The organism is Bradyrhizobium sp. LjRoot220 (genome assembly GCF_964252915.1).
Taxonomy (GTDB): domain Bacteria; phylum Pseudomonadota; class Alphaproteobacteria; order Rhizobiales; family Xanthobacteraceae; genus Bradyrhizobium.
The window spans coordinates 165,943-222,145 of the sequence record NZ_CAXUPS020000008.1 but is presented as its reverse complement, the minus strand read 5'-3'; the positions used below and the strand labels follow the sequence as shown (position 1 = coordinate 222,145).

The 56,203-nt window shown below is 63.3% G+C and carries 54 protein-coding genes (2 of these 54 running past the window's edge); 19 read left to right on the top strand and 35 right to left on the bottom strand.

Features of this window, described 5'->3' with window-relative positions; translation table 11 throughout:
- The 14 genes from ACSQ84_RS28715 to coxB all read right to left on the bottom strand — a co-directional run.
- On the bottom strand, positions 1-263 hold the 5' portion of the coding sequence (locus ACSQ84_RS28715; protein ID WP_436215087.1) for a hypothetical protein. 133 nt of this gene lie to the left of the window's left edge; only the first 263 of its 396 coding nucleotides appear in the window; its start codon is at positions 261-263; its stop codon lies beyond the left edge, outside the window.
- Positions 264-429: 166 nt separating this feature from the next.
- Complete coding sequence (locus tag ACSQ84_RS28710) at positions 430-855, bottom strand: nuclear transport factor 2 family protein (protein ID WP_436215086.1); 426 nt, start codon at positions 853-855, stop codon at positions 430-432.
- A gap of 156 nt (positions 856-1,011) precedes the next feature.
- A complete protein-coding gene (locus ACSQ84_RS28705) occupies positions 1,012-2,199 on the bottom strand; it encodes an NADH:flavin oxidoreductase/NADH oxidase (protein ID WP_436215085.1) in 1,188 nt (395 codons plus the stop codon).
- 122 nt (positions 2,200-2,321) lie between these two features.
- A complete protein-coding gene (locus tag ACSQ84_RS28700; RefSeq protein WP_436215084.1) occupies positions 2,322-3,563 on the bottom strand; it encodes a threonine ammonia-lyase in 1,242 nt (413 codons plus the stop codon).
- Positions 3,564-3,701: 138 nt separating this feature from the next.
- Positions 3,702-4,478, bottom strand: coding sequence for an SURF1 family protein (locus ACSQ84_RS28695; protein ID WP_436215083.1), 777 nt, complete (start codon positions 4,476-4,478; stop codon positions 3,702-3,704).
- Complete coding sequence (locus ACSQ84_RS28690) at positions 4,475-4,861, bottom strand: DUF983 domain-containing protein (RefSeq protein ID WP_436215082.1); 387 nt, start codon at positions 4,859-4,861, stop codon at positions 4,475-4,477. Before ACSQ84_RS28690 ends, ACSQ84_RS28695 begins: the two co-directional genes overlap by 4 nt.
- A 597-nt stretch (positions 4,862-5,458) precedes the next feature.
- Positions 5,459-6,319 (bottom strand): outer membrane protein, encoded by an 861-nt coding sequence (locus tag ACSQ84_RS28685; protein ID WP_436215081.1) that lies wholly within the window; start codon positions 6,317-6,319, stop codon positions 5,459-5,461.
- A 589-nt stretch (positions 6,320-6,908) separates the two neighbouring features.
- Complete coding sequence (locus tag ACSQ84_RS28680) at positions 6,909-7,964, bottom strand: hypothetical protein (RefSeq protein WP_436215080.1); 1,056 nt, start codon at positions 7,962-7,964, stop codon at positions 6,909-6,911.
- A gap of 371 nt (positions 7,965-8,335) precedes the next feature.
- Entirely contained in the window at positions 8,336-9,226 is an 891-nt protein-coding gene (locus ACSQ84_RS28675; RefSeq protein ID WP_436215079.1) for a cytochrome c oxidase subunit 3, read from the bottom strand.
- A 108-nt stretch (positions 9,227-9,334) separates the two neighbouring features.
- A complete protein-coding gene (locus ACSQ84_RS28670) occupies positions 9,335-9,976 on the bottom strand; it encodes a cytochrome c oxidase assembly protein (RefSeq protein ID WP_436215078.1) in 642 nt (213 codons plus the stop codon).
- A gap of 31 nt (positions 9,977-10,007) precedes the next feature.
- The gene (locus ACSQ84_RS28665; protein ID WP_436215077.1) at positions 10,008-10,172 is read right to left on the bottom strand and encodes a CoxF protein; all 165 of its coding nucleotides are present in this window, start codon (positions 10,170-10,172) and stop codon (positions 10,008-10,010) included.
- Positions 10,173-10,190: 18 nt separating this feature from the next.
- Complete coding sequence (locus ACSQ84_RS28660; RefSeq protein WP_436215076.1) at positions 10,191-11,126, bottom strand: heme o synthase; 936 nt, start codon at positions 11,124-11,126, stop codon at positions 10,191-10,193.
- 63 nt (positions 11,127-11,189) lie between these two features.
- Entirely contained in the window at positions 11,190-12,809 is a 1,620-nt protein-coding gene (ctaD, locus tag ACSQ84_RS28655) for a cytochrome c oxidase subunit I (RefSeq protein WP_436215075.1), read from the bottom strand.
- A gap of 96 nt (positions 12,810-12,905) precedes the next feature.
- Positions 12,906-13,748, bottom strand: coding sequence for a cytochrome c oxidase subunit II (gene coxB / locus ACSQ84_RS28650; protein WP_436215074.1), 843 nt, complete (start codon positions 13,746-13,748; stop codon positions 12,906-12,908).
- A gap of 472 nt (positions 13,749-14,220) precedes the next feature.
- On the opposite strand from coxB, the gene ACSQ84_RS28645 reads away from it, so the two are divergent.
- Complete coding sequence (locus ACSQ84_RS28645) at positions 14,221-14,757, top strand: invasion associated locus B family protein (RefSeq protein WP_436215073.1); 537 nt, start codon at positions 14,221-14,223, stop codon at positions 14,755-14,757.
- Positions 14,758-14,784: 27 nt separating this feature from the next.
- Here the strand turns inward: ACSQ84_RS28645 and ACSQ84_RS28640 are convergent, their stop codons facing one another.
- From ACSQ84_RS28640 to ACSQ84_RS28630, 3 genes are all read right to left on the bottom strand, one after another.
- On the bottom strand, positions 14,785-15,399 hold the full coding sequence (locus ACSQ84_RS28640; RefSeq protein WP_436215072.1) for a TlpA family protein disulfide reductase: 615 nt from the start codon (positions 15,397-15,399) through the stop codon (positions 14,785-14,787).
- A 63-nt stretch (positions 15,400-15,462) separates the two neighbouring features.
- Entirely contained in the window at positions 15,463-15,966 is a 504-nt protein-coding gene (locus ACSQ84_RS28635) for a DsrE family protein (protein ID WP_436215071.1), read from the bottom strand.
- Positions 15,967-15,976: 10 nt separating this feature from the next.
- Positions 15,977-16,363 carry a DoxX family protein gene (locus tag ACSQ84_RS28630; protein ID WP_436215070.1) on the bottom strand — a complete coding sequence of 129 codons (387 nt, stop codon included), beginning with the start codon at positions 16,361-16,363 and terminating at the stop codon, positions 15,977-15,979.
- Between the two features lie 144 nt (positions 16,364-16,507).
- Between ACSQ84_RS28630 and ACSQ84_RS28625 the strand changes: the two genes are divergently transcribed.
- Positions 16,508-16,930 (top strand): winged helix-turn-helix transcriptional regulator, encoded by a 423-nt coding sequence (locus ACSQ84_RS28625; RefSeq protein WP_436215160.1) that lies wholly within the window; start codon positions 16,508-16,510, stop codon positions 16,928-16,930.
- 165 nt (positions 16,931-17,095) lie between these two features.
- Positions 17,096-17,266, top strand: coding sequence for a hypothetical protein (locus tag ACSQ84_RS28620; RefSeq protein WP_436215069.1), 171 nt, complete (start codon positions 17,096-17,098; stop codon positions 17,264-17,266).
- A gap of 67 nt (positions 17,267-17,333) precedes the next feature.
- On the opposite strand, the gene ACSQ84_RS28615 is transcribed toward ACSQ84_RS28620, so the two are convergent.
- Positions 17,334-17,828: an N-acetyltransferase family protein gene (locus ACSQ84_RS28615; RefSeq protein WP_436215068.1), complete on the bottom strand. Its 495-nt coding sequence runs from the start codon at positions 17,826-17,828 to the stop codon at positions 17,334-17,336.
- A gap of 89 nt (positions 17,829-17,917) precedes the next feature.
- Between ACSQ84_RS28615 and tldD the strand changes: the two genes are divergently transcribed.
- From tldD to ACSQ84_RS28595, 4 genes are all read left to right on the top strand, one after another.
- A complete protein-coding gene (gene tldD / locus ACSQ84_RS28610) occupies positions 17,918-19,345 on the top strand; it encodes a metalloprotease TldD (RefSeq protein WP_212036701.1) in 1,428 nt (475 codons plus the stop codon).
- A 77-nt stretch (positions 19,346-19,422) separates the two neighbouring features.
- Positions 19,423-20,136 carry a signal peptidase I gene (lepB, locus tag ACSQ84_RS28605; protein ID WP_436215159.1) on the top strand — a complete coding sequence of 238 codons (714 nt, stop codon included), beginning with the start codon at positions 19,423-19,425 and terminating at the stop codon, positions 20,134-20,136.
- Between the two features lie 141 nt (positions 20,137-20,277).
- The gene (locus ACSQ84_RS28600; protein WP_436215067.1) at positions 20,278-20,616 is read left to right on the top strand and encodes an MmcQ/YjbR family DNA-binding protein; all 339 of its coding nucleotides are present in this window, start codon (positions 20,278-20,280) and stop codon (positions 20,614-20,616) included.
- 134 nt (positions 20,617-20,750) lie between these two features.
- Positions 20,751-21,362, top strand: coding sequence for a nucleotidyltransferase family protein (locus ACSQ84_RS28595; RefSeq protein ID WP_436215066.1), 612 nt, complete (start codon positions 20,751-20,753; stop codon positions 21,360-21,362).
- A gap of 102 nt (positions 21,363-21,464) precedes the next feature.
- Here the strand turns inward: ACSQ84_RS28595 and ACSQ84_RS28590 are convergent, their stop codons facing one another.
- The 3 genes from ACSQ84_RS28590 to ACSQ84_RS28580 form a co-directional block, all read right to left on the bottom strand.
- A complete protein-coding gene (locus ACSQ84_RS28590; RefSeq protein ID WP_436215158.1) occupies positions 21,465-22,019 on the bottom strand; it encodes a PAN domain-containing protein in 555 nt (184 codons plus the stop codon).
- Positions 22,020-22,220: 201 nt separating this feature from the next.
- The gene (locus ACSQ84_RS28585; RefSeq protein WP_436215065.1) at positions 22,221-23,591 is read right to left on the bottom strand and encodes a glutamate--cysteine ligase; all 1,371 of its coding nucleotides are present in this window, start codon (positions 23,589-23,591) and stop codon (positions 22,221-22,223) included.
- 108 nt (positions 23,592-23,699) lie between these two features.
- Positions 23,700-24,188, bottom strand: a complete 489-nt coding sequence (locus ACSQ84_RS28580) for a MarR family winged helix-turn-helix transcriptional regulator (RefSeq protein WP_211997896.1) — start codon at positions 24,186-24,188, stop codon at positions 23,700-23,702.
- Between the two features lie 161 nt (positions 24,189-24,349).
- Here ACSQ84_RS28580 and gstA point away from each other — a divergent pair, with 161 nt between their 5' ends.
- Positions 24,350-24,964: a glutathione transferase GstA gene (gene gstA / locus ACSQ84_RS28575; RefSeq protein ID WP_436215064.1), complete on the top strand. Its 615-nt coding sequence runs from the start codon at positions 24,350-24,352 to the stop codon at positions 24,962-24,964.
- A gap of 203 nt (positions 24,965-25,167) precedes the next feature.
- Here gstA and ACSQ84_RS28570 read toward each other — a convergent pair whose 3' ends face one another.
- The 5 genes from ACSQ84_RS28570 to ACSQ84_RS28550 all read right to left on the bottom strand — a co-directional run bounded on the left by ACSQ84_RS28570 (position 25,168) and on the right by ACSQ84_RS28550 (position 31,914).
- Positions 25,168-25,560 carry a VOC family protein gene (locus ACSQ84_RS28570; protein ID WP_436215063.1) on the bottom strand — a complete coding sequence of 131 codons (393 nt, stop codon included), beginning with the start codon at positions 25,558-25,560 and terminating at the stop codon, positions 25,168-25,170.
- Positions 25,561-25,747: 187 nt separating this feature from the next.
- Positions 25,748-27,964 (bottom strand): 3-hydroxyacyl-CoA dehydrogenase NAD-binding domain-containing protein, encoded by a 2,217-nt coding sequence (locus ACSQ84_RS28565; protein ID WP_436215062.1) that lies wholly within the window; start codon positions 27,962-27,964, stop codon positions 25,748-25,750.
- 138 nt (positions 27,965-28,102) lie between these two features.
- A complete protein-coding gene (locus tag ACSQ84_RS28560) occupies positions 28,103-29,311 on the bottom strand; it encodes an acetyl-CoA C-acetyltransferase (RefSeq protein ID WP_436215061.1) in 1,209 nt (402 codons plus the stop codon).
- 298 nt (positions 29,312-29,609) lie between these two features.
- Complete coding sequence (locus ACSQ84_RS28555) at positions 29,610-31,400, bottom strand: acyl-CoA dehydrogenase C-terminal domain-containing protein (RefSeq protein ID WP_436215060.1); 1,791 nt, start codon at positions 31,398-31,400, stop codon at positions 29,610-29,612.
- A 118-nt stretch (positions 31,401-31,518) separates the two neighbouring features.
- Positions 31,519-31,914 carry a nuclear transport factor 2 family protein gene (locus ACSQ84_RS28550; RefSeq protein WP_436215059.1) on the bottom strand — a complete coding sequence of 132 codons (396 nt, stop codon included), beginning with the start codon at positions 31,912-31,914 and terminating at the stop codon, positions 31,519-31,521.
- A gap of 197 nt (positions 31,915-32,111) precedes the next feature.
- On the opposite strand from ACSQ84_RS28550, the gene ACSQ84_RS28545 reads away from it, so the two are divergent.
- The 5 genes from ACSQ84_RS28545 (at position 32,112) to ACSQ84_RS28525 (ending at position 39,369) form a co-directional block, all read left to right on the top strand.
- The gene (locus tag ACSQ84_RS28545) at positions 32,112-32,702 is read left to right on the top strand and encodes a PadR family transcriptional regulator (RefSeq protein WP_436215058.1); all 591 of its coding nucleotides are present in this window, start codon (positions 32,112-32,114) and stop codon (positions 32,700-32,702) included.
- Positions 32,703-32,904: 202 nt separating this feature from the next.
- A complete protein-coding gene (locus ACSQ84_RS28540; protein WP_436215057.1) occupies positions 32,905-36,444 on the top strand; it encodes a hypothetical protein in 3,540 nt (1,179 codons plus the stop codon).
- Positions 36,445-36,516: 72 nt separating this feature from the next.
- Positions 36,517-37,371 (top strand): hypothetical protein, encoded by an 855-nt coding sequence (locus tag ACSQ84_RS28535; protein WP_436215056.1) that lies wholly within the window; start codon positions 36,517-36,519, stop codon positions 37,369-37,371.
- A 289-nt stretch (positions 37,372-37,660) separates the two neighbouring features.
- A complete protein-coding gene (locus tag ACSQ84_RS28530; protein ID WP_436215055.1) occupies positions 37,661-38,587 on the top strand; it encodes a sulfite exporter TauE/SafE family protein in 927 nt (308 codons plus the stop codon).
- On the top strand, positions 38,584-39,369 hold the full coding sequence (locus ACSQ84_RS28525) for a TIGR02186 family protein (RefSeq protein ID WP_436215054.1): 786 nt from the start codon (positions 38,584-38,586) through the stop codon (positions 39,367-39,369). The genes ACSQ84_RS28530 and ACSQ84_RS28525 overlap by 4 nt, the downstream gene beginning before the upstream one ends.
- Positions 39,370-39,467: 98 nt before the next feature.
- Here ACSQ84_RS28525 and ACSQ84_RS28520 read toward each other — a convergent pair whose 3' ends face one another.
- The 3 genes from ACSQ84_RS28520 to ACSQ84_RS28510 all read right to left on the bottom strand — a co-directional run bounded on the left by ACSQ84_RS28520 (position 39,468) and on the right by ACSQ84_RS28510 (position 42,594).
- The gene (locus ACSQ84_RS28520; protein ID WP_436215053.1) at positions 39,468-40,817 is read right to left on the bottom strand and encodes an NRAMP family divalent metal transporter; all 1,350 of its coding nucleotides are present in this window, start codon (positions 40,815-40,817) and stop codon (positions 39,468-39,470) included.
- Positions 40,818-40,880: 63 nt separating this feature from the next.
- Positions 40,881-41,663, bottom strand: coding sequence for an MBL fold metallo-hydrolase (locus ACSQ84_RS28515; protein ID WP_436215052.1), 783 nt, complete (start codon positions 41,661-41,663; stop codon positions 40,881-40,883).
- Complete coding sequence (locus tag ACSQ84_RS28510; RefSeq protein ID WP_436215051.1) at positions 41,617-42,594, bottom strand: DMT family transporter; 978 nt, start codon at positions 42,592-42,594, stop codon at positions 41,617-41,619. The genes ACSQ84_RS28515 and ACSQ84_RS28510 overlap by 47 nt, the downstream gene beginning before the upstream one ends.
- 115 nt (positions 42,595-42,709) lie before the next feature.
- Here ACSQ84_RS28510 and ACSQ84_RS28505 point away from each other — a divergent pair, with 115 nt between their 5' ends.
- Positions 42,710-43,573, top strand: a complete 864-nt coding sequence (locus ACSQ84_RS28505) for a LysR substrate-binding domain-containing protein (protein ID WP_436215157.1) — start codon at positions 42,710-42,712, stop codon at positions 43,571-43,573.
- Between the two features lie 158 nt (positions 43,574-43,731).
- Here ACSQ84_RS28505 and ACSQ84_RS28500 read toward each other — a convergent pair whose 3' ends face one another.
- The 6 genes from ACSQ84_RS28500 to ACSQ84_RS28475 form a co-directional block, all read right to left on the bottom strand.
- Positions 43,732-44,130, bottom strand: a complete 399-nt coding sequence (locus tag ACSQ84_RS28500; RefSeq protein WP_436215050.1) for a hypothetical protein — start codon at positions 44,128-44,130, stop codon at positions 43,732-43,734.
- 476 nt (positions 44,131-44,606) lie between these two features.
- Positions 44,607-45,305 carry a ligase-associated DNA damage response endonuclease PdeM gene (gene pdeM / locus ACSQ84_RS28495; protein WP_436215049.1) on the bottom strand — a complete coding sequence of 233 codons (699 nt, stop codon included), beginning with the start codon at positions 45,303-45,305 and terminating at the stop codon, positions 44,607-44,609.
- A gap of 81 nt (positions 45,306-45,386) precedes the next feature.
- The gene (locus ACSQ84_RS28490; protein WP_436215048.1) at positions 45,387-47,966 is read right to left on the bottom strand and encodes a ligase-associated DNA damage response DEXH box helicase; all 2,580 of its coding nucleotides are present in this window, start codon (positions 47,964-47,966) and stop codon (positions 45,387-45,389) included.
- 267 nt (positions 47,967-48,233) lie between these two features.
- The gene (locus ACSQ84_RS28485; protein WP_436215047.1) at positions 48,234-49,463 is read right to left on the bottom strand and encodes an ABC transporter substrate-binding protein; all 1,230 of its coding nucleotides are present in this window, start codon (positions 49,461-49,463) and stop codon (positions 48,234-48,236) included.
- A gap of 112 nt (positions 49,464-49,575) precedes the next feature.
- The gene (locus tag ACSQ84_RS28480; protein ID WP_436215046.1) at positions 49,576-50,325 is read right to left on the bottom strand and encodes a FadR/GntR family transcriptional regulator; all 750 of its coding nucleotides are present in this window, start codon (positions 50,323-50,325) and stop codon (positions 49,576-49,578) included.
- A gap of 100 nt (positions 50,326-50,425) precedes the next feature.
- On the bottom strand, positions 50,426-51,352 hold the full coding sequence (locus tag ACSQ84_RS28475) for a methyltransferase domain-containing protein (protein WP_436215045.1): 927 nt from the start codon (positions 51,350-51,352) through the stop codon (positions 50,426-50,428).
- Positions 51,353-51,402: 50 nt separating this feature from the next.
- Here ACSQ84_RS28475 and ACSQ84_RS28470 point away from each other — a divergent pair, with 50 nt between their 5' ends.
- The 5 genes from ACSQ84_RS28470 to ACSQ84_RS28450 form a co-directional block, all read left to right on the top strand.
- Entirely contained in the window at positions 51,403-52,440 is a 1,038-nt protein-coding gene (locus ACSQ84_RS28470) for a ligase-associated DNA damage response exonuclease (protein ID WP_436215044.1), read from the top strand.
- Positions 52,437-54,281 (top strand): ATP-dependent DNA ligase, encoded by a 1,845-nt coding sequence (locus ACSQ84_RS28465; RefSeq protein WP_436215043.1) that lies wholly within the window; start codon positions 52,437-52,439, stop codon positions 54,279-54,281. Before ACSQ84_RS28470 ends, ACSQ84_RS28465 begins: the two co-directional genes overlap by 4 nt.
- Before the next feature lie 154 nt (positions 54,282-54,435).
- Positions 54,436-54,732, top strand: coding sequence for a DUF6460 domain-containing protein (locus ACSQ84_RS28460; RefSeq protein WP_436215042.1), 297 nt, complete (start codon positions 54,436-54,438; stop codon positions 54,730-54,732).
- 31 nt (positions 54,733-54,763) lie between these two features.
- Positions 54,764-55,498, top strand: coding sequence for an MBL fold metallo-hydrolase (locus tag ACSQ84_RS28455; protein ID WP_436215041.1), 735 nt, complete (start codon positions 54,764-54,766; stop codon positions 55,496-55,498).
- Positions 55,499-55,500: 2 nt separating this feature from the next.
- A protein-coding gene (locus tag ACSQ84_RS28450) for an MATE family efflux transporter (RefSeq protein WP_436215040.1) crosses the window boundary here: on the top strand, positions 55,501-56,203 show its 5' portion. 644 nt of this gene lie beyond the right edge of the window; 703 of the gene's 1,347 nt are visible here — the first part of the coding sequence; it begins with the start codon at positions 55,501-55,503; its stop codon lies off the right edge, out of view.

Here is a 56,203-nt window from a genome sequence, read left to right as displayed (position 1 = left end):
AGCGCGATGCCGGCAGCTTCAGGCCATATTTGTTCAAGCCTGAACGGACGTGGCGCCGGCAACGCGAGTTTTGCCTGCCAGTATTCCGATATCCTGCGGTGGCCGACAAGAATGCAGCCGTTGCCGGCACCTCCGCACGCGCATTCGAATACGGCCGTCTCGGCATACAGCTCGGCCAGCTCGGTTGGCTGCCTTCGCTTGCAGGCTTCCAGCCAATCCACGGCCAGACAGATGAACTCAACCTCGCGAAGACGATCGAGCATGTCACGGTCTTCTTGCCAGGGCGCGTGGGAACAACAGATCGCCTGACCGCTTGTTCCTAACATTGAAATGGCGGGAACGACAGGCCGGCAAGGTCGTTACCGCAGCGGTCCGCGGTGCCGCGCGAAAGAAACTGAGATTTGAAAATCCGAGGCGGTGACCGCTTCGTCATCGGGCTCGATTCTGCACGCCGGCGATATCCGGCGCCGTGGCCGGCGCGGACGGCCTGCAGCGGGTTTGCAGGATCTTCCCCGCCGCGTCGAAGGCGAAGACAATGCTAATGGGCTTGCCTTCGAAATTCAGATAATCGAGCACAACCCCGTCGGCGGACGGCGCGATCTCTTCCAGTCCGAAGGCATCGGGCGAGAACGCCTCGAGCTGGGGCCGCCAATACGCTTCCAGCGCAGCCCGGCCCGCACAGGTGTTGCCGCCGTCGCATTTACATTCGAGGCTTGCATCGGGCGCGTACAGGTCGAGCAGCGGGCCAAGGTCGTGGCGCCGGCAGGCGTCGAGCCAATCGACCACCACAGCCACCTGATCGACATCCTTGGCTGTATTCTTGGCAGTATCCTTGGGCAGATTCGACGCGTCCATTGGCTGCACCCTGGCTCGCTTGGTCGAGATAGGCAACCGAGTATGCCGATCGTCGTGAACGGGCACTGAACGACCGGTTGGCCGAAATTCAATCTGGAACCAAAAACAATCTCGATCCCCGGAAGTTCCAGGCGCGAGGCCTCGATGGTATACCCGTTACCGCTTCACCGCACCGGTCGGCGTCGCAAACCCTTCCATGGTCCGGATCCGCTTCTCGAGCCACCAGCCAAATTCGGGCGCCCAGTCCTCGAACCTGCGGTTGATGCCGAGATCGTGCGCCCAGTGGTGGGCGATGTTGGGATTGTACTGGGATTGCCGGCCGACCGCGATCAGATCGGCCTGGCCTTTTTCGAGCACCGCTTCGGCCTGCTCGGCTTCGAGGATGATGCCGACCGCCATGGTCGCGATGTCGACTTCCTTGCGCACGCGCTCGGCATACGGCACTTGGAAGCCGAGCCCGCGCGGCACCTGCGCTGCCGTCGCCGAGCCGGAAATGCCGCCGGAGGAACAGTCGACCACGTCGACGCCGCGCGCCTTCAATTCATGCGCCAGCACCACCGTGTCATCCATGTTCCAGCCGTTCTGCGCGCCGTCGACCGAGGATACGCGCACGAACAGCGGCATCGTGTCCGGCATCTCGCGCCGCACTGCCTCGACGATGTCGAGCGGCAGGCGCATGCGGCCGTTGCGGTCGCCGCCATATTCGTCGTTGCGGGTGTTGGAGATCGGCGACAGGAACGAGGCCAGCAGATAGCCGTGGGCCATATGCACCTCGATCACGTCGAAGCCCGCCTTCACCGCGTTCTTGGCGGCGTGCGCCCAGGTCTTGACCATGGCGCGGCAGTCCTCAGTGGTGAGCTGGCGCGGCGTCAGCCATCCCGGCGCCACCGGCTCGCTGGTGGGGCCGACCGGCTGCCACAGCTTTGCGCCGGCCTTGATCTCTTCTGGTGTGAGCGGCCCCATGCCGTCCATCGCCTTTTGTGAGGACGATTTGCGTCCGCCATGCGCGAGCTGAATGCCGATCGCGGTGTTCTCGCGCTTCATGAATGATATCAACGGCTTGAAGCTTTCGACCTGGGCCTCGTTCCAGATGCCGAGATCGAACTCGTTGATCAGACCGATTTCCTCAACGCCGGTGGCCTCGACGAACACCAGACCAAAACCGCCGAGCGCGTAGCGGCCGAGATGCACCTGATGAAACATCCCGCAGGTCGCCCCGGGATCGGCGCGGTAATGCACCATCGGCGGCACCACGAGGCGGTTCTTCAGAGTCAGGCCGCGGATCTTGAACGGCTGGAACAGCAGGGGGCGCGCGGCGTCGATGCTGGCGGAGGATTGGTCCATGGATGGCCTGTGGGTATGAGGTGCGGGGCTGATAGTAGCGAATGGGAATCCGCGGTCCAGCCGCCGCTTGCATGTCTCGCATGCGGCGGCGCGCGGGTGCCAAGCCCTGTTTGCATTCGCCGTTATTCGGCACCAACATCGACATCGAGGTTGGCCGCCCTCAGTGCTGCAATCGTCGCCTCAAGATGAGATCGGTCTCGGGTTTCGATCACGACCTCCAGCACCACGGCCTTGGCTGGTAGATCGGTGAAGATGCGTTGATGGGAAACCTCGACGATATTGGCACCTGCCTTACTCAGGACGCCGACAACCGTGCCTAGTTGACCGGGCCGATCCACGATGTCGAACTTCAGTTTCGAAAGCCGGCCTTCCCTCGCGAGTTGGCGCGTCAGCACGCCGGACAGCAGCCGTGTATCGATATTGCCTCCGCTCAGCACCAGGCCGAGCGAACGGCCCCTGAAGCGCTCTTGATGGGCGAGTACGGCCGCCAGGCCTGCTGCCCCGGCGCCCTCCGTCACCGACTTCTCAATGGTAATGAGCAGGCTCAGCGCATGCTCGATCTGCTGTTCGGTGACGAGCACGATATCATCGACAAGCGCGCGCACGATGTTTGAGGTGATACGGCCGGGCGCCTTGACTGCAATGCCCTCCGCGAGCGTATCACCGCGCATCGGAAGATTTTCGCCCTTGATGAGGTTGTACATCGAAGGATAAAGCGCGGCTTGCACGCCGACGACCTCGATGTCCGGCTTGAGGGTCTTGGCGGCAACGGCCATGCCGGATATCAGGCCGCCGCCCCCGATTGGAACAATCAGGACGTCGAGATCAGGCACCGAAGCCAGCATCTCAAGCGCGATGGTGCCCTGACCGGCGATGATCATAGGATCGTCGTAGGGATGGATATAGGTCAAACCCTGCGCGCGGCCGTGGTCCGTGGCGAGGGTGGCGGCGTCCTCGAGCGTTGCTCCAGCCTCGATCACGGTCGCGCCATGCCGGCGCGTATTCTCGATCTTCACCGTCGGGGTCCCCACCGGCATGAAGATGGTTGCGGGAATCGAAAGCGAGGCGGCGTGATAGGCCACCCCCTGGGCGTGGTTGCCCGCCGAGGCGGCTACCACACCGCGCCGCCGTTCATCGACGGACAGCGCAGACAGCCGGTTGAGCGCGCCACGCTCCTTGAACGTCGCTGTAAACTGCAGGTTTTCGAACTTGAGCCATACGGTCGCGCCCGTGATGTCGGACAGCGTACGACTACGCTCGAAGCTGGTCCGCGTCACGAAGCCGGCGACAACGCTGGCCGCCATCTCGATATCGCGAAGGCTAACCGGCAGGCCCGCGAGGGAAGCTTTCAACGTCTCGGTCATGACTATCGAATCTCTGCTGACACGTTCCACGCAGCAAGGGCAAAGACGGCGGGCTATAGTTACGCTAATCCGCGCTATGAAGCTATTTCAGTAAGGGACGAAGAGGTGGGTTACGTTTCGCTAACCCACCCTACGAAGCTACGAATGTGCGCCTCGCCTTTGCGCGCGCCACCACACGCCGAAGGCGATCACCACCGCGCCGGCCAGGCTGAACCAGGTGATGGCGTATTGCATGTGGTCGTCCTTGAGATGGACGGTCAGCGGACCCGGTTTCGGGATGCCGCTCTCCGGCCGAGGGGATTCCAGGTCGATGTAAAACGGCGCAACCGACTTGCCGCCCTCACCCCAGCCGAGCACGCGCGCCATCGCGAGATGATCGCGGGTGAACCACAGCCGCTTGCCGATATTCTCCGAGGCCGTCAGCGTGCCGGCAGCTTCGGGGAAACGAAGGTAGCCGGTCAGGTTGACCGGCTGGCCGGTGACGAGCCGGCCGACCGCGCGATCCTGCTGGGCGCGGTCCTGCATCGTGTTCTGCACGAAGCCGGCGTTGACCGTGATGATCGCACCATCGGCGGTTTGCGCCGGCAGGAACGCCCAGGTGCCGGGGCCGGAAACATCGGTGCGGACCGAGGAGCCGGAGCTATAGACCATCGCATCGGGTAGCCGCGCATAGGTCGCGGTAAAACTGACGCGGCGGAATTCGTCTCTGGCCGGGGTCAGCGCGCTCCATTGCGCTGGCGCCGGCAGCGCCTCGGGCGCCGCGGCCAGCCTTTCATTGAGCGCCGCGATCAGCGCGTGCTTCTGGACGCGCCGCTGCAACTGCCAGATCCCGAGGCCAAGGCAGGTCACGATCATCACCAGCGTGAAGATGGCGAAGCCGAGCGTGCCGCGTCGCCGCGCAACGACACCGGTCATTTTGGCTCGCGGTCGATCAGGCGGCCGGGCGCCGCCTTGTGATGGTATTGCAGCGCGATCAGCAGCGACTTCATCGAGCGCAGCGGCAACAGTGTGGTTGCCAGAATCAGCGGCAGCCACAGCGCCGCATGCAGCCAGAACGGCGGCTGGTATTTGATCTCCACGACAAGGGCGGATCCAACGACGATGGCGCCGGCGATCATGATGATGAAGATCGCCGGTCCGTCACCGGCGTCGATGAAGGCGTAATCGAGCCCGCAGGCCTCGCAGTTCGGCCGCAGGTCGATGAACCCGGCGTAAAGCTTGCCCTTGCCGCAGCGCGGGCAGCGGCAGGCGATGCCGCGCAGCGCGCTCTCGGTCAGCGTGGGGGGTGTCTCGTCCATTTGCATCCTTTTTCCCCTCTCCCCTTGTGGGACCGAGACGAGCGAAGCTCGCTCTTAGGGTGCACTCGCGAAGCGAGGGCGGGTAAGGGGTCTCTATCCGCGGAGACAGACCCCTCAGGCCGCCTTTGCCACCTTTTCTCCACAAGGGGAGAAGGTGCACTCCATAGCGCTCTCTACAGCTCCACGCAACGCCACTAAGTGATTGTAGTTTCTCATTTTATCTAGCGCGGCGCTAAGTGGGCTCCATATTCCTCCACTCCCCATATTCGGGACATTTTGAGGGACACCATGGCCGGCCAGACGCGTTCTGCACCTCTGGAAAACGCACGCACCATGTGCCAGGGCCAGCGTTGCGACGATAAGCAAGAAAGTGCCCGGCGCGATCAGCACGCTGTACGGCTTCTTGCGCGGTCGCCGAGGCCATTGACGCCTATGAAGGCGACCTCGAAATGCGCGGTAGCCGCAAGTACAACGCGACCCGGTTCCGCTTGCGTCTGACCAACGCCTTGAACAACAAAGCCATCGCGCTGCTCACCGAGCGTGAAGCGGCACAAAGGGAGGTGGGCGTTACTTTAACGTATGGAGAGTTTGGAGAACTCAGTACTTTGCAACGACGGGGCCACCAAACCGGTACGCTAATCCTATCATTGCAATGTGCGTATGGATTTTCAAATCCGTGGCTACCGTTACAGTTGAAACACCGGGGGATACCAGCACCAGCGAATTGCTCCACGTTCCGAAGTCCGAGTAACGATACTCAGCACGAAGCATCCAGTTTGCGAAGATTTTCGCGTCGATGCCGACGCCGGCCGTCCAGCCCGTTCGGGTGGAGCTGTTCGTCGCCGTCGTAAGAAGGGGGATTGGAGTTGGTCCGCAAAGGGGATCGGTAAAGCTGGTCTCGCAGGTTATGGAGTTGGAGAAGTTCTGGAACGCAATGCCGCCTGTCCCATAGAGCAGAACATTGGGAGTTACCAGAAATCCGAGCCGACCCCGCACATTCGCATCCCACCTAGCTTTTACGCTTGATAAGTCGGCTCCGGGTCCCGGGACGCCCAAAATGCAAGTGACCGTGCAACCGGGCGTCCCCACAGTCGTGACGGTGCCGTTGAAATAGGCGGCATCGAGGACAATGCCTGCAACCCATTGAGGCGCGAACTGATAGTCGTATCCGGCAAAGCCGCCGAAGCGACCGCTTGAGGGGCTAAAGCGTCTAGGCGAACTACCGTCTACTATTGGGGGAGGAATTACAAAGCCCGGTGCGACAACGGCAATCGACGTAGTAGTCCAATCGGCGTTGACCTGCTCGCCGCCGAGCGAGGCTCCAACATAAAAGCCTGTCCAAGTCGAGACCGCGGCTTCGGGCGCGGTATATCGAGGGGCTTTCACAGCCATGTCGGCAGCGGATGCGCCCATAGCGCTGGCCGCGAGAACGGATATTGCCAAAATCAGTTTTCTCATAGAAAGCCCCAAGCGCTCGTTGAATGGCCCGAACCAAAGCTTAAACGGGTTCATCGTGCTCAGATGTAACGTTCAAGCCACAGTCGAGACATTTCGGACGCCGTCACGTCGCCTTCCGGCTGGAACCGGGCGGGCGGAGCATGTCCGCTGTGCCCGGGATGCTATTGGGGCCGGGCAACTCCGGTAGTCGAACGTACGGAACCTGGTTCCGCTCTTTGCCAATGCGTCCGCCGACATGCCGAACGCCAATCGCCTGACGATCGGCATCGTGGTGTTGGTAGCCGAGCAGACGCGCCGCCTCATCAGGAGCGCATCAAGGCCCCGCTTGCAGCCGCCAAGGCATGCGGCAAGAAGCTCGGGGGCAAGCGCAGCAATGCACTCTCGGCAAGCTGCACGGCGCAAGGCGCTACGAGCTTGCACCGGACCGCCGCTGGCCAAAACGCGCATGGCAATCCCGACCACCAGCATCAGCCTTGAGGAGTCATTTTGGAGCAGTCTGAATGAAATTCCAAGAAGCGCGGCGCGACGCCGCGGCAGCGCCTCGCAAGGATCGGCCCCCGACGGTCAAGTTGAGCGTCGTCCGATCATATCAACCGGTCGCTTTGCAAAAATCCCTTGCCTTGTAAAAAAACCGCCTTGCCCCGTGATACCACCACCCCACTCTTTCGAACAGAAATCTGGATTCTTTTTTCGAAAGGTGAAGTATCTTCTCGTTGACAAAGACTTTGTGCGGATTTCGGGGGGCGCCATTTGTTTCAACAGGAACAAATTCGGCATCATAAATTAGGCCATGCAATTCTGCGAAGATCATGGCTTCGATGGCCAATATATCTATGAAATATTTTTTGTATTTATCATTACCACAAAATTTCGTGCTTTGCGGATGATATTTTCTGCTTGCCAGCCACGCATAGATAGCTCCTGAATCAAACAGGAAAGCGGCGGCGGCTTCTATGCCGTCTTTATCTTTTACCGCAAGCGCGAACGCTTTCTGACGACGGACGCCATTCTCGATGAGTGTCTCTGCAATGCTGAGCGGGGCATAGCTCTGCGCGCCCTTACTAATAAGATTGCTCTCGTAAAACTTACAGAAGTCAGACGCTGAGATATCCTCTATTTTTGCTTGTTCCAATGCTATTCTGTATCTGGTTCTTCCGTCCTTCGAGATGGTTTTCAGCACCTTGTCTCTGGCTTGCGCATACGCGTCACGCTCATAATTTTGTTTGCTGGGTGGACGGATGTATTTGGGTATTTTGATGCATTCAAACCCGGCTTTGATGAACGCATCGCGAATGACGCCTGAATCATCATCCAGGATGAATTGGCAGTAACCAATCGATCTAGGAAGCTGCTTTATAATATCGGTAACCGCACCTCGCTTCTCTTCATCACTTATGTGTTTGTCGAGAAAGACGAATGAACTAAGGCGTCTCCAGTGATCTAAACTTGTTATCCTTGGAAAAATGCCCAGTACGTTTGTTTGGCAATATGGAAAAACGCATATCAGCTTGCCGGCTTTGTTGAATGCTTTGGCTACACGGTGCTCCTTCCTGTACGCGATATCTAGGAACCAGGGCTGCGAAAAGATCGATACCTCGTCGGGGTGCGCGCCCGCGATGCAATCGCGCTTGCTCCTCTTCGGCACGAACGTCGCCGTCAAAAGGCAGCCCCTTCAATTTTCGAACTTCGCGATCTCAATATCGTCCAGTGTTTAATCGTTCAGTCTATCGGCACGCGCGGGAGCTCCCCCGACCGCCCCGGCAGCTTGTTCAGAGTATTCGGAGGGCGACGCAAGAGTGAGTGCGCAGAAGGATTACCCAAACCGGCAAGCCGCTCCGGCTAGTGGTGAACCAGTCTCCATGCTGTCACGATCCGAGACTTCGCCCGTCGGTGACCGTGTCAGCATGAGGATGGTTAACGCCCCGCGATACACGCATCTCGATCGTTAGCCAAAAGGCAAGGGAAAGAAAAAGGGCGGCCCGGCGGCCGCCCTCTTGTAACACATACGGCCGGCGATCAATGCCCGGCGACAGGTCCAGCGCCGCGGAACCAGACATAGATGCAGATGAACAGGAACAGCCACACCACGTCGACGAAGTGCCAGTACCAGGCGGCGAATTCGAAGCCGAGATGCTGGGTCGGGGTGAAGTGTCCGGCATAGGCGCGGAACAGGCAGACCAGCAGGAACACGGTGCCGACCAGCACGTGGAAGCCGTGGAAGCCGGTCGCCATGAAGAAGGTCGCGCCATACATGTTGCCGGAGAACGAGAACGTGGCATGGGCGTATTCGTAAGCCTGCACGCAGGTGAACAAGGCGCCCAGCACGACGGTGAGGATCAGGCCGTATTTCAGGCCCTGGCGGTCGTTCTCCAAGAGCGCGTGATGCGCCCAGGTCACCGTGGTGCCCGAAGTCAGCAGCAGCAGCGTATTGAGCAGCGGCAGATGCCAGGGGTCGAAGGTCTCGATGCCCTTCGGCGGCCAGGTGCCGGGCACGCTGCAGGCGCCCGCCGCGGTGCCGGGACCGCAGCCGAACACCGCATCGCGGGTGGCGTGAATGGCGTCGGCCGGGAACAGCGCGGAATTGAAGAAGGCCCAGAACCAGGCGACGAAGAACATCACTTCGGAGGCGATGAACAGGATCATGCCGTAGCGGTGGCTGATCTGCACCACGCGGGTGTGGTCGCCCTTGAACTGGGCTTCGCGGATCACGTCGCCCCACCAGCTCGCCATCGTGTAGAGCACGCCAATGGTGCCGACGCCGAACACGATCGGGGCCGCCGCGTACATATGGTGCATCCAGCCGACCGCACCGACGGCCATGATGAAGGCCGAGATCGAGCCGACCACCGGCCACGGGCTCGGATCGACGAGGTGGTAGTCGTGGTGCTTCGCGTGCGCCGTAGCCATTGCGGTCTCTCCGTTAGCGGTGCCGGATCCTTCGGCACATCTTCGTCTCTAAATTCAAATTTCGAAATCCCGATTTATCCGGAATCTCGCAAGCTTACAGGCTTCAGCCTACATGCTTCCCTTGCGCTTGTCCGGCTCGCCGGCTGCCACCGGCTTCGGCGCCGGATCGCGCACGGGATAGAAGGTGTAGGACAGCGTGATGGTGTTCAGTCCGTTGTTCTCGCTGTCGGCGATCAGCGCCGGATCGACGTAGAACACGACAGGCATCTCGCGCTTCTCGCCCGGCGCCATGGTCTGTTCGGTGAAGCAGAAGCAGTTGATCTTCTGGAAATACGCGCCGACCGTCAGCGGGGTCACGTTGTAGGCGGCCTGGCCGACCGTGGGCCGCGCCGCCTGGTTGGTCACCGTATAGAACACGGTGACGACCTCACCGATCCTGACCTCGATCTCGTTCTGCTCCGGCTCGAACTTCCACGGCAGGCCGGCGCCGACATTGGCATCGAACCGCACCGCGATCTTGCGCGCCAGCGGGCCTTGCGACGGCGCCGAGGTCGCCACCTGGGTGGTGCCGTTGAAGCCGGTGGCGCGGCAGAACCAGTTATAAAAAGGCACGGCGGCATAGGCCGCGCCGACCATGAACACCACGACGAAACCGCAGATCGAGGCAACCATCGCATCACGCGTCAGGCCGCGGCGCGAAGCCTTGCGGCTTGCCTCGGTTTCCGTTCGCGTGATCGGTTCGTCTGCCATGTCCGCCTTACATTCCAGTCTTCATCTCAAGTTACATCGGCCGCATGAGAACGGCCGGCCCCTTGACCATGGTGACCGCGAAAAACAGCACGACCAGCACGACAAGCGCGAGCGCAATCGCGATCGAGCGATGGCGCCGGCTTCTTTTTTGCGCCTCGGTGAGCACGATTCCATCTGGCATCCGCTTGTCGTCCATTCCGGTCCCATGCGCCCCCTACCCGATCGCGGCCATGACGGCGCGCACGACAACTTCGAGCAGCAGCGTCGCGAACAGCGCGAACAGATAAAGGATCGAGAAAGCAAACAGCCGCCGCGTCGCGCGCAGCGCCGCGGAGCCTTCGCGGCGGCGGTAGACGTTGATCGCCAGCGCCATCATGCCGGCGCCGAGCACCAGCGAGGTGATGCCGTAGATCGCGTCGAAATAGCCGAGCGGCCAGGGCGCGACGGCGACCGCGACCAGCACGACCGTATAGAGCAGGATCTGCAGCCGGGTCGCGTCGGGGCCGGCGACGACGGGCAGCATCGGGACGCCGGCGCGGGCATAGTCGTCGCTGCGGAACAGCGCCAGCGCCCAGAAATGCGGCGGGGTCCAGAAGAAGATGATCAAAAACAGCAGCACCGGCTCCATCGACAGCGAACCGGTCGCCGCGGCCCACGCCACCACCGGCGGCAGGGCACCGGCGGCGCCGCCGATCACGATGTTCTGCGCGGTCCAGCGTTTCAGGAGCATGGTGTAGACCACGACGTAGAAGAAGATCGTGAACGCCAGCAGCCCGCCCGCCAGCCAGTTGACGAGGATACCGAGCGTCAGCACCGAGAAGAACGCCAGGATCAGCCCGAACGCGGTCGCCTCCTCGCGCGTGATGCGGCCGCGCGGGATCGGTCGGTTGGCGGTGCGCGACATCTTGGCGTCGATGTCACCCTCATAGGCCATATTGAGCGCGCCAGAGGCGCCGGCACCGACCGCGATGCAGAGGATGGAAGTGAACGCCAGGATCGGGTGGACATGGCCCGGCGCAATGACGAGGCCGACGAGGGCGGTGAAGATCACCAGCGACATCACCCGTGGCTTCAGCAGCGCGAGGTAATCGCCTACCTCGGCCTCGGAAATCCGGGGCAACTCGATGGCGTTGTGATCGACGACCGACAAGATTGATCTCGCTTGGTTCAAGGCCGCGGCGCGTCTTTAAGGACGCGCCGCGAATTGTAGCGGTTATTGCACGCGCGGCAGCACTTCGAACTGATGGAACGGCGGCGGCGACGACAGCGTCCATTCCAGCGTTGTGGCGCCGGGACCCCACGGATTGTCCGCGGCCTGCTGCTTCTTCACGAAGGCATCGACCACGCCGTAGATGAAGATCAGCACGCCGAAGCCCGAAAGGTAGGAGCCGAGCGAGGACACCAGGTTCCAGCCGGCGAACGCGTCGGGATAGTCGATATAGCGGCGCGGCATGCCTGACAGCCCGAGGAAGTGCTGCGGGAAGAACACCAGGTTGACGCCGATGAAGGTGACCCAGAAGTGCAGCTTGCCGATGGTTTCCGAGTACATGTAGCCGGACATCTTCGGGAACCAGTAGTACCAGCCCGCGAAGATCGCGAACACGGCGCCCAGCGACAGCACGTAGTGGAAGTGCGCGACAACGTAATAGGTCTCCTGCAGCACGCGGTCGACGCCGGCGTTGGCCAGCACGACGCCGGTGACGCCGCCGAGCGTGAACAGGAAGATGAAGCCGATCGCCCACAGCATCGGGGTCTTGAACTCGATCGAGCCGCCCCACATTGTGGCGATCCAGGAGAAGATCTTCACCCCGGTCGGCACCGCGATCACCATGGTGGCGGCGACGAAATAGGCCTGCGTCGCACTGGACATGCCGACCGTGTACATGTGGTGCGCCCACACCACGAAGCCGATGCCGCCGATCGCGACCATGGCGTAGGCCATGCCGAGATAGCCGAACACCGGCTTGCGCGAGAAGGTCGAGACGATCTGGCTGATCATGCCGAAGCCGGGCAGGATCAGGATGTACACTTCGGGATGGCCGAAGAACCAGAACAGATGCTGGAACAGCAGCGGATCGCCGCCGCCGTCGGCCGAGAAGAAGGTGGTGCCGAAATTGCGGTCGGTCAGCAGCATGGTGATCGCGCCGGCGAGCACCGGCAGCGACAGCAGCAGCAGGAATACGGTGACCAGGATCGACCACACGAACAGCGGCATCTTGTGCAGGGTCATGCCCGGCGCGCGCATGTTGAAGATCGTGGTGATGAAGTTGATGGCGCCGAGGATCGACGAAGCGCCGGCCAGATGCAGCGCCAGGATCGCGAAATCGACCGCCGGTCCCGGATGGCCCGAGGTCGACAGCGGCGCGTAGATGGTCCAGCCCGCACCGACGCCGTTGGCGCCCGGCTCACCCTCGACGAAGGTGGACATCAAGAGCAGCGCGAAGGAGGCCGGCAGCAGCCAGAACGAGATGTTGTTCATGCGCGGGAACGCCATGTCGGGCGCGCCGATCATCAGCGGCACGAACCAGTTGCCGAAGCCGCCGATCATCGCCGGCATCACCATGAAGAAGATCATGATCAGGCCGTGCGAGGTCACGAACACGTTGTAGGTATGGGCTTCGTGGAACAGCTGGACGCCGGGATACATCAGCTCGATGCGGATCGCGATCGACATCGCGGCACCGATGACACCGGCGATGACCGCGAACACCAGGTACATCGTGCCGATGTCCTTGTGGTTCGTCGAATAGACGAAGCGCCGCCATCCGGTCGGAATCGCATGCGCGTGGTCATCATGGGCGTGATCGTCGTGTGTCGCTGCGCCTGTTGCCATGTTCAAATCCTGCCTTGCAGTCCCTTTTCGGACCTTGCGGTCCCGTCGCCCTTGTCCCGTTACGCCTGAGCCTTCAGCTTGAACAAGCTGTGCGGCCTACTGCGCCACCGCGCCGCCCGCCGAAGCGAAAGAATTCGCCGGGTTGGTCGCATATTTCTTCTTTGCGGTTTCCACCCAGGCCGCGAACTCCTGATCGCTCACGACCCGCACCGCGATCGGCATGTAGGCGTGATCCTTGCCGCACAGCTCCGAGCACTGGCCGTAGAACATCCCGGTCTTGGTGGCCTTGAACCAGGTCTCGTTGAGACGGCCGGGGATGGCGTCGATCTTGATGCCGAACGCCGGTACCGCGAAAGCGTGGATGACATCGGCGCCCGTGGTCAGAACCTTGACCACCTTGTTGACCGGCACCACCATCTCGTTGTCGACGCCGAGCAGCCGGGGCTTCTTGTCCGCCGCCATCAGCGAATCGAATTCGAACTTGCCGTGATCGGGATAGGCGTAGCTCCAGTACCACTGCTTGCCGGTCGCCTTGATGGTGAGGTCGGCCTTGGGCGTGTCGAGTTGCAGAAACAGCAGCCGGAACGACGGCACCGCAATCGCCACCAGAATCAGCACCGGGATCAGGGTCCATGCCACTTCGATCAGGGTGTGATGGGTGGTCTTGGAGGGGATCGGGTTGGCCTTGGCGTTGAACTTCACGACGACCATGACCAGCAGAACCAGCACGAACAGCGTGATGACGGTGATGGTGATGAGCAGCCAGTTATGGAACCAGATGATGTAGTCCATCACCGGGGTCGCCGACTCCTGCAGGGTCCATTCCCACGGCGCCGGCTGTCCCAATTCGGCAGATGCCGTACCGCCGGCGACAAGGGCCATGCCCGCCACCGCTAATCCCAGCAACCGCCGGCCAATCTGGCCCTTCGACATCTTCATGCCGCTCGCGCTCCTTTGATAAATCCCCAAAGCATCCCCGCCGGATGGCCGGAAATGCCGCACGATCCGCCCTCACAAACAGCCCACCGGAGGTAGCTTGGCAGCACACCAGTACCCGGGCCAGATCGCTAGAACGCTTCGAAATCCCGCCTCTCAAACCATAATTCGCAGGCTCTCGCAATGCAGTAGTGGGGCGCAATGCCATGCGTCACCGGCTAATCTCTGCATGTCAGGTTTTCCCGCTGAATCAGGCAAAACTCGCTTTTTTGTCGACCTGCGCCGCTTGACAGGCGGATTACCGGATGTACGCACAGGCAGGATGCGCCGCAGGGACCTGATTCGCTGCTTAAGCGGCCTTCACGGCTCGGTCTCCTTGGGAATTGCTCGAGATTTAGCGAAAGACCGCCTTCAAGACGCCGTCATTGCGTATCAGTCCGAGTAAATACCCCAGGCAATCAGAGGATCGACCCGGATGGGGCGTTCGAGACATCAGGCAAGAGGCGACAGAGGGCCGGGCCGCTGGTTGGGCGGGCTGCTTGCCGCCTCATTCCTGCTCGGCCTCACCCAGGTTGCCAGCGCTCAAGGCGCGGTGCGCTCGGTCCATGGCGACTGGCAGATCCGCTGCGATACCCCGCCGGGCGCCCAGGGCGAGCAATGCGCCCTGATCCAGAGCGTGGTAGCCGAAGACCGCTCCAACGCCGGCCTCACTGTGATCGTGCTGAAGACCGCCGACCAGAAGAGCAAGCTGATGCGGGTGGTGGCGCCGCTCGGCGTGCTGCTGCCCTCCGGGCTCGGGCTAAAGCTCGACAATCAGGACGTCGGCCGCGCCGGTTTTGTCAGATGCCTGCCCAATGGCTGCGTCGCCGAAGTGGTGATGGACGAAAAGCTGCTCGGACAATTGCGCACCGCCAAGACCGCGACCTTCATTATCTTCGAGACGCCCGAAGAGGGCATTGGATTTCCGCTCAGCCTGAACGGGATCGGCGAGGGCTACGACAAGCTGCCGTGAGGCACCGGGGGCTCGCCCTCCAAGTCGCTACCCACCCGCGGCGGCGCCGGCGTAGTAGTCGAACAGCCGGCGCGCCTCGATCGAGAGCCAGTCCGCCTCACCCGTGATGTAGCCTTCGACTTGCCCGGTGACGCCGAGCAGGAAGGTGATCGGCATACCGTAAAGCGCGAATGGCGTGTCGATGCCTTCGCTTGCGCCGGCACGTCCCACCAGCCCGCTCGGTTCGAAGCCGATTCCGAGGTGGCGTAGCTTCAACCGCTTGACGAACGGCGCGACCACGGATCGATCGCGATCGGTGCTGATCGCGACCACCGCGAGGTCGGCGCGGCGGTTGCCCGCGAGCTGGTCCAATATCGGCAGCTCCGTGCGGCAGGCCGCACACCAGGTCGCCCAGAAATTGACGAGCACCACCTTGCCGCGGAAGGACGGCAAATCGAGCGCGCCGCCGCCGAGACGCGGGATGGCTAGCGGCGGGACCGGCCGTGCGCCGCGAACAAGGGTGAACTGATGTCTGGCCGTTGCGAATGGCGGCGGCCCGCCGGCCGCGGCGCGGCCCGGCAAGGCCGGGATCGCAACCGAAGCGGCCGCGCCCATTATTCTCGCGACAAAGGCGCGGCGGGTCGGGCTGCGAGGCGACGTCATGTCGGATGCTCCGCTATGCAAGGCTAGAATCGCAAGGCTGAATTGCAGTTCTAAATACGAGTATCACGATCGGATGTAGGACCAGCCGGCTTCCTGCAATTCGATGATGCGCCCCGGCCCGCTCGGCACGAGGTCGACGCCATCGATCAGCGTGACCGCACGCCCCTCCTGGCGCTCCATGCCGAGCCTGGTGGCGTCGCAAACCACGAAGCGGATATTCGAATTGACGCTCCTTAGGATGCGCAGCATGTCCTTTACCGGCGAGGTGTCCGCGCGCAGCATGTGAACGCCGGCGTTGTAGGCGACCACTTCGATCGTGAACGCCTCGTTGCGCTCCTGATAGTATTTTGGAAGGTTGAGCGAAGTCGAGATCAGCGCCCGCATCGTGCTGGGATCATCGGTGTTGATCGGCAGCACCAGCCGATGCATCGCAGGCACGGCGGCCTTGGCCTGCGGCTTCGAGGTCGCCGCCTCCGATCCTGTCAGCAACAGCGTGACGGCCAGCGGCACCGCGAAGGCCAGCACGAGGCCTGCGGCAATCGTCAATTCGCGGCGAGAAAAGCCCATCGCAGCGGCTTCACAAAATCTTGGCAAGCTGGTCGCGCTTGGCGTAGGCGACGATTGCACTCAGCGCCAACAGCACCAGCGCGGGCACCGCCGAGCCGCCGATCAGGAACAGATGGGTCACGGTCGCGCCGATCATGATGCAGATCAGCAGCACGGCGCCGAAGGCCGCCAGCGGCGGCGTGAGGATCAGGATGGCCCCAAGCAATTCCAGCGCCCCTGTCGCATAGCGGAACCATTGACCGGCGCCGATGTGCTGAAATTCCTCAATCATCATCGGCACGCCATAAAGCTTGGCGCCGCCCGCGCCTGCAAAAGCAAGCGCCAGCAATCCCCTGACGACCCAGAGACCGGCAGACTTCCAGCGCGGCGGCGCCGATGCAGCAGCAGCAAGTGACATTGGTCGCTCCCGATAGGTTCGAGCGGTTTAGGCCCCGCGGCAACGGTGCCGGTGGCCGGCCCCGCGAAGACTTTCGCCACACAAAGTTCGGGAGTAAGATGAAAAGCACAAGTAGGATGCTTTTTGTGAGGTAGTATGAAAAAGATGACTATTGCAGAAAGCGACGACATTTCCGCCGCTGAGCCGTGCCAGCGCGGGGTCGTTGAGCAATTTCATCGCGCGCTGGGCGTTCTGGCCGGAAAATGGAAGGGCGAAATTCTCTGGCAACTGGTCCAGCGCAAGCACCGGTTTGGCGAATTGCGCCAAACGATCCCCGGCGTCACCCAGCACATGCTGACGACGCAGCTACGCGATCTCGAGGCCAATGGACTGGTGAAGCGCACGGTCTATCCCGAGGTGCCCCCGCGCGTCGAATACGAGATCACGCCGTCGGCCATGGCCCTCAAACCGGTATTCGACGAATTGTTTAAATGGTCGCAGGAGCATGGCTTTCCGACCGAGGCGCAGCCCGAGGCTTCTTCAGCCGATGAGAACACCGGGCGGGGCGAGGGCTACAAGTTGCCGTGAGGCTTCCTCGTCATTGCGAGCGCAGCGAAGCGATCCACACTTACTTCGTGGCTCGATGGATTGCTTCGCTGCGCTCGCAATGACGCTGAGCGATCAGTGACCCCGCTCACAGCCAAGGCGACGGCCGTCCGGCAAAGGTCCACCATCAAAGCGGAGGAGACCGTCATGACGAATGGCCAAACGTTCCAGAGCCGTGCAGACGCTGCGGAGCTGACCGGGGAGCAACTCAACATCGTATCCGGCGGCAAATGGTTTGAAATCGTGTGCTTCGACCACAGCGTGAAGTCCCCGCGAGACGCCGCCTCAGGGCTGGCGACCGGGCGTCGCGCGCACTAGCGTAAGCGTGATCTGCGCGTGCCATTTCGGAAGCCCATTTTCTTGGGCCTCCTTCTTGGCCTGCGGTCTAAAACAGCAGTCCCATCAGAATCAGGTTTTCGTGTTTGCCATCGACCAGAATGGCCTCGCGCTGCACGCCTTCGATCTCGAAGCCGACCTTCTTGTAGAGCGCGATCGCGTTGGTGTTGTTTTCGCGGACCGTCAGTTCGACCCGCTCCAGCCCGTAGGCCTGCGCGGCTGCTAGCGCCTGCGCGATCAGGCGCTTGCCGATGCCCCGTCCCCTGAATTGCGGCAAAAGGCCCATGCCGAGAACCCCGTTATGGGCGTAAATCGGCCGTGGCTTCGGGGTCACATCGCACCAGCCGATCACTTCACCGCCCGACAGGGCGACAAATTGCGGATAACCCTGCTCGATAAGGTCGAGAATGAACGCCCGCGTCGCTTCCAGCGGCGGGGCCTCCAGGAACGACAAATAGCGCCGCTCCCGCGCGACGATATCGAGGGTGCGATGAAAGCCGTCGATATGGCCTTGCGTTATCGGGACAATTTCGATTGTAGCCATCGTACTTGCAGCGAGACTCTCCCGCCCCTCGCGAAACGGACGGGAAACAACTATCTTGGTTGCGCCCCTCCGACAACGGACTGAATGTAATGACCAACTCCCCCGCGACAACCTCCCTGATCGACCGCGCCAATCTCGACCGCGATTCCGTCCGCCGGGAGATCGCACGCGGGCTCGAAGGCGCCGACGACGGCGAATTGTTCCTGGAATATGGCCAGACCGAAGCGCTGATGTTCGACAATGGCAGGCTGAAGCAGGCAACCTACGACACTTCGCAGGGTTTTGGCCTGCGTGCGGTCAAGGACGACGCGGTCGGCTACGCGCATTCCTCCGACGTCTCGCTGCCGGCGCTGATCCGCGCCGCGGATGCGGTCGCCGCCGTCCGCGGCGGCTATTCCGGCAATTTTGCCGCAGCCCCCGCTCACACCAATGTGAGACTCTACGGCGACGATAATCCGCTGGATGCGCCGGGTTTTGAAGCCAAGGTGAAGCTGCTCGCCGAAATCGACGCCTATGTGCGCGACAAGGACCCGCGGGTGCGGCAGGTGACGGCCAGCCTGAGCGCCACCTGGCAGGTGGTCGAAATCCTGCGGCCCGACGGCGAAAGCTATCGCGACATCCGCCCCTTGGTGCGGGTCAATGTTTCCGTCGTCGCCGGCCAGGGCGACCGCCAGGAGAGCGGCAGCAAGGGTTATGGCGGCCGCGAGGGCTATGCGCGCTTCATCGAAACCAAAGCCTGGCGCGATGCCGCCGACGGCGCGATCCGCGAAGCCCTGGTCAACCTGGAATCGGTTCCCGCGCCTGCCGGCGAAATGGACGTGGTGCTGGGCGCCGGCTGGCCCGGCGTCATGTTGCATGAAGCGGTCGGCCACGGGCTTGAGGGCGACTTCAACCGCAAGCAGACTTCGGCGTTCGCCGGTCTGATGGGCAAGCAGGTCGCCGCCAAGGGCGTCACGGTCGTCGACGACGGCACCATGGCCTCGCGGCGTGGTTCTCTCTCCATCGACGACGAGGGCACGCCGACCAACCGCACCGTGCTGATCGAGGACGGCATCCTGGTCGGCTACATGCAGGACCGCCAGAACGCCCGGCTGATGAACATGAAACCGACCGGCAACGGACGGCGCCAGAGCTACGCCCATGTGCCGATGCCGCGCATGACCAACACCTACATGCTGTCGGGCGGGCGCGACCCCGCCGAAATCCTGGCCTCAGTGAAGAACGGCATCTATGCCGCGAATTTCGGCGGCGGCCAGGTCGACATCACCTCGGGCAAATACGTGTTCCAGTGCACCGAGGCCTACAAGATCGAAAACGGCAAGATCGGCGCGCCCTTGAAAGGCGCGATGCTGATCGGCAACGGCCCGACCGACCTGCATCGCATCACCATGGTCGGCAACGACCTTTCGCTCGACACCGGCATCGGCACCTGCGGCAAGAACGGCCAGGGCGTGCCGGTCGGCGTCGGCCAGCCGACGCTGCGGATGGAGCGCATTACGGTCGGAGGAACCGGCTAGTGACGATCGAGAACGAAACCACTGTCGCGAAACCTCCGGCAAAACCCTCGGCAAAACCTTCCTGGCGCGCGCAGGCGATGCAGTTGGCTGCCATCGTGATGGTGGTGTTCGTCGCCAAGGGCGCGCTGGCCGAGCCGTTTTACGTGCCGTCCGGCTCGATGGAGCCGACGCTCCTGATCGGCGACGCGCTGCTGGCATCCAAATTCCCTTATGGCTACGGCGCGGCGTCGCTGCCGATCCAGATCACGCTGCCGGAAACCGGCCGGGTGTTCGGCGAGACGCCCAGGCGCGGCGACGTCGTCGTGTTCCGCTGGCCCGGCGACCGTTCGCAGGCCTGGGTCAAGCGCGTGGTGGGAATACCCGGCGACCGCATCCAGATGCGACAGGGCCAGCTCTTCATCAACGACCACGCCGCGGCGCTGAAGCCAGATGGCGTCGGTGCCGCGGAAGACGACCGCGGCAGCAGCGAAAAGGCCTATCGCTTTGTCGAGACGCTGCCGAACGGGGTTACGCACGCGATCTTCAAGATGCGCGACAACGGCCGGCTCGACAACACGCCCGAGGTAACGGTGCCGAGCGGAAAACTGTTCGTGCTCGGTGATAACCGGGATAATTCCGCCGACAGCCGCGTCCCCGTGCGCGACGGCGGTGTCGGGCTGCTACCGATCGACAATCTGATCGGCCGCGCCGACGCGGTGGTCGGCTCCTGGGATCTCGGCATCCGCAGCCAGCCGGTCTGGACCTGGCTGTCCGGCATTCGCATGGCGCGGTTTTTCACGTCGGTGCATTAGTAGCTCCTCATGGTGAGGAGGCGCGCTTGCGCCGTCTCGAACCATGAGGCCGACAGTCGGGCCACATCCTTCGAGACGCCCGCAAACGCGGGCTCCTCCAGCGATGAGCTTACGCTCACGCGGGGATGAGGGGAAAAATCAGTGACCTTCGACGACGTCCGAAAATTCGCGCTGCTGTGGCCGGAGGTCGAGGACGGCACGTCCTACGGCACGCCGGCGCTGAAGGTGCGCAAGAAACTGCTGGCGCGGCTGCGCGAAGACAATGACAGTCTTGTCGTGTTCGGCGTTCCCCATGGCGAGCGCGAAATGCTGGTCGAGAGCCAGCCGAAGCTGTTTTACTTCACCGGCCACTATCGCGATTATCCGATCGTGCTGCTCCGCCTGTCGAAGGCCAGGCGCGCCACCGTCGAGCCGCTGCTGCGCCGGCACTGGCGCACGCTGGCGTCCCAGAAGGCGGTGAAGGAATACGATGAATCATAGTACAATCCGTCATTGCGAGCGAAGTGTGTAGGGTGGGCAAAGGCGCTCGCGCGCCGTGCCCACCATCCCTTGTTTGACAACAAGAATGGTGGGCACACTTCGCTTTGCCCACCCTACGGGACCACGGCAGAGCGATGACGCAAAACGAATTCCTCAACCTCGCCCTGCGCAATCCCTCCAACAAATTCATCGCCGAAAAACTGTTCGAGCTGGCGCTGCCGGATGCGTGGATCGTTTCGGGGTGCCTGGTGCAGACGGTGTGGAACACCCTGACCGGACGCGATGTCGATTACGGTATTAACGATTACGACGTGTTTTATTTCGATCCCGATACGTCGTGGGCCGCCGAGGACGCCGTGATCGGCAGGCTGCACGGCGCGCTCGGCGACCTCGACGCCAAGGTCGAGGCGCGCAACCAGGCGCGCGTCCACCTCTGGTACGGCGCAAAACATCGCCTGCCCTATCCGCCGCTGCGCTGCTCGACCGAAGGCATCGATCGCTTTCCGACGCGGAACACGCAGATCGGCATCCGGCGCACCGAGGGCGGTTACGACGTCTATGCGCCCGATGGATTTGACGATGCCGCCGGCCTGATCGTGCGGCCCAATCCGGGCCCGAATTTCTCCGCGGCGAGTTATGCGGCGAAGGCGGCGCGGTGGACGAAGCTGTGGCCGGAGATCACGGTGCTGCCAGCGGAAGATTCACCCGATGGTCGTCCCTGCGAACACGAACGCAGGGACCCATAACCACAGGGCGTCGTAAGTTAAGGAAGTCCTCGACCACTTCCCTTGATCAGGACGGCCGCGGCGTATGGGTCCCTGCATTCGCAGGGACGACATCGAGTTTTTTCACCGCACCACGCCCGAGGTGAACCCGGCCTTGCGGCGTGGCGGCTTGATGTCTTTTTTCAGGAAGCAGTGGCCTTCCTTGCCGGCGTAGCCCGGGCGCGCATAGGTCCAGGCCCGGCATTTGTTGTCGGCGGTGCAGGCCGCCTTGCAGGCGTCGTCGCCGTCCTTGCTCTTGACGTCGAAATTCTTGTAATCGCCGCCGAACCGGTCGATCGAGGTTTCGATCGCGCTGTTCCTCGGCTCGACCACGCCGGCGCCGCGCACGCCGGAGACGCAACAGCTGTCCTGGACGCGCGCCGGCACGTTGCTCTTGAGCCAGCACACCGCGCCGCTGGTCAGGTCGGTCGGATAATTGAAACTCCACGACCGGCAGCGCCGGTCGCGTTCGCACACCAGGGCGCAGTCGGCCGGATCGCCCGAGATCACCGGGGAGCTCAGATAATCGCCGCCGGGGCGGTCGAAATTGGCCTGCGCCGCGGCCGGGCGCGCGGGTGCTGCCGCCGCCAAAAAGGCGAGCGTCACCAAACACGCCCTGAGCAGGCGGCCTATCCCCATGAGATTGCTTTCGAATGCGCGCGTTCCGAAGGTTGCCATTGGAACCGCCTCAACCTGTATGGCGGATGAACGGCCCGGGAACGCGGCAAGCGAGCTGATCCAGAGCGTTTTCCAGCGAAGTGGATACCGGTTCGCGTGAAGAAAACGCGTCAAATCAAGAATCTAGAGTCCCGTTCCGATTCAATCGGAACGGAAAAGGCTCTAGAAAGCGTATTCCTGGTAGGCCGGCTCAACGGAGCCGCCCCAGGCGCCGTTGAATTTATCCAGCATCTCTTCGGCCGGTGTGCGGCCGGATTCGAGGATCCGCTCCAGCGGTTCGAGATGACGGCTCTCGTCCCGGCCGAGGTGATCGATGCGGCCGCGCCGCCGCAGGCCGGCATGGGACAGTTTCAGGCATTCCTTCGCGATCTCGAACAGATAGCGGTCGCGGATCCGGGCCTTGAAGCCGAAGCGCGGCACGTCGTCGCGCAGCGCCTGACGCTCCGCCGCCGTCCAGTGCTTCACGAGATCCCAGGCGGCGTTCAGCGTATCGTCGTCATACAAAAGGCCGACCCAGAACGCCGGCAGCGCCGGCAGCCGGCCCCACGGCACGCCGTCGGCGCCGCGCATCTCCAGATAACGCTTCAACCGCACTTCCGGGAAAATCGTCGAGAGGTGATTGGCCCAATCCGACAGCGTCGGCCGCTCGCCGGGCAATGAATTATTCCTGCCATCGAAGAAGGCGCGGAACGAGGAGCCTGACACGTCGACATAGCTGTCGCCGCGCTTGACGAAATACATCGGAACGTCGAGCGCGTAGTCGACCCAGCGCTCGAACCCCATGCCGTCCTCGAACGCCCAGGGGATCATGCCCGAACGTGCGTTGTCGGTGTCGCGCCAGATTTCGGAACGGAACGACAGGAAGCCGTTGACCTTGCCTTCGGTGAACGGCGAATTGGCGAACAAGGCGGTCGCGATCGGCTGCAACGCCACCGATACCCGCAGCTTCTTGACCATGTCGGCTTCGGAGGAGAAGTCGAGGTTGGTCTGCACGGTGCAGGTCCGGTACATCATGTCGAGGCCGTATTGGCCGACCTTCGGCATGTAACTGCTCATGATCTTGTAGCGGCCCTTGGGCATCACAGGGATTTGCGCCCGCGACCAGGACGGCGTCATGCCGAGGCCGAGAAAGCCAATCCCCAAGGGGGTCGCGATCTCGCGCACCTGCGCCAGATGCGCCATCAGCTCCGACTGGGTCTGGTGCACGGTCTCGACCGGCGCGCCCGACAATTCGAATTGCCCGCCCGGCTCCAGCGAAATCGCGCCGCCGCCGGTGACGTCATAGAGCCCGATGATGTTGCCGCGCTCCATGATCGGCTCCCAGCCGAGCAGCAGCTTCATGCCCTCCAGCAGCGCGCCGATGCCGCGCGCGCCGTCATACGGCACCGGGTGATGCCCCTCGAGCGTGAACGGGGTTTTCTCGTGCTCGGTGCCGATGCGGAATTCGGACGGCGGCTTCACGCCGTCCGCCAGCCACGCCACGAGTTCGTCGCGCGATTGCAGCGGCGTCATATCGATTTGGTCACGCGCCATAAAAAATCCGGATCTTTGGCGATTCGACCGAACGCGCCGTGTGGCAGGGAACATTGCGGACAGCGCTGTCCGCAAAAACGATAGCAGGAACCGAGAATAGCAGTCGTATCATCGGGCCGGAACGCCGTCTCGCACGGCGGCCGCCCTGACCTCGCTGCAGGAGCAGCCCAGCCGGTCGAGCAGACCGCAGAGCTTGATGGCGTCGGTGTCGGACAGTTTGGAGCCGACGTGTTTTTCGATCGCGGCGGAATAGGCGCTCCACATTTTCTTCTGCAATTCGCGGCCCGCCTCGGTGATCTCGACGAACTGGCCGCGCTTGTCGATCTTGCATTCGCGCCGCGCCGCCAGCCCTTCATCGACCAGACGGTCGATCAGCCGCGAGGTCGAGTATTGCGGGATCAGCATCTGCTTCTCCAGTTCCACCGGGCGCATCTCGCCCGACGGCGCGCGCGACAACTCCAGCAGCGCGTCATACCAGGCCAGCGGCGGGAAGCCTGCCTTCTTCAGATCCTGCTCGACGGCGTCAAGCACCCGGCTCTGCACCCGCATCAGGCGGATCCAGGCGTTGGTCGCCTCGGTCGATGGTTTGCGTTTCATGGTCCAGCCCGTATGCCACAGGTCCTCGTCTGTCACAGATGAGTGTACCGCACTAAATGCAGCTGCATCAATCTTGACTATTACATGCAGATGCATTTAGTCGTTCCGCGGCCTTATGCCAAGATTCCAAAGGCAGAACTTTCCAAAGGGAGGAAAATCCATTGAAATTGTATTATTCGCCAGGCGCCTGCTCGCTGTCGCCCCATATCGCCCTCCTGGAGGCCGGCCTCCCCTACGATCTGGTCAAGGTCGACCTGCGCGCCAAGAAGCTGGAAAACGGCGACGACTATCTGACGGTCAATCCGAAGGGCCAGGTGCCGGCGCTGGCGCTGGATTCCGGCGAACTGGTCACCGAAGGCCCGGTCATCGTCCAGATGATCGCCGACAAGGCCGCGGACAAGAATCTTGCCCCCACCCGCGACCATGCCGATCGCTACAAGCTGCAGGCCTGGCTCACCTATATCAACAGCGAACTGCACAAGAACATCGGCCCGCAGTTCAGCCCCGCGCTCGCCGATGACGCCAAGGCCTTCTTCAAGGACCGGGTCATGGGCAAGTTCAAGTATGTCGATGGCGAACTGGCCGGGAAAGATTACCTGATGGGCAAGCAGTTCACCGTAGCCGACGGCTACATGTTCACGATGCTGTCATGGGCCGAGCGGATGAAATGGGATCTCGCGGATCTCTCCAACCTGATGGCCTACAAGGCCCGCGTCGGCGCGCGCCCGAAGGTGCAGGAAGCGCTGACCAAGGAAGGCCTGCTGAAAGCGGCGTAACGGGTCGACATTGAACAACGAGAAAGGGCCGGATCGATGATCCGGCCCTTTTTGTTTGACGTCGTCCCTGCGAACGCAGGGACCCATACTGCGTGATCTAGCGATCGAGTGCTGAAGGCAATTACCTTCTGAACCAATTTCCGCCTGTGGCTATGGGTCCCTGCGTTCGCAGGGACGACGATCGATACGGCTGGCCGCCAATTTCAAGTGTTGATGCGCTCCTTCGCCGTGAAGGTCACGGCTTCAATCTTGTTGCCGTCGAGGTCGCGAACAAAGGCGCCGTAATAATTGGCGTTGTAGTTTTCCCGAATGCCGGGCGCGCCTTCGTCAATTCCGCCGTTGGCTATCGCCCTTTCGTAAAACCACCTGACCGTTTCCCGGTCCGGTGCCAGAAACGCGACATGAACGCCATTGCCCGGTGTTGCGCGCTGGCCATCTGCCGGCGTTTCAAGGCTGAACACGATTTCGGAAGCGCCGTAATGGGCCGCCTTGTCCGAAACCTTCAAAGCCCGAAAGCCGATCAGAGACATCAGCGGATCGTAAAACCCCTTGGCGCGCTTGAGGTCGTTGGTGCCTAACGAAACATGATGGATCATCGGCGTGTTTCCGCTTCGAGTTTTTTGGCCAGCACGGATAGGCGCCAGGCAGCAAGTTGGTTCCAATAAATTAGGGACCCATACCGCGTTGCTCGCGCAGTTGGATCGAGGTGTCTGACACCTTGCACAACTACTACCAACGGTGGCTATGGGTCCCTGCGTTCGCGGGGACGACGATAGATTTGTTTTATGCCGCCGCCAGCTTCTTCGGCGGGAAGCGGCCGTAGAACGTCTCGCCCTTGGCCGCCATGTCTTCCAGAAGTTTCGGCGGCGTGAAGCGGGAGCCGTATTTGGCTTCCAGCCGGTGGCAGAGTTCGACGAACTTCCTGGTACCCATGAAGTCGATATAGGACAGCGTGCCGCCGGTGAACGGCGCGAAACCGAAGCCAAGGATCGAGCCGACGTCGGCCTCGCGCATGTCGGTGATGACGTGGTCCTCGACCGTGCGCGCGGCTTCCACCGCCTGCACCACCAGGAAACGCTGCTTCAGCTCCTCGATGTCGAGCGTGTCGGGGTCGAGCTTCTTCGGCTGCAGGTCGGCGAGGCCCGCCCACAGGCTCTTCTGGCCCTTGCCCTTCTCGGGATAGTCGTAAAAGCCCTTGCTGTTCTTGCGGCCGAGACGGCCCTGCTTCTCCACCAACTCCACCATCAGCTTCTTCTGGTCGGGATTGATCGAGTTCGGCCCGAGGTCGGCCTCGGTTGCCTTGATCACCTTGAGCCCGAGGTCGAGCGCGACCTCGTCCGACAGCGACAGCGGGCCGACCGGCATGCCGGCCATCTTGGCGCAGTTCTCGATCATCGCCGGCGGCACGCCTTCGAGGAACATCTCGTTGCCTTCGGCGATGTAACGACCGACGCAGCGGTTGGCGTAGAAGCCGCGCGAGTCATTGACGACGATCGGCGTCTTGCCGATCATCCGCGTGTAATCGAGCGCGGTGGCGAGCGCGGCATCGCCGGTGTTCTTGCCGACGATGATCTCGACCAGCATCATCTTCTCGACCGGCGAGAAGAAGTGAATGCCGATGAACTTGCCTTGGTCCTTGAATTCCTCGGCCAGCGAGTTGATCGGCAGCGTCGAGGTGTTGGAGGCGAAGATCGCGCCGTCCTTCAGGAGCGGCTGCGCCTTGGCGTAGGTCTCGGCCTTCACCTTGCGATCCTCGAACACGGCCTCGATGACGAGGTCGCAGTCTTTCAGCACGCTGTAATCGGCGGTGGCGCTGATGCGCGACATCACGGCGTCGCGGTCGCTTTCCTTGGCGCGGCCCTTCTTGATCAGATCGTCGATCACGGTTTGGGCGTGGCCCTTGCCCTTGTCGGCGCTGGCCTGGTCGCGGTCGATCAAGACCACGTCGATGCCGGCGCGCGCCGAGACATAGCCGACGCTGGCGCCCATGAAGCCGGCGCCGATCACGGCGAGTTTTTTCACCTTGGTCGGCGGCACGTTTGGCGGACGCCGCGCGCCCTTGTTCAATTCCTGCATCGACAGGAACAGGCTGCGGATCATTGCGGCGGCTTCATTGGAACGCAGGACCTGCGTGAAGTAGCGCGACTCGACGCGCAGCGCCGCATCGATCGGCAATTGCAGGCCTTCATAGACGCAGCTCATGATGGCGCGCGCCGCCGGGTAATTGTCGTAGGTCTCGCGGCGGTAGATCGCATTGCCCGCCGGAAACATCTGCATGCCCGCCTTGGAGAACACCGGGCCGCCGGGAAGCTTGAAACCCTTCTCGTCCCACGGTGCGACGGCCTTGCCGCCGCCCTTGATCCAGTCTTTCGCCGCCGTGATCATGTCGGCGGCGGGAACGATGGCGTGAATGAGATTGAGTGCCTTGGCCCTGACGAGGTTGACCGCCTCACCCTTCAGCAGCAGTTGCATCGCATCGGCGGGCTGCACGATACGCGGCACGCGCTGGGTGCCGCCGGCGCCGGGGAACAGGCCGACCTTCACTTCCGGCAGACCGAGCCGGGTCTTCGGGTTGTCGGCGGCGACCCGGTAGTGGCAGGCCAGCGTCAGCTCAAAGCCGCCGCCGAGCGCGAGGCCATTGATCGCGGCGACCCACGGCTTGCCTGAAGTCTCGATGCTGCGAAACACCTGCGAGAAGCGGCGGCTCTGGTCGAACAGCATCTGATTGGCGGCCTCTTCGCCCTTGGCCTTGAGCAGATCGGCATATTGATGGGCCATGCCTTCGAGCATCGACAGGTCGGCGCCGGCGCACAGCGCCTCCTTGCCCGAGGTGATGACGACGCCCTTGACGGCGGCATCGCCGGTGGTCTGCTTGACGATCTCCTCGAGCTCGGTGACCGAGGTCTCGTCGAGCACGTTCATCGAACGTCCCGGCGTATCCCAGGTGACGAGCACGATGCCGTCGGCGTCGGTTTCCAGCTTGAAATTCTTGAAGGCCATGTTGGTCGCTCCCGATCTGTTTCCGTCATCCTGAGGTGGCCTCGCCCTTGCGAGGCCCTCGAAGGATGACCTGATGAGTTCTCAAATCATCCTTCGAGGCTCGGGCTTCGCCCTCGCACCTCAGGATGACGCCGTTGCCTAGACCCGCTCGATAATCGTCGCGGTGCCCATGCCGCCGCCGATGCACAGCGTCACCAGCGCGGTCGACTTGTTGGTGCGCTCGAGTTCGTCGAGCACGGTGCCGAGGATCATTGCACCCGTAGCGCCGAGCGGATGGCCGAGCGCGATCGCGCCGCCATTGACGTTGATTTTGGAGCTGTCGATCTCGAAGGCCTGCATGTAGCGCAGCACCACCGAGGCAAAGGCCTCGTTGAGTTCGAACAGGTCGATGTCCGACTTCTTCATGCCGGAGCGTTCGAACAGCTTTTCGGTGACGTCGACCGGGCCGGTCAGCATCATCGCGGGCTCGGAGCCGATATTGGCGAAGGCGCGAATTCGCGCGCGCGCTTTAAGGCCGTGTTTGGCGCCGGCTTCCTTGCTGCCGAGCAGCACCGCGCCGGCGCCGTCGACGATCCCCGACGAATTGCCGGCGTGGTGCACGTAGTTGATGCGCTCGACTTCGGGATGCGACTGGATCGCGACCGCATCGAAGCCGCCCATCTGGCCCATCGCCACGAATGCCGGCTGCAGCTGGCCGAGCGACTGCATCGTCGTCGTCGGGCGCATGTGCTCGTCCTTGGCGAGAATCGTGAGGCCGTTGACGTCCTTTACCGGCACCACGGAATTCTTGAAGCGGCCCTCTTCCCAGGCCTTTGCGGCGCGCTGTTGGCTCTGCACCGCGTAGGCATCGACGTCGTCGCGCGAAAAACCGTATTTGGTCGCGATCAGGTCGGCCGAGACGCCCTGCGGCATGAAATAGGCCGGTACCGCCATCGACGGATCCATCGGCCAGGCGCCGCCGGAGGCGCCGATGCCGACGCGGCTCATCGATTCGGCGCCGCCGCCGATCACGAGGTCATGCTGGCCGCTCATGATCTGGGCGGCGGCAAAATTCACGGCATCGAGACCTGAAGCACAGAAGCGACTGATCTGGACGCCGGGGACGGCTTCTCCAAGACCGGCCTTCAGCGCCGCGAAGCGCGCGATGTCGGAGCCGGCCTCGCCGACCGGATCGACCACGCCGAGGATCACGTCGTCGACGACGTCTTCAGCGAGATTGTTGCGCTGCTTCAGCGCCTGCAGCGGCACGGTGGCCAGCGCCAGCGCGGTCACTTCATGCAGCGAGCCGTCGGCCTTGCCGCGGCCGCGCGGGGTGCGAACGTGATCGTAGATATATGCCTCAGGCATCGTTTTCTCCCGGTTCGGTCTCGGCTCTCATCGAGCCAGACGAAGTTCAGAACAGTCAGATCGTGCAGTCCGTCATTGCGAGGACGTGGATGGTGTGGCCGCACCCACAGCTGTCGTCACCCGCCACCGGGTCGGCCGAATGGCCGCCCGATGACAGGCTCCAGCGGGTGATCCAGTACGCAGCGGCTTTTCGGTTCTATCATCGACGTCTCTGGATACTGGGTCGCCCGGTCAAGCCGGGCGATGACAACTGAATGTGTGGCCGCATTCTCGCGACACGTTGGCTCGTAATGACCTATCAGAACGCTTCCGCCGCTAATTCCATGGTGGTCGCGCTTCCGGTCTGGATGCGCGCAAGGTGCACCGTCGTTTCCGGCAGCATCCGCTCCATGAAGAAGCGGCCGGTCACCAGCTTGGTGGTCAGATAGGGCGTGGCCCCACTGGACGCAATCTTGTCCTGCGCCACCTTGGCCATCCGCGCCCACATATAGCCGAAGGTGACGAGGCCGAACAATTGCATGTAATCGGTGGCAGCGGCACCCGCATTGTCGGGTTTGGTGAGCGCGTTCTGCATCAGCCAGCCGGTGGCCTGCTGCAGATGGCCGAGTGCGGTCGAGAGCGGCGTCACGAACGGCTTCATCGCCTCGTCTGCTCCGTGCTCCTTGGCGAAGCCGGCAACCTCGCCGAAGAACGCCATCACGGCGCGGCCGCCGTCGCGCGGCAGTTTGCGGCCGACGAGGTCGAGCGCCTGGATGCCGTTGGCGCCCTCATAGAGCATGGCGATGCGCGCATCGCGCACGAACTGCTCCATGCCGTGTTCGGCGATGTAGCCGTGGCCGCCATACATCTGCTGCGCCAGCACCGCGTTCGAGAAACCGACGTCGGTCATGACGCCCTTCATGACCGGCGTCATCAGGCCCATGTGATCGTCGGCCTCCTGGCGATCCTTCGGGTCGCTTGAGCGGTGGGCGACGTCGCTCTTCAGCGCGGTCCACACCACCATCGCGCGGGCCGCCTCGTTGAAGGCGCGGATCGTCAGCAGCACGCGGCGCACATCGGGATGCACGATGATCGGGTCGGCCGCCTTATCCGGGTCTTTGGCGCCGGACAGCGCGCGGCCCTGCAGGCGCTCGCGCGCGTAATTGACCGCATTTTGATAGGCGACCTCGGATTGCGCAAGGCCCTGCACGGCGACGCCGAGGCGGGCCTCGTTCATCATCACGAACATGCCCTGCATGCCCTTGTTTTCCTCGCCGATCAGCCAGCCTGTGGCGCCGTCGTAGTTCATCACGCAGGTGGAATTGCCGTGGATGCCCATCTTGTGCTCGATCGAGCCGCAGGACACGCCGTTGCGTGCGCCCAGCGAACCGTCGGCATTGACCAGCACCTTCGGCACCACGAACAGCGAGACGCCCTTGATGCCTGCGGGAGCGCCTTCGATGCGCGCCAGCACCAGATGGATGATGTTGTCGGCGAGATCGTGCTCGCCGGCCGAGATGAAGATCTTGGTGCCCGTGATCTTGTAGCTGCCGTCGGGCTGCTTGACGGCCTTGGTGCGGAGCAGACCCAAATCCGTGCCGCATTGCGGTTCGGTCAGGTTCATGGTGCCGGTCCATTCGCCGGCCACCATTTTCGGCACGAACATCTTCTTCTGTTCGGGCTTGCCATGCACCATCAGCGCGGCGGTCGCGCCCATGGTCAGGCCGCCATACATCGAGAACGCCATGTTGGCCGAACTCTGGAATTCGGTGACGACCTGGCTCAGCGTGACCGGCAGCCCCTGCCCGCCATATTCCGCCGGTGCGGAGAGACCGAGCCAGCCGCCCTCGGCGACCTGCTTGAAGGCTTCCTTGAAACCCTTCGGGGTGGTGACGCTGTTGTCATCGTGGCGAACGCAGCCCTGGAGATCGCCGACACGGTTGAGCGGCTGCAGCACTTCTTCCGAAAGCTTGGCGGCCTCGCCGAGGATCGCTTCGCGGACATCTGCCGAAGCGTCGGTAAATCCCGGGAGATTGTCGTAGCGGTCGATCTGAAACACATCGTTGAGCAGGAAGGTGACGTCTTCCACGGGGGCTTTGTAGGTCGGCATGGTGTTCTCCCGGCAGGGGCAGAATGAGTTGGCTGATACGTTTCAGGTGAAGGCTGGCGGGCCGATAGGCGCTTCAGATTTCAGGGACGGACCTTATCCGGTTCCGGCCGACGCGGCCTCATTGTTTTGCGAGTTGCGCGCCCATCATCTGATGCAAGAGGGTGATCGCCTTGAGCGGCCGCACCATCACCTTGAAATGGCTGATCTTGCCATCCGCGAAGGTGATGATGTCGACGCCGTTGATCACGATGCCGTCGATTTCTTTTTCAAATTCCAGCACCGCGCCATTGTCGCTGCGCCATTCACCGACATATTTGAAGCCCGGGCCGCCCAGCACCTGCTCGGCGCTCGACAGGTATTTGAAGGTGATGTCACGCCCGCGCTGCGGCGTATGGACCACGGGGCTCTCGAACACCGCGTCGGGGTGCAGGAGATCCCACAGCGCCGCCTTATCGTGCGACTTCATGTAGCCGTACCATTTGTCCAGGGCGGTGATGGCGGCAGTCACGGTCATGATGCGTCTCCGATCGGCTTACACGGGGTTCAGCCCAATCTTTTATGCACGTTGACGCATATGCAACTTTATGCATAAAGTCAACGCGACAGATTGGTCGAGCGACCGGCTGCCTCTATCTTTGCATGGGGTTGTTTTCGCGATTTTTTGTCCACGCGCTGCATGCTCTCGGACGCACCATTTGAGGGATCGACGTATTGGCGCTCGGTGACGCAATCCTTGCTTGTCTGACGGAACGTCCGATGTCGGGCTATGAGCTCGCCAAGACGTTCGATTCCTCGATCGGGTTCTTCTGGAAGGCTGACCACCAGCAGATCTATCGCGAGCTCTCAAAACTCAGGGATCGCGGCCATATCCAGGGCCACGAGGTGGTGCAGTCCGGCAAGCCCAACAAGCTGGTCTATACGCTGACGCAGGAAGGCCGGGCCGCGCTGCGGCACTGGGGTGCCCGGCCGAGCAGCCCCCCCATGATGAAGGACGACCTTCTGGTGCGGCTGTGTGCGCTCGACAGCTTCGATATCGAGCCGTTGCGCGCCGACCTGATGGCACGGCTGGAACACCACCGCGATCGCTATGCCCGCTACGAGCGCATTTTGAACAAGCTGTTTCCGAGCGGCAAAGCCACCTCCGTCGCCGATACCGGCAAGCTGCTGGGGCTGCGCATCGGCCTGCGCCACGAACAAGCCGTGGCGGAATGGTGCGAAGAGGCGATCGAGACCCTGGCCGCCGTCGCCAAGCCCGCCTCCGTCCTGCTGCTCGAAGACGACAGGCGCGAAAACAACCGCTGAGGCCTGCGGAACCCGTTGATCGGGTTCCACGGTTAACTTTTGGGACCGTCGGGCCGATTCCTTAACCCGTTCTTTACCGTAACGGGAAAAAGTCAGGATCTGAGGCAGACGACCTGCGCGGAATTCGATTGTCTCCTGGGGTGGGGGACGCGCGGGGAAGCTGAAGGCGCAGGAAGCGCCGAAGTCAGAACCGGACGAGAGCATGAATTCGCGCGTATCGTGGAGTGTAGAGGGCATCGATCCAAACGTCCGCGAAAAGGCCGAGGCGGCCGCGCGGCGCGCCGGCATGTCGTTGAACGACTGGCTCAATTCCACCATCGGCGAATCCACCCCTCCCAATTTCCGTGCGTCCTACGACGAACAGCCGGCGCTGCCGAGCCAGGAAAGCCGCGACGTCGCGGACATTCACCAGCGGCTCGATTCGATCACCCGGCAGATCGATCAGATTTCACGGCCCCCCGCGCGGAGCGACGCGCCCCGCACGGAAGCCCCCCGGGCCGAACCAACTGTCGCGCGGCAGTTGAACGACGCCATTTCGCGCCTCGATGCCCGGCTGTCGCAGATCTCAAACCACGCCCCGCGCCAGCCATCGGTGCAGGAGAAGCAGCGCCAGGCCGAGATGGTCGAGCGCGCCGCGGCGCAGGTCTATCGTCCCTCGCCGCCGCTGAGCCCGGCGTCGTTTGATTCGGCGATCGCCGAAATCATCGCGCGCCAGAACGAACTGGACGGTGTGCCGCCCCGGCAGATGCCGCCGCGCAGCCCGCCGCCGATGGCGGCAAGTGTGCCGCCGATGGCGCCGAGCGCCCCTGCCATGCATTACGCGCCGCCGATGCAGCCGCCCGCACCGGCGCCCGCACCTGCTGCGACGCCCGCCGGTCCGGATTTCTCCTCGCTGGAACGGCACCTGCTCAAGATCACGAGCCAGATCGAGGCCCTGCAACGCCCCGACAATGTCGAGCAGTCGATCGCCGCCTTCCGCACCGAGCTTGCCGATATCCGCCGCGCCATTACCGAGGCGATGCCGCGCCAGGCGATCGATTCGATCGAGAACGAAATCCGTTCGCTGTCGCGCCGCATCGACGAAACCCGCCAGAACGGCACCGACGCCCAGGTGCTGGCCAACCTCGAGCGCGCGCTCGGTGAAATCTACGACGCGCTGCGTGCGCTGAAGCCGGCCGAGCAGCTCACCGGCTATGACGATGCGATCCGCAATCTCGGCACCAAGCTCGATCTGATCCTGCGTTCAAACGACGATCCGTCGACGGTGCGCCAGCTTGAAGACGCGATCTCGGCGATGCGCGCGATCGCCTCCAACGTCGCGTCCAATGATGCGCTGGCGCGGGTTTCCGACGACCTGCACGCGCTGTCGGCCAAGGTCGATCAATTGTCCCGTGCCGGCGACAACAGCGAGTCGCTGGCCAGCCTCGAGCAGCGCATTGCCGCGCTGACCTCGTCGATCGAAACCCGCGAGCGGCCGGTCGCAAGCGACAATTCGGAATATATCGAAGGCGCGCTGCGCTCGCTGTCCGAACGCCTGGATCGCATCCCGGCCGGCGACGACAACGCTTCGGCATTCACCCATCTCGAACAGCGCGTCACGTATCTGCTGGAACGCCTGGAAACCTCCGGCGGCTCGGGCGGTTCTGGCGGCAATCTCGGGCGCGTCGAGGAAGGGCTGCAGGACATCCTGCGCCATCTCGAACACCAGCACGCGAATCTGGTCAGGCTCGCCGACAACACCAGCAGCTACAGCGCGCCGCAGCCGATGGATTCCAGCATCGTCGAAGCCGTCAAGCGCGAGTTGTCGGACATCCGCTTCAACCAGTCGGAAACCGACCGCCGCACCCAGGACTCGCTGGAGACAGTGCACAGCACGCTCGGCCATGTGGTCGATCGTCTGGCGATGATCGAAGGCGACCTGCGCGCGGTTCGCGCCGCGCCGCCGGCCGCAGCGCCTGCCCCTGCACCGTACGAAGCCCGCGAAGATGCGCCGCGCGCGGCGATGCCGCCGTCGAGCTTTGCGCCGCCGGCCTATGTCCCGCAGGCCTTTGCGCCGCAGGTCCCGCCCCCTGCAGCGCAGACCTATGCGCCGCAGTTGAAACCGGAATTGCCGAATCCCGCCGCCGCGCAGGAGCAGTTTGCCGCCGCCCCTCGCGAATTCCATGCCGCCCAGCCGGTAGCGCCGCCGGCCATGCCGCCGACGACGCCGCGCGCCATCAGCGAAATCCTCGAGCCGCACGCCGCGGCGCCGCGCACCGCGATTGTGCCGGAATTGCCGCCGGATCATCCGCTGGAGCCGGGCACGCGGCCGGCCGGACGGGCGTCATCGCCCTCCGAACGCATCGCAGCGTCGGAAAGCGTGATCAACGAAATTTCCGCGGTCGCCAAGGAGCCGGTCAGTTCGTCGAGTTTCATTGCCGCCGCGCGCCGCGCCGCACAGGCGGCGGCCGCCGCGCCCGCCAACGAGAAGGCAGCCAAGGCTGCTGCGAAGGCGGCTTCGAAGGCCACCACCAAGGTTACCGCCATCGACAAGGGCAAGACCGGCGGCAAGGAGCCATCGAACATCACCGCCAAGATCCGCCAGCTGCTGGTCGGCGCCAGCGTGGTCGTGATCGTGCTCGGCACCTTCAAGATGGCGATGACGCTGCTCGACACCGGCAGCGCGCCGCAAATGCCGCAGATGGAATCCGCCGATCCGGCGCCGACCTCGCATGCGCCGGCCGAGCACAGCGCCAAGCCGGCCATGCCGGCACCGGCCGCGCCTTCGATGATTTCGCCGGCCCCGATCGGGCGGCAATCGAACGGCGGTTCGGCGCCCAACACGCTGGACAGCGCGCAAGTCGCGATCCCGCATGCGACGATTCCTCAGGCCGCGATGCCGCCGCAAGCGGCGACGTCCATCCCGCCGCAGGCGGTCATGTCGCTGATTCATGCCAGCGACACTACCGGCGCGATCCCGGCGGTAGCTGGCTCCGGCAAGCCTGGATCGGTACAAATTCCGCCGAACGAGAAACTGCCCGATGGCATCGGCGGACCGGCGCTGCGCGCGGCTGCGCTGAAGGGCGATCCGGCCGCGGCCTATGAGGTCGGCGTGCGCTTTGCCGAGGGCAAGGGCGTTGCGGCCAATCTCGACGAAGCCGCGAAATGGTATGACCGCGCGGCGCAAGCCGGCGTGGTGCCCGCGATCTTCCGGCTCGGTACCTTCTACGAGAAGGGCATGAGCGTGAAAAAGGACGTCGACGTCGCGCGGCGTTACTATCTGCAGGCGGCCGAACGCGGCAACGCCAAGGCGATGCATAACCTCGCCGTGCTCGACGCCGATGGCGGCGGCAAGGGCGCCAATTACAAGGTCGCGTCGCAATGGTTCCGCAAGGCCGCCGACCGCGGCGTCGCCGATAGCCAGTTCAACCTCGGCATCCTCTATGCCCGCGGCATCGGGGTCGAACAGAACCTCGCCGAATCCTTCAAATGGTTCAGTCTCGCGGCAGCGCAGGGCGATGAGGATTCCGGCCGCAAGCGCGATGATATCGCCAAGCGCCTCGACGCCCAGTCGCTGGCCGCGGCCAAGCTCGCGATCCAGACCTTTACGCCAGAGCCGCAGCCCGACGCCGCCGTCAATGTCGCGGCCCCGGCCGGCGGCTGGGACCTGGCGCCGGCGCAGGCCAGCCCGGCCAAACCCGCGGCCAAGACGGCTTCGACCAAGCGGGCCGCGGCGGCGGTGCCGCTGGCATCGCCCCGATAATCCTCCCATATATAAGGTTGCGTCATCGAGCGGGGCCGGCGTGGCCTCGCTCGGCTTTGCAGTGAGGATCGATTGTCTGTTGGAGATGGTCAGGGCGGGGAAAACCGTTTCCGGAGGTCGCCGACTGGCCCTTCGGTGACGCCGCCGCGCAAGCCGATCGATCCATTTTCGTCGCCACCTTCCGCGCCACCTTCTCCTCCACCCTCGCCGTGGCCGTCTCCTCCGCAGCCGCCGCAAGCGGCCCGCAGCAAATGGCCGATCGGATCGATCGTCATCTTCGTGCTGCTGCTTGCCAGCATCGGCATTCAAGCCTGGCGCGACCTTTCGCGGCCCGATGCCTGGGATTTCTGGAAAGACCAATATGTCTCCTCGAGCCTGACCGCCACTCTGGTCCCCAAGCTCGAACTCGATGGCGCCGCGCGCGGCCACCGTGCCCTGTTCATCAAGGGCGAGATCGGCCCCGCGGCCGCAAGATGGTTCCGCGAACGGCTGGACGAAGCGCAGCTTGTCGCAGGCGACGCGATCCTGATGTCCTCGCCCGGCGGCGATTTGAATCAGGCCGCGATCATGGGCGAGATCATTCGCTCGCGCGGCCTGGTGACGGCGGTCGGCACCGCCGATGCCGCGGGCCGCGTCAAACCTTCTTATTGCGCCAGTGCCTGCGTGCTGGTCTATGCCGGCGGCAACACCCGCTTCGGCGTGCCGGGCTCTGGCCTCGGCGTGCACCGGTTTACCACCACAAAGACGATCGATGATCCGCTCGCCGAAGCCCAGAAGATCTCCGGCGCGGTGCTGGGCTACATGACCAAAATGGGGGTTTCATCGTCGCTCGTGCAGGCGATGTCCGAGACCAAGGAGATCCGCTGGCTTGCGCCCAAGGAAGCGCTGGCAATGAACCTCGTCACCGACCCGATCGCAAAGCGCTGAACCCAAAGGTCCATTTGAAGGGCCTCACAGTTACTGTCGTCCCGGCTCAAGGCCGGGACGACGAACCTATACACCATGGCGCGCGACACCCGAGAAAATGCGGCAAAAAATTGCCTTCCGGCGCATTCTTTAGTCCCTCCTGCCACTGATCTGGGTTATGCAAAGAAGCGGCACCCGGTCCGCGCGCGCTGCGCTTTGCGCGCCAATCGGATTCCACTGCCGGCAAATGCTCGAAACCATGCCCTGAGCGGTCCTCCGGTCAGCGGCAGACAGCAAGAAGCAGACGCGCGTGCAGCTCTACCTTCCGATCGCCGACATTCCGGTCAATGTTTTCCTCATCCTGGCGATGGGCGCGGCGGTTGGTTTCGTCTCCGGCATGTTCGGCATCGGCGGCGGCTTCCTGATGACGCCGCTGTTGATCTTTGTCGGCATTGCGCCCGCGGTCGCGGTCGCCTCGGTCGCCAGCCACATCGCCGCCTCGTCATTCTCCGGCGCGATATCCTATTGGAGGCGACGATCCATCGATCCCACTTTGGCCGCCGTATTGTTGACCGGCGGCACCGTCGGCACGGCGCTCGGGGTCTGGACGTTTACGATGCTGCGCTCGCTCGGCCAGCTCGATCTGCTGATCGCGACATCCTACGTGATCCTGCTGACCACGGTCGGCGGGCTGATGTTCTGGGAAGGCTTGCGCGCGCTGCTGCGGGCCCGGCGCGGCGGTGCGGCCGCCGTGCGCCGCCCCGGCAGCCATGGCTGGATTCACGGCCTGCCGCTCAAGATGCGTTTCAAGCGCTCCAAGATCTATCTGTCCGTGATCCCCGTGGTCGTGATCGGCCTGATCATCGGCTTCATCGGCGCCGTGATGGGCATCGGCGGCGGCTTCATTCTGGTGCCGCTGATGATCTATGTGCTGCGGGTGCCGACGTCGACCGTGGTCGGCACCTCGATGATACTGACGCTGGTGACCATGGTGTTCGCCACCATGCTGCATGCGGTGACCAATCATCTGGTCGACGCCGTGCTGGCGCTGATCCTGATGATCGGCGGCGTGACCGGCGCCCAGTTCGGCGCCCGCGCCGGTCAGAAGATCCGCGGCGAACATCTGCGGCTGCTGCTCGGGCTTCTGGTGCTCGCCGTCGGCATCCGCTTTGCCGTCGAACTGGTGATCCGGCCGGCCGATCTGTTCACGATCCGCGAAACGGGAGGCGGCGGATGATCGCACGCGTCGCGCTCATTTTGGCAGGTCTCGTGTTGGGCGCCGAACTCGGCATTTCGCCGGCATACGCCGAACGGCTGATCGTGTCGGTGTCGAACCACCGCGTCACGGTGACGCCGAATTATTCCGGCGAAGAACTGGTGCTGTTCGGCTCGGTCGAAAAGGACGCCCAGACGCCGGCCGGACGCAACAGTTACGATCTGGTGGTGACCGTCAGCGGCCCGCGCGCCGACATGGTGACACGGCGCAAGGAGCGCAAATTCGGTATCTGGATCAATACCGACTCCCGGCAATTTCTCCAGGTGCCAACTTATCTGGCGCTGTTTTCCAACCGCCCGTTCGACGCCATCGCTTCGCCCGAAGTGCAGCGCCGGCAGCAACTCGGCCTCAACAACGTGCTGCTGACCCAGCGCGTCGGTCCTGACTACGCCGACGTCGTGCCCAACGATCCGTTCCGCAGCGCGTTCGTGCGGCTGCGTACCCAGCTTGGGCTTTATCGCGAGGCGCAATCGGCGGTGACGTTCCTGACGCCGACGCTGTTCCGCACCGGGATCCCGCTGCCGGGCGAAGTGCCGATCGGCACCTATGACGTCGAGATCAAGCTGTTCGCCGACGGCGCGCTGGTGACGCGCACCGAAACCGCGTTCGAGATCGTCAAGGTCGGCTTCGAGCAGTTCGTCGCCAACGCCGCCCGCAATAATGGTTTTGCCTATGGGCTGGTCACCGCCTTCATGGCGCTGATGACGGGCTGGATGGCGTCGATCGTGTTCAGGAAGGATTAGACACGGGCTCGTAGAGTGGGCAAAGCGAAGCGTGCCCACCATTCACAATTGCAGTGCGGATAGATGGTGGGCACATCGCAAGAGCGCCTTTGCCCACCCTACAGAAAAAACCCCACCCCCATCGCCAGCACGCTGAGCAGCATCGCCGCGGTGGAGAGCCATCCGAGCCAATACAGCGGTCCGTTGATGACGTAACGGCCCATGACGTCCTTGCGGTGCGCCATGAACATCAAGAGCACCATCACGGGAACGGCGAGCACGCCGTTGATGACAGCGCTCCAGTACAGCGCCGAGATCGGATTGATCGGGGTGAAGTTGAGCGCGATGCCGATCGCCGCCGACAGCGCCAAGACCGGGTAGAACGCGGCCGCCTGCTTCGGCTTGCGGGCCAGCCCGACCGGCCATCGTCGCGCTTCACCGACGGCGTAGGCGGCAGCGCCGGCCAGCACGGGCACCGCCAGCAGTCCGGTGCCGACGATGCCGAGCGCGAAGATCGCCTCCGCGAGGGGCCCGGCGATCGGCCGCAACGCCTCAGCCGCCTGGGCCGAGGACTGGATGTTGCTCTCGCCTGCGGCGTTGAGCATCGCCGCCGTGGTCACGATGATCGACAACGCGATCAAGTTGGAGAACGCCATGCCGATAATGGTATCGGCGCGGATCCGATTGAACTCCCTTTGCGCGCCGTAATGTTTTTCGATCAGCGGCTGCTTGCGGGCGTCGACGCGCTGGTCTTCGGCTTCCTGCGAGGCCTGCCAGAAGAACAGATAGGGCGAGATCGTGGTGCCGAGGATCGCGACGATGGTGGTGAAGTAATCGGCGCTCCAGCTGATCTTCGGAATCAACACGCCGGCGAGCGCCTCGCCCCACGACACCTTTGCAAAGGCAAGCGCCGCAACATAGGCGAACAGGCTGAGCGTCAGCCATTTCAGCACCGCGACGTAGCGCTTGTAGTCGAGAAAGATCTGCGCTGCGACCGACACGCCGCCAAACAGCACGACATAGACGATGCCGTGCCCGCCGATCAGGAGCTTCGTCGCATCCGCCATGGCGCCGAGATCGGCGGCGATGTTAATGGTGTTGGCGATGAACAACAGCGTCACCACGACGTTGAGCAACGCGGGCGAATAGTGCCGGCATACATTGCCGGAAATGCCATGCCCGGTGACACGGCCGACCCGCGCGGAGATTTCCTGGATCGCCGCCATCAGCGGGAAGGTCAGCAGCATGGTCCAGCCGATGCCGTAGCCGAGCTGGGCGCCGGCCTGGCTGTAGGTGCCGATCCCCGACGGATCGTCATCGGAGGCGCCGGTGATCAGGCCGGGGCCGAGCGCTTTCGCGGCAACGCGGAGGCGAAACGGCTGATGCGCTTTGGCCCTGGATGCCGGCTTGCCGGTACCGGCATCCTTGTGCGCGCGGCGCTTTGAACTCGACTTGTTGCGATGTGCCATACCCGGGTCCAGCCGGGCGACAACGAACCCGGGTAGGATTTGGTTCCGGAGGCAGAACCAGCCTTATGCAGAGCGAGAAGGCTCGATCACGGTCGCAACACCCGGCTCCAGTATCCGCAGCCGCGACCCAAAGCCCAGCGTGTCGAAGGTGGCGCGCAGATCGTTCGCGCTCTGGCGGAAATGCGCCCATCCCTCGGTATGCACCGGCACGATCACCGCATCCGGAAACGCGCGCGCGGTCTCGATCGTGTCGTTGGTATCCATCGTGATGTGAAAGGGCCCGCGGGTTTGAGCCGCGCCCGCGAACGGCAGCACCACGCCCGCCTTGAAGCGCTTCGCGACTTCGGCAACGCCGTCATACCAGACCGTATCGCCGCTGATATAGATCGGGCGGCTGCCGGGCTTGCTTGACGCCACCACGAAGCCAATGACATCGCCCGACAACGGCTCGATCCCGGCCGGACCGTGACGCGCAGGTGTCGCGGTGACCGTTAGCGAACGGCCGTTGCTGCCGGTCAATTCGGTGACCTCCCAGGGCGCAAAGCCTTCCGCCTTGCCGCCGAGTCGCTTCGCGCCGGCTTCCGTCGTCAGCACGCGTTTCGCTTTGTTGAGAAACGCACGGCCGGAGTGATCGAGATTGTCGGAGTGCTGGTCGTGGCTGAGCAGTACCGCGTCGACTTCGCCGATCGTGTCCGCGGTCACCGCGGGGCCGACCAGTTTTTCAAGCTTCACATGCGGCAGTTGATAAGCGCCGGGCGCATCGAAGGTCGGATCGGTGAGCAGCCGAAAGCCGTCGATCTCAATCAGTGCGGTCGGGCCGCCAATCAGGGTGATGGATATGGTCATGACGTACTCCTTTGCAAAGCGGACCGGCCAAAGAAGCGGGACGGGTCACCAGATAGATTCCGAGCGCGACCGGAATAATCCCGAGCAGGTCGCGAAATTCGAGGTGCTCGCCGAGCACCAGGAACGCGAACAGCATGCCGAGCGGCGGCATCAGGAAGTGATAGGAGCTGGCAGCGGTGGCGCCGCAGACCTTCAGCAAGTGAAACCACAGCAGATAAGCCAGGATCGATCCGCCCAGCACCAGGAAGGCGAACGCCGCGACCAGCCGCGCACTGGGCACGATGTCGCTGACATCAGATAACGTAAAGGCAAAGGGCAACAGCGCCAGGCCGCCGGCGATGTTCTGCACGCCGTTGCCGACCCACAGGCTGCCTTTGGGCGCCAGCACCTTGAACAGGATGGTGCCGACCACGATCGAGCCGAGCGACGCCAGCGTATAGACGATGCCATCCACACTGTCCGACCCAACCGACATGCGATGCCAGACGATGAGGCCGACGCCGGCGATGCCGAGCAAGAGGCCCATCACTTTGCGCCAGGTCAGCGCCTCGCCAAGAAATATCGCAGCGGCCACCGCGGTGAACACCGGATTGGCGCTGACGATCAGCCCGCCGAGGCCGGCGGATACTGTCTGCAATCCGGTGTAACCGAGGCCGAGATAGAGCGCGTTGTTGGCGACGCCGAGCACGGCAAACACCGCGGCATCGCGCCAGGTCAGCTGCCATCCCTCGTTGCGCACCGCGGAGATGCCGAGGATCAGGACGCCCGCGAGCGAGAACCGCGCGGTGAGCAGGAGCAGCGGCGGACAATCGGTGACGCCGACCTTGCCGGCGACAAAGGCAAAGCTCCAGAGCAGGCAGAACAGCGTGATATAGAGCGGCAGCGGATTGAAGCCGGCGCGGGGTACCGCGGCCGAAGGGGCGAGCGACATGGAAAGTCTCCTTGCCCCCATGATGTAGGCCCGCGCCTTGATATTTAGAAATTAAATGATAGACTGATCGTCAGTGGATTCGTGAATACAAGGTGTTGAGGATCAAGCCATGGCCATGCTCGATCTGGAACTGTTGCGCAGCTTCGTCTCGGTGGTGGATTCCGGCGGCTTCACCCGCGCCGGCGAACGCGTCCACCGCACCCAGTCGACCGTCAGCCAGCAGATCAAGCGGCTGGAAGAGGACATCGGCCAGCCGCTGCTGAACCGCAACGGCAAAGACGTCACGCCGACCGAGGCCGGCGAGCGGCTGCTGTCTTATGCGCGGCGGCTGCTATCGCTGGCGGAAGAGGCCCGCGACGTGATGGCCCGCCCCGGCAGCGAAGGCGCAATCCGGCTCGGCGTGCCCGAGGATTTCGCCGCCTATCGGCTGGCGAAATTGCTGGCGGCGTTTTCACGCTCGCATCCGGGATTGCGGATGGACGTCCGCTCCGACCAAAGCACGTATCTCAAACGCGACCTCGAGCGCGGCGAACTCGATCTGGCGCTGTTCAAACGCGCCGCCGGCGAAAAAACCGGCATCGCGGTGTGGCCCGAACGCGTGCACTGGGTCACCAGCAAGAGCCGGCCGCGCGATACCACCACGGGCTCGGTGCCGCTGATCGGTTTCCCCACTGGATGTCTTTATCGCGCGCGCGCCATTCACGCGCTGGAAAGCGCCGGCCGTCCCTGGCACATGGCCTATACGTCTTCCAGCCTCTCCGGCATCCAGGCCGCGGTCGCCGCCGGCATGGGGCTGAGCATCCTGTCCGAGATGGCGATCCAGGCCGACCACCGCGTGCTCACAGCGAAAGACGGCTTTGCGCCGATCGATCACACCGAAGTGGCGCTGGTCGCCGCACCGGATGCCAGCCCGGCAACGTTACGGCTGGCCGATCGGCTGGCGGAATTTTGCAACACGGTGCAGGCAAAGGCGGCGTAGTTTTCTTCACCCCTCCTCGCATCGCCAATGCGAGCGCAGCGAGGCAATCCATCACGCCGCTCGTTGAGGCTTTGCGGTTTGCCGGGAAGTGACCCGCTTTGCCCGTGCATGCCTGGAAAGCCGGGGTCTTAACCCCGGCTTTCGCTGGTTCGTCGGGATCAGTTTACCTTCATCTTGCCGGCGCTATCGAAGTCGCCGGCAGGGTTGTATCCGGAGTCCTGCAGGTTCTTGATGTACACCCGCTGAGAGGGAGCACCGGCCGGCGCAGAACCGCCAGCAATGGAAGCGTTGGCGTCGAGGTAGTTGCGGCGCGGCGTTCCTCTGACTGGAGCGCCAGCCACCCTGGCTGCGGCACGCGCATTGTACGTTCTGTCTACAGAACTCACCGTGCTCGCGCCCGCTGCGCCGGGCTGCTCCATCTTGCTGGCGGGGGTTGCCGCGCCTTTGTTCAGGGCATCGCGATCTGGATACATCGCGCACTCCGTGCACTGTGCGAACGTCGGGGATGTCAGAGCGACCGAGATCAAGGACGCGGCAACGAGCGTTTTGTAGATCATGGTATTTCCTCCATGGTTGAGCGAGATTCAGCTCGCCTTGATTTGTAACTGGCTTGCTGTCTCGGAACGGACAAGCCTGCTCTCCCGCTTGGGTCTTATGCGTTTTTCGCGGCTGTCGATTGGACCTCGTCGACGCCTTCGTTATGCGGAGACAACAGGCAGCAAACTCCATATTTAGCCGCCGATAGCTCGATGCCAATCAACGCCGTTCAACAATGACTCACCAAATAGTGAAATGGCGTTGACTTACGATTTCAATTCCAGCGACGCGACCGGTCACAAACGCTGATGCGCGTTCGCCTGCTGAAATCACGAACGTGTCAATCATACTTTACGAAAAGGTGAGTTGGCTCGCATCGAGGACGAGCTATGCTCGCTTTTGAGAATCCGCACGAGCAATTTGCCGCGTCTCGCAGTTCGCCTCACAGGGAACGAGAGGCGGTCACAGAGCGACCGGCGGCAGCTTCGTGGCGATTTCAAGAGCAGCGCGACGCCGCGATGGTGTGCAGCCTGACATCGCCGAGCACATGCGCCATGAAGCTGGGCGTCCGAAATATTTTTGCAAACGCCTCGTCCCGAATGCTCAACCCGCCGGTATAGGCGCCAAACGCCGGCATTACGGCGCGCTCGCCGTCGCAGGCAAAACAACGCCGCTCCATGGCGCGGCCACGGGTGGTGACGCGCGCCTTGGGATGCAGATGGCCGGCGATTTCGCCTGACGCGCCGGTCGGCTCATGACGGAAAATGATGTTGCCGATTGCAACGTCACTGGCGACGACACCGCCGAGGTCGGACGGCAAGGCCGGATCGTGGTTGCCCGCGATCCAGATCCAGTCGCGCCGCGCCTGCATCGCAGAAAGCGCCTCGCGGTCGGACACAGACAGCCGCTCATGCGCATCGCGGTCGTGAAAACTGTCGCCGAGCGCGATCACGATGCGCGGGTCGTGCCGCGCGATCACGGCGGCAAGCCGGCACAGCGTCGCCACCGTGTCATAGGGCGGCAACAGCACACCGCGTGCGGCGAAGCTGGAGCCTTTTTCAAGATGCAGGTCGGAGACGACCAGCAGGCGCTGTTCCTGCCAGAACAGTGCACCGGACAGATCGGCGAGGAGAGAAACGCCCGCCACATCCAGAACGCCGTTCGCGACGACGGCACGCACGACATTCTCCGTCATGGCCACACCAAGAAAGACGCGGATGCCCGGGACAAGCCCGGGCATGACGATGTTGATAGAGCCGTCCGTAACGATTCCATTCTAAGACGTCGCTTCCTTGACCAGTTCGTCGGCGGCTTCCGCCAGCAACTCGTCGGCCGCTTCGCCATAAACCGACTCGCGGCCGATTTCCAGCATCACCGGCACCGCCAGCGGCGAAACACGGTCGAGTTCCCGATGGATGATTCGCCCCTGGATGCGGGACAGCATATCACCGAGCCGCTTGAGGTCGAGCAGCCCGCTGGCGGCGTCCGCGCGCGCCGCACGCAGCAGCACGTGGTCGGCCTGGTGCTTGCGCAGCACGTCGTAGATTAAATCGGTCGAGAACAGCACCTGGCGGCGGGATTTTTCCTCGCCGGTGAATCGCCGCGCGATCAGGCCTGATATCACCGCACAGGTGCGGAAGGTGCGCTTCATCAGCGCGGATTCGGCCAGCCACGCCTCGAGGTCGTCGCCCAGCATGTCCGGATCGAACAGCGCGTTGAGGTCGAGCTTGCCGTGGCGGATCATGAACGACATGTCGCCGAGCCCCCACACTGCCACCGCGTATTCATTGGCGACGAAACCGAGCGGCCGCACCCGTGCACGTTCCATCCGCCGCGTCAGCAGCATGCCGAGTGTCTGATGCGCCAGCCGCCCCTCGAAGGGATAGCAGATCAGGTAATGCTTGTTGCCGCGAGGAAACGTTTCGACAAGCAACTCGCGCACCGCCGGCACGCGCGAGAAATGCTTCTGCAGCGACAGCCAGTCGCGCACCTGATCCGGCAGCGCGTTCCAGGCCCTGTTGTCGTCGAGCAATTTACGCACGCGTTCGGCCAGATAGGTCGATAATGGAAACTTGCCGCCCATATAGGACGGCACCTTGGCATCCGCGTCGTTAGCGCGCGAGACGTAAACCTGATCTTCGGCAAGCGCCTCGTAGCGCACCACCTCGCCGCCGAACACAAAGGTGTCGCCGGCCACCAGTCCCTCGATGAAGTATTCCTCGATCTCGCCGAGCATCCGCCCGCCGCGTCCAAGCGCGCCGGTCGACCCCGCACCACCGCCGCGCGAGCGCACCAGCCGGACCTTGAGCATCGGCTCTTCGACGATGGTGCCGACGTTGAGGCGATAGCTTTGCCGCACGCGGGGATTGGTGACGCGCCAGCGGCCAGCCTTATCCTTCTTGATGCGCGCAAAACGCTCATAGGTTTTCAGGGCATAGCCGCCGGTCGCGACGAAATCGACGACGTCGTCAAAATCGGTTCGCGTCAAGCCGGAGTAAGGTGCCGATGTCAGCACCTCCTCATAGAGCTCATCGGAAAGAAACGGTTCACCGCAGGCGCAGCCCAGTACGTGCTGCGCCAGCACGTCGAGCGCGCCGGTCCGTAACGGCGGGGTATCCTGGGCATTCTCCGCGATCGCATCGATCGCAACCGCGCATTCCAGCACCTCGAAGCGGTTGGCCGGCACCAGCACGGCGCGCGAGGGTTCGTCGAGCCGGTGGTTGGCGCGACCGATCCGTTGCATCAGCCGCGAGGAACCTTTTGGCGCACCGACATTGATGACGAGATCGATGTCGCCCCAATCGATACCGAGATCGAGCGAGGAGGTGCAGACCACGCCGCGCAGTTTGCCGGCCGCCATCGCGTCCTCGACCTTGCGGCGTTGCGCGACGTCGAGCGAGCCATGATGCAGCGCGATCGCCAGCCCATCGTCGTTCATGCGCCAGAAATCCTGGAACAGCATTTCGGCCTGGCTGCGGGTGTTGACGAACACCAGTGTCGTTTTGTTGCGCTTGATCAGCTCATACATTTCGCCAAGCGCATGGCGCGCGCTGTGTCCCGCCCACGGCAGACGCTCCCTGGTGTCGAGCATCTCGACCACGGGCGCGGCGGCACCGCCGGCGACGACGATGTCGGCGGCTTCTATTTTGCGGTCGCGCTGCGGCACCAGGAAGCGCGCCAGCGATTCCGGCTCGGCGACCGTCGCCGACAATCCGATGCCGCGCATCTCGGGCACCAGACGCCACAGCCGCGCGAGGCCGAGCGACAACAGATCGCCGCGCTTGGAGGTAACCAGCGCGTGCAATTCATCGAGCACGATCCGCTTCAGTGAGCCGAACAAAAACGGCGCGTCGTCGGATGACAACAACAGCGCCAATTGCTCGGGCGTGGTCAGCAGGATGTCCGGCGGATAACGCCGCTGCCGCTGCCGGCGCGACACCGGCGTGTCGCCGGTGCGGGTCTCGACCTTGATCGGAAGCCCCATCTCGGCGATCGGCGTCTCCAGATTGCGCGCGATATCGACCGCCAGCGCCTTCAGGGGCGAAATATAGAGGGTGTGCAGGCCGCCGGTGCGCTTGACGCTGCGGCCGGTGGAGATGACGGCTTTCTTTGCGCCCTCCCCGGCGACCGGTAGCGGAGAAGACAGCTCCACCAGTGTCGGCAGAAACCCCGCCAGCGTCTTGCCGGCGCCGGTCGGTGCGATCAGCAGCGCCGAGCGGTCTTCCCTCGCCTTCGCCAGCAGTTCCAGCTGATGCTCGCGCGGCGACCAGCCGCGCGACGCGAACCATTGAAGGAAGCGGTCAGGCAGCAGCGCGGCCGGCTCGGCCGATATGGCTGAAGAGGTCAGGGGCGGCACAAACCAAGAACTAAGCCGTTCCGCCCGCTACGTCGAGAGGTATCAACCTCGCCCGGCTTGCAGCGAGAGGCACAAATCCATCCGAGTCGTCATGGCCGGGCGTAGCCGTCCAAGGGACGGCGTCGCTTCCGCTCGCCTGTGCCCGGCCATCCACACCTTTCTTGTTTCATGCCACCAAGAACGTGGATGCCCGGGACATCTAGCGCCAAGACGCGCTTCGCGCTTTAGCCCGGGCATGACGAGTTGAGAGTGGCGGAAAAACGCCGCCTACTCCGTCACCGGCTTGTCGGAGATATCCCAGTCCTTGCCGTTGAACTGCGAGATGAAGAGCGTCTTCATCGGCGTGTAGTCCTCCGGCGTGTAGCTGAAATTGACGCCGTCGAGGAAATACGGCGAGTGGAAGCCGGCCAGCGTCGTCGCCTGTTTCAGCACATTCGCCCGGGTGAGATCATCGCCGCAGCGGCGCAGGATTTCCGCCATCGACGCCACCTGGCCGTAGCCGGCGAAGGCGATGGTGTTGTCAGGATCGACATTGGGCAGGTATTTCTTGCGCAGCGCCTCGAACGCCATCACGTCGGGATCCTTCTCGAAACGCGGCACGCCGACTTCCTTGGCGTAGCGGATGGCGACGATGCCGGTGGCGTTTTCCAGACCCGCGGCCGTGAGGATCGAACGTCCGGTCGAGCCCGCCGAGAGCAATTGCAGCGGCTTCCAGCCAAGCTCGACGACCTTGCGGATCGACTGCGACGACGCCTTGCCCGTCGAGATGTTGTAGAAAACGTCGGCGCCCGACTTCGAGAGATTGATCAGCTGCGAATCGATCGTCGGCTCGGTCAGATCATAGGTCTGCTCCATGATCACCTTGGCGGTGCCGCCGGCATCCGCCAGCACCTTCTTGAACGGCCCAAGGAAGTCGCGGCCGAAATCGTCGTTCTGGTAGAGAATGCCGATCTTGGCGTTCGGCTTGGTAGCGACGACGTATTTGGCGAGAATGCGCGCTTCGGTCGGGTACAGCGGCAGGCCCGCCATGGTCCATTTGAAGTTCTTCGGATCGTTCCATTTCGACGCGCCGGTATTGAGCAACAGCTGCGGCACGCCCTTGGTGTTGAGATATTTGTGCACGGCGGTCTGCGGCGCGGTGCCGAGCGAGCCGAACAGCGCCAGCACTTCCTCCTGCTCGACCAGCCGCCGCGTCGCTTCCACGCATTTCGGTGCGCTATAGGCGTCGTCCATGGTGAGGAATTTCACCTTGCGGCCGTTGATGCCGCCTTTTTCGTTCAGCATCTGGAAATAGGCTTCGCCGACGCGCCCGAGCACGCCGTAGAGCGAGCCAGGGCCGGAATGCGGCACGGTTTGTCCGAGCTTGATCTCGGTATCGGTCGCGCCCGGATCGTATTTTTTCTCGGCGGCCCAGACGAACGGCGCGGGCATGGCAGCGGCGGCGATACCGGCAAGCGCGGTGGCGCCGAATTGGCGCCGGGTCGGTTGATTTTTCATTGTTGTTTCTCCCTTGGTTGTTGTCTGAAGCCTGAATGCAGTGGTCTGTCATTCAGTTCGTGCGGATCGAAATTGGCTTCGACCTGCGCTGCGCCGGTATTTCCGGCAACACTTACTCGTCTCGGCCTGCCGGTTGGAGGTGAGATTCCGGCGGCACATTTCCTTCCACAAGTGCCAGAACTTCGTCGAATGCCGAATGGACATGCTTTTGCACCAGAGCCGCCGCCCGGGTTTCGTCCCTGTCCGCAATGGCGACGACGAACTCATGATGGTCAGCCAGTGACCGGCGGCGAATGGCTGACGACGAAAAGTACTTCCGCCGCCACTGAAAGCTCATGAGGAACAATGGCGTGAGCGTTCGAACGATGATGGCATTCTGGCTGGCCGCCGCCATTGCCAGATGAAATTCGACGTCTTCATCGGCGACATTGAGGTCGGCCTGTACCCGGCTGGAGTAATTGGCGACCAGTTCGCGCAACCTGTCGAGATCTGCATCGGTCCTGCGCGCGCATGCGAGGCTAATCGCGTGGGTTTCAAATATGACGCGGGCCTCGCTGACATCGCGCATGGTGCGCTCGTCAAACGGCAAATCCAGATTGGCCTGAACGACCAGGGAATCAAGCCCGCTGTCTTCGAGCGCGTTGCGCAGGAAAATGCCGGACTTCGGCCGGCGCTCCGTCAGCCGTAGTGCATCAAGGACCGCCAACGCTTCGCGCACCGAGCTGCGGGTGACGCCAAAGCGATCCGACAGTTCGCGTTCCGACGGCAGCCGGTCGCCCTTCTGCAATCGGTGATGGCGAATGAACTCGATCGTCCGCTTGATCGCCCTCGATCCTTCGCCTGCTTGCAGGGATGCTGACATCTGATCCTACCAATCTGGTAGGTCCAGATTGGTATATTCCCTTGGGTTTGTCCATACCCGCGCCACGCGCGCATGTTCCGTGGCCGAACCATTCGGGCGGTCAGCCCTTGGCTGCGACCGCTACCAAGCCCGGAACCGGGATGCTGTCCTCGGTGCGCGCCGAGCGCGCTTCGAGGAACGGCAATGTGAGGCCGGCTGCTTCCACCGCTTCGCGCACATGGGCCGCGGCGTGGGCGTAGCGCAGTCCGTCACCGAGAATGACGCCTTCGCCGGCATGCGTCTCGGTCGTGAAGGCGAGCAGGCCACCGGCAGCCAGCACGCGGCTTGATTCCACCAGTACGGCCGCGAGATCGGCGACATAGATCATCACGTCGGCGCCAAGGATGAGATCGGCGCTGGCATCAGGCCTGGCGCGCAGGCCTTGCACCATGTCGGCGACTTCAAGTTCCGCATAAAGGCCGGTCACGCGGGCCTTCTCGATCATGCGCGGCGACAGATCGATGCCGATGAAATGATCGACCTCTTTGGAGAAGGCCGAAACGGCGAGCCCGGTGCCACAGCCGAGATCGATCGCGCGCCTGAAGAAGGCGGGCTTGCGCTCGGCCGCACGTACCGACAGCACCGCCCCAAACAGCAGTTCCGGGCCGCGATAACCGAGATCGTCCACCAGTGCCGATTCGAACCGCCGCGCGTATTGATCGAACAGCACCTGCACATAGCCTTGCGGCATCGCGGCCAATGGTTCGGCGCCAAGCCGCATCAGCCGCAGGCTGGCGCCATGACGATCATCGGGATCGCCGGCCCAGGCCATGCGAAACGCCGTGACCGCTTCATCGCGTTCACCGAGCGCTTCGCGGATGTCGCCGAGCGAGAACCAGGCCGTGACGAAATTCGGCGCCAAATCCGTTGCCTGCAGCAGCAGGTCGGCAGCGCCGGGCAGATCGCCCTTCACTTGCAGGTCGCGTGCAAAATCATATCGGCGATCGGCCATCAGATCGCCGGAGGTCAGGAATATTCGCGTGGGCATGGGCTCGATGGGGCGGGTAAAATCGCAGCAATACGCCCTATATAACGAAGATGCGTCCGCAAGACATCCTGCTGCCAGCTCCCGCCGGTTTGTGCTGCAAGCCGGGCGGCTTCCACATCGATCCGGTTCGATCCGTCGAGCGCGCCGTGATCACCCATGGCCATTCCGACCACGCCCGTCCCGGCCATGGCGCTGTTCTGGCGACGCAGGAGACGCTCGACATGATGCTGCTGCGCTATGGCGATAATTTCGCCGGCTCAACGCAGGCGATCAGCTATGGCGAGGAACTCAGGCTCGGCGATGTCACCGTCAAATTCCATCCCGCCGGTCATGTGCTGGGCTCGGCGCAAATTGCCGTCACCTGCAAGGACACCTGCATCGTGGCGTCAGGCGACTACAAGGACGCCAGCGATCCTACCTGCGCGCCGTTCGAAGTGGTGCCTTGCGACGTCTTCATCACCGAGGCGACGTTCGGCCTGCCGGTGTTTCGCCATGGCAACGCGGCGGATGAGGTGAAGAAGCTGCTGGCCTCGGTGGCGCTGTTTCCGGAGCGCGCGCATCTGGTCGGTGCCTATTCGCTCGGCAAGGCGCAGCGCGTGATCGCGCTGCTGCGCGAAGCCGGCTACGACGCGCCGGTCTACCTGCACGGCGCGATGGAAGAGATCACGCATTACTACCAGAGCCGCGGCGTTGCGCTCGGCGAGCTGCGCGACGTCAAGGACATGAAGAAGGCCGACCTCGCCGGCACCATCACGCTGGCGCCGCCATCAGCCACATCTGACATCTGGACGCGGCGCTTCCCCGATCCGGTCACCGCGTTCGCCTCGGGCTGGATGCGGGTGCGCGCCCGCGCCCGCCAGCGCGGCATCGAGTTGCCGCTGGTGATTTCCGACCACGCCGACTGGGACGGACTGACCGCGACCATCGAAGCCACCGGCGCCGGTGAAATCTGGGTTACACACGGCCAGGAAGACGCGCTGGTGCATTGGTGTAAGACAAAAGGCCTCGCCGCCCAGCCGCTCGATCTGGTCGGTTACGGCGATGAAGACGAACACGAGCCGCCGCCCGCCCAAGGGGCCGAGGCATGAACCGCTTCGCCGAACTGTTGGATCGCCTCGCCTATGAGCCCGGCCGCAACAACAAGCTGCGGCTGATCACGGCGTATTTTCGCGAAACGCCCGATCCCGATCGCGGTTATGCCTTGGCGGCGCTGACCGGCGCGCTGTCGTTCAAGCACGCCAAGCCCGGCCTGATCCGCGACCTGATCACCGAGCGCGCCGATCCCGTGCTGTTCGGATTGTCCTATGATTATGTCGGCGATCTCTCCGAGACGGTGGCGCTGATGTGGCCGCGCGCTCCATCCCACGTACAGTCTGCTCCCCTCCCCCCGCGAAGCGGCGGGGAGGGGTCGGGGGTGGGGGGTCTATCCGCTCGTACCGCTCGCAGCGAGTCCGTTGAACCACCCCCCACCCCCGACCTCGAGAGCGAGCTTCGCTCGCCTCGGACCCCGCCACGCGCGATGCGCGTGGAGGGAGGGGAGAAGACGATCGGCCACAACAACCCCCCTCCCCCAACCCTGTCCGAAGTCGTCACCACGCTACGCACCCTCGGCAAGACCGAGCTTCCAAACCAACTGGCGCGCTGGCTCGATGAACTCGATGAGACCGGCCGCTGGGCGCTCCTAAAACTCGTCACCGGCGCGATGCGGATCGGGATTTCGGCGCGGCTCGCCAAAACCGCCGCGGCCAACCTCGGCGGCAAGGACGCCCACGATGTCGAGCTGATCTGGCCGGGATTAAGCCCGCCCTATCTGGACCTGTTCGCCTGGCTGGAAGGCCGCAGCGACAAGCCCCTCAATCGCGATCCGACGCCGTTCCGCCCGGTCATGCTGGCGCATGCGATCGAGGATGTGGATTTCGCCAGTCTCGATCCGGCCGACTACATCGCGGAATGGAAATGGGACGGCATCCGCGTGCAGGCCGTGAGCGGCCGCGACGAACGCGGCAACATTCAGGCGCGGCTCTATTCGCGCACCGGGGAAGACATCACCGGGAGTTTTCCGGACCTGGTGCCGTCGCTGCACCTGCCCGGCGCCATCGACGGCGAGTTGCTGGTGCTGCGCGAGGGGCGTGTGCAGACGTTCAACGTGCTGCAACAGCGCCTCAACCGAAAAGTCGTCTCGCCCAAACTGATGAAGGAGTATCCGATCCATCTGCGCGCCTACGACCTGCTCGGCGATGACGAGAACGATCTGCGCGAACTGCCGTTCGTCGAGCGCCGCGCGCGGCTGGAAGCTTTTGTCAAAAAACTCGACGATGTCAGGATTGATATATCGCCGACGGTGGCGTTTGACAGTTGGGCGGCGCTGACGGCGGCACGCGCCGATCCTGCCAGCGCCGGTGCAGGCGAGGATGCCGAGGCCGTCGAGGGCGTGATGCTGAAGCGCCGCGATGCCACCTATCTGCCGGGCCGGCCAAGAGGGCAATGGTGGAAGTGGAAGCGCGACCCGCATTTGATCGACGCCGTGCTGATGTATGCGCAGCGCGGCCACGGCAAGCGCTCGTCCTATTATTCGGACTACACCTTTGGGGTCTGGACCTCGGGCGAGGATGGCGAACAGCTGGTGCCGGTCGGCAAGGCCTATTTCGGCTTCACCGACGAGGAGCTGCTGCAGATCGACCGTTTCGTCCGCCGCAACACCACCGAAAAATTCGGCCCGGTGCGCCACGTCGTGCACGAGCCCGATCAGGGGCTGGTGCTGGAAGTCGCCTTCGAGGGTCTGGCGCGCTCGCCGCGACACAAATCCGGCGTCGCGATGCGGTTCCCGCGCATCAGCCGGCTGCGCTGGGACAAGCCGCCGCGCGAGGCCGACCGGCTGGAGACTCTGGAGCGGATGCTGAAGAGCGAGGCCAGCATTACCGGGCCTTAATCCGGCGGCCCATTGACGCGCCAATATGGGTTCCCCATCTGCTCACCGCTGTACTAGAGTCTATTTTTCGACGTGTTTTCTTCACGCGAACCGGTATCCACTTCGCCGCTTAAAAACGCTACAATACGCGGGCGTGCCCCGCAGGAGAGCTGAGATGCCGAACGACGTCAGGGATTTGCCGGCCAGAAATGACGGCTTGAACCGCTTTCTCGGCGGATCGCCGCTGGCGGTCGCGTTCCGGCTGGTGCTGCTCTCCGTTCTGGTTGGCGTGGTACTCGCCGCGATCGGATTCGATCCCTGGAATATCCTGCAAAGTGTCCGGATGCTGTTCCAGCGGCTTTGGGACCTCGGCTTTGACGCCGTCAACTGGCTGTGGCGTTACTTCCTGCTCGGCGCCGTGATCGTGATCCCGATCTGGCTGCTGTCGCGGCTGTTCGGCACCAAGCGCTGAGGCGAAATCTCGTCAACAAGGACCGCGGCCGATGCAACTGCAATTTATCGGCTGCGGCGACGCGCTCGGCTCTGGTGGCCGCGCCAACACGTGCTTCCACGTCACCGGCGCCAGCGTCAATTTCCTGATCGATTGCGGCGCCTCGTCGCTGCCGGCGCTGAAGCGGCTCGGTGTCGCGCGTGACGGCATCGACCTGATCCTGATCACGCATTTCCACGGCGACCATTTTGGCGGGCTGCCATTCTTCCTGCTTGATGCGCAGTTCACACGGCGCACGCGCCCGCTCGTGATCGCCGGGCCGCAGGGAATCGAAACCCGGCTGACGCAGTTGATGGAGGCGATGTTCGAGCATTCCTCAAAGACCAAGCCGCGCTTCGAACTCTCCGTCATCGCGCTCAATCCCGAGGAATGCCGGACTTTTGGTGAGATCAAGGTGACGCCCTATCCCGTCGTGCACGGCGGATCCGGCGGACCGTTCCTGGCCTACCGGATCGAAGCCGAGGGCCGGATCATATGTTACAGCGCCGACACCGAATGGACGGAGACGCTGATCCCGGCAGCCCGCGAGGCCGATCTGTTCATTGCCGAGGCCTACTATTACGACAAGATCGTCAAGAACCATCTCAGCCTGAAAACGCTGGAAGCGCATCTGCCCGAGATCAACGCCAAGCGGCTGATCCTGACGCATATGAGCGACGACATGCTGGGGCGGCTCGACTCCTTATCCTACAGCACGGCGAGCGACGGCCTGGTGGCCGAGCTGTAAGCATGCATTCGCCGGCGCCTTCCTCGAAAGTCACGACCGCACAGGTATTTGCCATCGCAGGTCCCGCGATGGTCGCGAACCTGACGACGCCGCTGATCGGCATCGTCTCGACCACGGCGATCGGCCGGCTCGGTGACGCCACGCTGCTCGGCGGCGTGGCGGTCGCCTCGGTGCTGTTCGACTGCATCTTCTGGCTGTTCGCGTTCCTGCGCATGGGTACGGTGGCGTTCACGGCGCAGTCCACCGGCGCCGGCGAGACCAGCGAATTGCGGGCCATTCTGGTGCGCGGCTTCATCGTCGCGGCACTGATCGGCACAGTGCTCATCCTGCTGCAGATCCCGCTCGCCAATATCCTGTTGGCGACCATGGGCGGCAGCGAGGGCGTCACGCGCGCTGCCAAGACCTATTTCACGATCCGGATCTGGTCGGCGCCGCTGGCGCTCGGCAATTATGTCGTGCTGGGATGGCTGATCGGGCAGGCGCGCGCCAAGCTCGCACTCGGTACCCAGATCACCATCAACCTGATCAATGCGGCCGCGACCGCGTTGCTGGTGCTGGTGCTCGATTTCGGCATCGCGGGGGCGGCGACCGCCGCCGTGATCGCGGAAGCGGCAGGGCTTGCGCTCGGCATTGTGATCGCGGGCCGGTTGACGCATTGGAAACTCGCGATCGAGATTGCCACCCTGTTCGACCGCGCCAAGCTGA

Bases quoted from the DNA above. Each gene is read 5' to 3' on its own strand.
- ACSQ84_RS28570 (WP_436215063.1), bottom strand. From the start codon at position 25,560: ATGATCCATCATGTTTCGTTAGGCACCAACGACCTCAAGCGCGCCAAG.
- ACSQ84_RS28505 (WP_436215157.1), top strand. From the start codon at position 42,710: ATGCTCGATCTGGAACTGTTGCGCAGCTTCGTCTCGGTGGTGGATTCC.
- ACSQ84_RS28685 (WP_436215081.1), bottom strand. From the start codon at position 6,319: ATGAGAAAACTGATTTTGGCAATATCCGTTCTCGCGGCCAGCGCTATG.
- ACSQ84_RS28515 (WP_436215052.1), bottom strand. From the start codon at position 41,663: ATGACCATATCCATCACCCTGATTGGCGGCCCGACCGCACTGATTGAG.
- ACSQ84_RS28520 (WP_436215053.1), bottom strand. From the start codon at position 40,817: ATGGCACATCGCAACAAGTCGAGTTCAAAGCGCCGCGCGCACAAGGAT.
- lepB (WP_436215159.1), top strand. From the start codon at position 19,423: ATGCAGTTGGCTGCCATCGTGATGGTGGTGTTCGTCGCCAAGGGCGCG.
- ACSQ84_RS28645 (WP_436215073.1), top strand. From the start codon at position 14,221: ATGGGGCGTTCGAGACATCAGGCAAGAGGCGACAGAGGGCCGGGCCGC.
- ACSQ84_RS28625 (WP_436215160.1), top strand. From the start codon at position 16,508: ATGACTATTGCAGAAAGCGACGACATTTCCGCCGCTGAGCCGTGCCAG.
- pdeM (WP_436215049.1), bottom strand. From the start codon at position 45,305: ATGACGGAGAATGTCGTGCGTGCCGTCGTCGCGAACGGCGTTCTGGAT.
- ACSQ84_RS28620 (WP_436215069.1), top strand. From the start codon at position 17,096: ATGACGAATGGCCAAACGTTCCAGAGCCGTGCAGACGCTGCGGAGCTG.
- ACSQ84_RS28565 (WP_436215062.1), bottom strand. From the start codon at position 27,964: ATGGCCTTCAAGAATTTCAAGCTGGAAACCGACGCCGACGGCATCGTG.
- ACSQ84_RS28500 (WP_436215050.1), bottom strand. From the start codon at position 44,130: ATGATCTACAAAACGCTCGTTGCCGCGTCCTTGATCTCGGTCGCTCTG.
- ACSQ84_RS28525 (WP_436215054.1), top strand. From the start codon at position 38,584: ATGATCGCACGCGTCGCGCTCATTTTGGCAGGTCTCGTGTTGGGCGCC.
- ACSQ84_RS28590 (WP_436215158.1), bottom strand. From the start codon at position 22,019: ATGGGGATAGGCCGCCTGCTCAGGGCGTGTTTGGTGACGCTCGCCTTT.
- ACSQ84_RS28700 (WP_436215084.1), bottom strand. From the start codon at position 3,563: ATGACCGAGACGTTGAAAGCTTCCCTCGCGGGCCTGCCGGTTAGCCTT.
- ACSQ84_RS28480 (WP_436215046.1), bottom strand. From the start codon at position 50,325: ATGTCAGCATCCCTGCAAGCAGGCGAAGGATCGAGGGCGATCAAGCGG.
- ACSQ84_RS28475 (WP_436215045.1), bottom strand. From the start codon at position 51,352: ATGCCCACGCGAATATTCCTGACCTCCGGCGATCTGATGGCCGATCGC.
- ACSQ84_RS28690 (WP_436215082.1), bottom strand. From the start codon at position 4,861: ATGGACGAGACACCCCCCACGCTGACCGAGAGCGCGCTGCGCGGCATC.
- ACSQ84_RS28485 (WP_436215047.1), bottom strand. From the start codon at position 49,463: ATGAAAAATCAACCGACCCGGCGCCAATTCGGCGCCACCGCGCTTGCC.
- ACSQ84_RS28630 (WP_436215070.1), bottom strand. From the start codon at position 16,363: ATGTCACTTGCTGCTGCTGCATCGGCGCCGCCGCGCTGGAAGTCTGCC.
- coxB (WP_436215074.1), bottom strand. From the start codon at position 13,748: ATGAAGATGTCGAAGGGCCAGATTGGCCGGCGGTTGCTGGGATTAGCG.
- ACSQ84_RS28455 (WP_436215041.1), top strand. From the start codon at position 54,764: ATGCAACTGCAATTTATCGGCTGCGGCGACGCGCTCGGCTCTGGTGGC.
- ACSQ84_RS28550 (WP_436215059.1), bottom strand. From the start codon at position 31,914: ATGACCGTGACTGCCGCCATCACCGCCCTGGACAAATGGTACGGCTAC.
- ACSQ84_RS28675 (WP_436215079.1), bottom strand. From the start codon at position 9,226: ATGGCTACGGCGCACGCGAAGCACCACGACTACCACCTCGTCGATCCG.
- ACSQ84_RS28705 (WP_436215085.1), bottom strand. From the start codon at position 2,199: ATGGACCAATCCTCCGCCAGCATCGACGCCGCGCGCCCCCTGCTGTTC.
- ACSQ84_RS28560 (WP_436215061.1), bottom strand. From the start codon at position 29,311: ATGCCTGAGGCATATATCTACGATCACGTTCGCACCCCGCGCGGCCGC.
- ACSQ84_RS28585 (WP_436215065.1), bottom strand. From the start codon at position 23,591: ATGGCGCGTGACCAAATCGATATGACGCCGCTGCAATCGCGCGACGAA.
- ACSQ84_RS28710 (WP_436215086.1), bottom strand. From the start codon at position 855: ATGGACGCGTCGAATCTGCCCAAGGATACTGCCAAGAATACAGCCAAG.
- ACSQ84_RS28460 (WP_436215042.1), top strand. From the start codon at position 54,436: ATGCCGAACGACGTCAGGGATTTGCCGGCCAGAAATGACGGCTTGAAC.
- ACSQ84_RS28635 (WP_436215071.1), bottom strand. From the start codon at position 15,966: ATGGGCTTTTCTCGCCGCGAATTGACGATTGCCGCAGGCCTCGTGCTG.
- ACSQ84_RS28640 (WP_436215072.1), bottom strand. From the start codon at position 15,399: ATGACGTCGCCTCGCAGCCCGACCCGCCGCGCCTTTGTCGCGAGAATA.
- ACSQ84_RS28695 (WP_436215083.1), bottom strand. From the start codon at position 4,478: ATGACCGGTGTCGTTGCGCGGCGACGCGGCACGCTCGGCTTCGCCATC.
- ACSQ84_RS28665 (WP_436215077.1), bottom strand. From the start codon at position 10,172: ATGGACGACAAGCGGATGCCAGATGGAATCGTGCTCACCGAGGCGCAA.
- ACSQ84_RS28510 (WP_436215051.1), bottom strand. From the start codon at position 42,594: ATGTCGCTCGCCCCTTCGGCCGCGGTACCCCGCGCCGGCTTCAATCCG.
- ACSQ84_RS28615 (WP_436215068.1), bottom strand. From the start codon at position 17,828: ATGGCTACAATCGAAATTGTCCCGATAACGCAAGGCCATATCGACGGC.
- ACSQ84_RS28540 (WP_436215057.1), top strand. From the start codon at position 32,905: ATGAATTCGCGCGTATCGTGGAGTGTAGAGGGCATCGATCCAAACGTC.
- tldD (WP_212036701.1), top strand. From the start codon at position 17,918: ATGACCAACTCCCCCGCGACAACCTCCCTGATCGACCGCGCCAATCTC.
- ctaD (WP_436215075.1), bottom strand. From the start codon at position 12,809: ATGGCAACAGGCGCAGCGACACACGACGATCACGCCCATGATGACCAC.
- ACSQ84_RS28670 (WP_436215078.1), bottom strand. From the start codon at position 9,976: ATGGCAGACGAACCGATCACGCGAACGGAAACCGAGGCAAGCCGCAAG.
- ACSQ84_RS28555 (WP_436215060.1), bottom strand. From the start codon at position 31,400: ATGCCGACCTACAAAGCCCCCGTGGAAGACGTCACCTTCCTGCTCAAC.
- ACSQ84_RS28580 (WP_211997896.1), bottom strand. From the start codon at position 24,188: ATGAAACGCAAACCATCGACCGAGGCGACCAACGCCTGGATCCGCCTG.
- ACSQ84_RS28470 (WP_436215044.1), top strand. From the start codon at position 51,403: ATGCGTCCGCAAGACATCCTGCTGCCAGCTCCCGCCGGTTTGTGCTGC.
- ACSQ84_RS28595 (WP_436215066.1), top strand. From the start codon at position 20,751: ATGACGCAAAACGAATTCCTCAACCTCGCCCTGCGCAATCCCTCCAAC.
- ACSQ84_RS28465 (WP_436215043.1), top strand. From the start codon at position 52,437: ATGAACCGCTTCGCCGAACTGTTGGATCGCCTCGCCTATGAGCCCGGC.